The sequence below is a fragment of the Paracoccus aerius genome (genome assembly GCF_014656455.1).
GTDB lineage: Bacteria > Pseudomonadota > Alphaproteobacteria > Rhodobacterales > Rhodobacteraceae > Paracoccus > Paracoccus aerius.
On the sequence record NZ_BNCL01000006.1, the window covers coordinates 115,769 to 172,537 of the forward strand.

The following is a 56,769-nucleotide window of genomic DNA, read 5'->3' on the forward strand; positions in this document are numbered from 1 at the left end:
ATCCCCGACATCCGCGCACAGACCACCATCCTCGCGCGGCGGATTGCCGAAACCGTCACGGCCTGATCCCGCCGCGCCGGGACAGCGCCCTGTCAGAAAGCTGGCGGCGCTGCATCGAAAGCTGCTGCCTTCACCCCGTCCGCCTCTCGCCCGCTCATATTGTCATAGACCGGTGCCAATCCATGACGATATCCGCAAGCACGACGCAGACTTCTGTTGCGGGCCGAGAAAGGCGGGCTTCAAGCTGGACTTCGGCGGCGACACCGCGGGCCTGTTCATGAAACATCTGCGCCGGCCGGGCTCTTGCTTCGACGCGGGCGCAAGCCAGTCGACAATCGACGGCGAGGTGAAGCCGGCACGCAGCCAGGTGCGGGAGATCACCGGGCTGCGGACCTGATCGGGCAGGACGTCGCGGACCGGGTCGGCAAGTGCTGCGGCCTGGGGTCGGACACGACCAAGGATCCCGGCCCGTGGGAAGGCGAGCAGCGCAACATGTGGAAGCCGACGCACCCGCCCGGCCGGCGAACCGGGCGGGCAGTCCCGTCACGCCAGATGCGTCCTGAACCAGTCCAACGTCCGGTCCCAGGCTAGATTTGCAGCGGCCTCGTCATAGCGGGGCGTGGAGTCGTTGTGGAAGCCGTGGTTCGTGCCGGGATAGACATGGGCCTCGTAGCGCTTGCCGTGTTCCTTCAGCGCGGCCTCGTAGGCGGGCCAGGTGGCGTTCACGTTCTCGTCCGTCTCGGCGAAATGGAACAGCAGGGGCGCCTGGATCCTGGGCACATCCTCGACCGGGGCCTGGCGGCCATAGAAGGGCACGGCTGCGGCCAGTTCGGGATAGGCGATGGCCGCCGCGTTCGACACGCCCCCGCCATAGCAGAAGCCGGTGATGCCCACCTTGTCGGTTGTCATGTCGCTGGCCATCAGGAACTCGATGGCGGCGAAGAAGTCGTTCATCAGCCTTTCCGGATCGACCTGACGCTGCAATTCGCGACCCTGTTCGTCATTGCCCGGATAGCCCCCCTGCGAGGTCAGCCCGTCCGGCGCAAGAGCCACGAAGCCGGCCTTGGCGACCCGGCGGGCCACGTCCTCGATATAGGGGTTCAGGCCGCGGTTCTCGTGGACGACCACCACGGCCGGCACGGGCGTGTCATTGGCCACGCCGTCGGTGGCGGGACGGACCAGATAGGCGCGCACCTCTCCGTGGCCCTGGGGCGACGGATAGGTGATGTATTCGGCCAGGATGCCCGGATCGGTGAAAGCCACCTGCTGGGCAAGGGCGTAGTTCGGGCTGAGGGTGTTCAGCAGGGCAAGCGCGGTCATGCCGCCCACGGTGTATTTCGCGGCGCGGTCCAGGAATTCGCGCTTGGTGATGCGTCCATGGGCATAGCCGTCATACAGTTCCAGCAGTTCGGGCGGAAAATCCTTGGCGGTCAGTCGTGTCATGGAAAGATCCCCTGTTTGCGTGTGGCGGGATCCTAGCGGCGGATCGCGGCGGGTGGGGATCACAGTTTGGACAGCGGCGGCAGGTCAGTCGTCCAGCAGCGCCACGTCATAGGCGCGGAACTGCCGGTTCACGGACACCAGCGTCAACCGCTCGGCCCCTGCCTGGGCGATCAGCAGGCGGTCGAAGGGATCGGCGTGATGCTGGGGCAAGGCTGCCACCGCACGGGCATGGACCCATGTGACCGGCAGGGGCTGTGCGCCTGCGGCAAGCCCCCGATCGAACAGGTCATGCGGCACGTCCAGCTTGCCAAGGCCCGCCTTGATTGACACCTCCCAGACGGAGGCGACGCTGATGTGGACGGATTCGGCGGCGCCAATGGCTTCCCGCAGTCGAGGCGGAAGGCGCGGGTCGTCCAGCATCGCCCACAGGACGATGTGGGTGTCCAGAAGCAGCCTCATCCTGGCAGGATGCGGCTGGCCCGGAACAGGTCGGCAACTTGGTCGTCGCCTTCGTCCATGTCGTCGGGAAGCCGGAATTGTCCCTTGGCGCAGCCGATCAAGCTGTTGCCACGGGCGGGCGAGGCGGTCAGGCGCGCCACGGGGCGGCCATAGCGGGTGAGTTCGATCTCCTCGCCCGCCTCGGCGCGGCGGATCAGGTCCGCGAACTGGGCCTTGGCTTCGGCAATGGCAATCCGCATGGCATGTCCCCTTTTCTGACCAAGATGTAGGTCACGATGGGTCGGTGCGCAAGATCGCGGCCTGCGGCTTGCCAGCTTGAAACGGGCCTTGCGTCACCCGATCCAGGATCAGCGGCATCAGCCCGCCCATCGCCAGCGTCTCGACTTCCAGTTGGGTTTCGATGGCAGCTTGGGCCTCGAAAACCTCCACCGCTCCGAAAGCCCGGCGCAGCGTCACCCGGACCTGCGTGCGGGGTGACAGCAAGGCGGGGTCAAGGTCGATGTCGATCCTGTCGTTGGCCGTCAGGGCCAGCGACTGCGGGGTGACGCCCGCAGGCAGGCGCAGCGGAACGATCCCCATGCCGATCAGGTTGGCGCGGTGGATGCGCTCGAAACCCGCGGCCAGCACTGCACGCGTGCCCAGCAGCGCCGCGCCCTTGGCCGCCCAATCGCGCGACGATCCCATGCCATAGCGTTCGCCCGCGACGATCACCACGGGCATCCCTTCCGCGCGATAAAGGTCGGCCGCCTGCCACAGCGGCATGATCTGGCCGTCGGGCAGGATCGTGCTGCCGGGCGGAATGCCGGGGGCCAGCAGGTTCCGCACCGCGCGGTTGGTGAACAGCCCCCGCAGCATCGCCTGCCAGTTTCCCCGGCGCGAGGAATAGACGTTGAGGTCATGGACCGGATCGCCCTGTTCCACCAGATGACGGCCCGCGTCGCTGTCCCGCGGGATCGCGCCTGCGGGCGAGATATGGTCGGTCGTGATGTCGTCCCCCAGCACCAGGATCGGCGCGGCGCTGATCCGGGGGTCGCGCGGACCCGCAAAGCCCGCGAAGGGCGGACGGCGGATATAGGTCGAGGCCGGATCCCACGGGAACAGCGGTGTCGAGGGTGCATCCAGGTCACGCCACATTGCGCTTGCCTCGGCCCCGTCATAGGCGGCCTGATAATCGGCACTGTCGATGGCTTGGGCAAGGGCCGCGTCGATCTCGGCCCCCGTGGGCCAGATGTCCGACAGGTGGACGCCCGGTGCGATGGGATCGCGCAGGATATCGCGTTCCACATCGCCTGCAAGCGCGAAGGCCACTACCAGTGGCGGCGAGGCAAGGAAGCCTGCGTCCAGTTGCGGATGGACGCGGCCGGGAAAGTTGCGGTTGCCGGACAGGACGGCCACCTGCAGTCGCCCCTCGGCCTGGGCTTGGATCGCCGTGTCCGGCAGCCGGCCGGAATTGCCGATGCAGGTGGTGCAGCCATAGCCCACGATGCCAAAGCCTATGGCCTCGAGATCCTCCAGCAGGCCGGCCCGGCGCAGATAGCGTTCGGCGGTGGGCGATCCGGGCGCAAGTGAGGTCTTCACATGGCCGGGCGGGCGCAGGCCAAGCGCACGGGCCTTGCGCGCGACCAGGCCGGCGGCGACCAGCAGGCGCGGATCGCTGGTATTGGTGCAACTGGTGATGGCCGCGATGGCGACGGCCCCATCCGGGGACTGTCCCTCGGGGGCGGGCTGGGCTGCGCCGCGCAGGGCGGCGGTCGCCTGGGCCGTGGCGGATGCCGGGATCCGGTCCTGCGGGCGGCGGGGACCAGCCAGGCTGACTTCGACTGTCGAGAGGTCCAGCGTCAGGCTGTCGGTGAAGACCGGGGTTTCCGTCGGATCGAACCAGAGGCCCTGGCGGCGGCAATACCCCTCGACGATGGCGCAATGATCCGCAGGGCGCCCGGTCTGGCGCAGATAGGCGATGGTGGCGGCATCGACAGGAAAGAAGCCCGTATTCGCCCCGAACTCGGGTGTCATGTTGGCGACGACCGCCCGGTCGCCCGCCGACAGGGTGGAAACACCCGGTCCGAAAAACTCGACGAAGCGGTCGGAAAGGTCGATCCGGCGCAGCCGTTCCGTCACCGTCAGCGCAAGGTCCGTCGCCGTCACGCCCTCGGGCAGCCGTCCCGTCAGCCTGACGCCGACCACCTCGGGCACGCGCAGCATGACGGGCATCCCGAAGAACACGCTTTCGGCCTCGATTCCGCCGACGCCCCAGCCCAGGACGCCGATGCCGTTGATCATGGGCGTATGGCTGTCGGTGCCGATCAGCGTGTCGGGCATCATCCAGCCGTCGCGCGTGGTGACGACGCTCGCCAGCCGTTCCAGGTTCAGCGTATGCATGATGCCTGTGCCGGGCGGATGGACACGGAAGTTCGACAGGGCATTCGTCGCCCATTTCATGAAGCGATAGCGTTCGCCGTTGCGGCGGTATTCGTTGGCGATGTTGCGTTCCATCGCGCCGGGGCTGGCATAGGCATCAACGGCCAGCGAATGATCGGTGGAGACATCGACGGGCAGCACCGGGTTCAGCAATGCCGGGTCATGGCCTGCCTCGGCCAGGGCGGACCGCATGGCGGCGATGTCGACGAGGGCGGGGCCGCAAGTGGTGTCGTGCATCAGCACGCGGCCCGGTTGGAACGGGATCTCGGCCGTGCTGCTGCCGGTCTTCAGCCAGTTCAGGATCGCTTGCCGTCCCTGTTCCGGATCTGACGAGGCGCGCAGCAGGTTTTCCAGCAGCAGGCGGTGGATATGCGGCAGGCGCCGAAGGTCCGCGCCGGCGGCGGCGGGCAGGTCGATGATCCGGCATCCGCCATATGTCGTTACATGCTGCATCGCCCATCCCCCGCTGTCGCGGCAGGATAGCATTAAGTGATCATTAAATGCAATCGGTCAGCCCAGCAGGCTTGTCTTGATATTCCCGGCTTCGCGGATGTGGCGGTAAAGAAAGGTCGCGGCGGCCTGCATGTCGCGTTCCTCGATCAGGTCCAGGATCTGCAGGTGTTCGCGGCATTGCTGGGGCATCCGCGTCCGGTCATGGGTGATGCTGTATTCCATCAGCCGCCGGACACGGTTCACGCGCCGGACCGCATCCAGGAAGAAGTCGTTGTTGGCGCAGGTCATCAGCATCTCGTGAAACTCGATATTGGTGCCGAAGACCTTTTCGCGGCTTTCGCTGCCATAGCTTTGCAGCAGGGCCTGCTGGTGGCGGCGGGCGGCGGCGAAGGCTGCGTCATCGATGCGGAAGCTGGGCAGAAGAAGGGCCTGCATCTCGGTTGCGGCGCGGAACTGATAGGCATCGGCATAGGCCTTGGGCGAGGTCAGGATCTCGCGAAACTCCCAGCCATTGCCGGGCAGCCGCTCGATCCAGCCCTCGTCGGCGATCTGGCGCAGGACCCGCAGCAGCCGCCCGCGCGTGACGCCGTAAAGGCGGATCAACTCGTTCTCGCTGAGGCGGTCGGGCAGGTTGCCCGCCAGCTTGTCGGCGGCAATGCGGTCGTAAAGCCCGTCGTCGCCCGCTGCTTCCGCATCGATTGCGGGAATATCAGCCGCGTGGCAGGCCAAGAAATAACCGCGATTGGGCGAGGCCTGGACGATGCCCATCTGCTGCAGCTTCTTCAGCGCGCCGACGATGGGCTGGCGCGACACCTTGAAGCTGTCGGCCAGGACCTGCGCAGGCAGGTGCTGGCCCGCCTTCATGTCGTGCTGCCGCGCGTGATCGACGATCCGCGCCATGATCTGAGGCGAAAGGCTCGCTCGGGCCATGCATCCTCCTGTCGGGATCAGAGGCGCGGCCCCGCAGGGGGACCGCGCCGCAAAGGGTGCAGGGGATCAGTCCTCGTCCTGGCGGAAGCGGGCCAGGCCCTTGAAGGCGAAGGGCGCCACCAGTGCAATAGCCGCAATGGCGATCATGATGGCCGATCCGGGGTGCTGCAGCAGGATCATCGGGTCGCCCAGGCTCATCTGCAGTGACCGGCGCAGCGCGCTGTCGGCCATCGGCCCCAGGATCAGCCCCACCACCACCGGCGCAATGGGATAGTCATAGCGCCGCATCAGGAAGCCCAGCACACCAAAGGCCACCAGCATCATCAGTTCCACCACCGAAGGATTGGCGGCGATGGTGCCCATGCAGGCGAAGACCAGGATGCCCGCGTAAAGCCAGGGCAACGGGATCTTCAGCAGCCGCACCCAAAGGCCCACCAGCGGCAGGTTCAGGATCAGCAGCATCACGTTGGCGATGAACAGCGAGGCGACCAGACCCCAGACCAGATCCGGGTGCTGCACGAACAGCAGCGGGCCGGGCTGGAGGTTGTATTGCTGGAAGCCCGCCAGCATCACCGCCGCCGTGGCCGAGGTGGGCAGCCCCAGCGTCAGAAGCGGCACAAGCGTTCCCGCGGCCGAGGCATTGTTGGCGGATTCGGGACCGGCCACGCCCTCGATGGCGCCCTGGCCGAATTCCTCGGGCTTGGCGGCCAGCTTGCGTTCGGTCGTATAGGACAGGAAGGTCGGGATCTCGGCCCCGCCGGCGGGCAGGGCGCCGATGGGAAAGCCGATGGCAGTGCCGCGCAGCCAGGGCTTCCAGGACCGCTTCCAGTCCTCGCGCGACATCCAGACAGACCCCTTGATCGCGATGGGCTTTTCGTCGCTGAACAGGTGGCGGGACGCGACATGCAGCGCCTCGCCCAGGGCAAACAGGCCGACGGCCAGCGTCGTCACCTCGATCCCGTCCAGCAGGTTCGGCACGCCGAAGGCCAGGCGCGTCTGGCCGGTCAGCTGGTCAATGCCCACAAGGCCCAGCCACAGGCCCAGCCCCAGGCTGGTCAGTCCCCGCAGCGGCGAGGATCCGAAGGTGGCCGAGACGGTGACGAAGGCGATCAGCATCAGCCCGAAATAATCCCAGGGCCCGAACTGGATCGCCACCTTGACCAGCATCGGCGCGAAGAAGGCCAGCCCCGCCGTGGCGATCAGCGTGGCCACGAAGGATCCGATGGCCGCCGTGGCAAGGGCCGGGCCGCCGCGACCGCGCCGGGCCATCTGGTTGCCTTCAAGCGCGGTGACGACCGAGGCGCTTTCGCCCGGCGTGTTCAGCAGGATTGCTGTGGTCGATCCGCCGTACATCCCGCCGTAATAGATGCCCGCGAACATGATCAGCGATCCGCCCGGATCAAGCTTGAAGGTGATGGGCAAAAGCAGCGCCACGGTCAGCGCGGGGCCGATGCCGGGCAGAACGCCCACCGCCGTGCCCAGCAGCACGCCAATGGCGGCAAAGGCCAGGTTCATCGGGTCAAGCGCGGTGCCGAAGCCCTGCATCAGAAAGGCAAGCGATTCCATGGTGACGCCTTTTCTAGAACAGCCGCTCGAGCGGGCCCATCGGCAGGGACAGCGTCAGAAGCTTGTTGAACAGCAGGAAGATGCCCAGGGACAGCACGAAGCCCAGGGCCAGGTCGGCCAGCCAGGCGCGGCGGCCGAAGGCACGGGCGGTGAAGACGAACAGCAGCGTCGAGCCGGCGATAAAGCCCGCTCCGAACCACAGGGCGGCGATCAGGCTGGCAAGGCCCAGGGCCACCCAGCCCACGGCCTTCCAGTCGGTGGGGCCGGGGTCGTCCTGCCAGCGGAACGCGGCCACAAGATGGCCCGCCCCCATCACCGCGAGGAACAGCGCGACGAAATAGGACGCGGCGTCCGCGCCCATCCCGTAGGTGGCGCGGATCTGCATCGCACTGGCGTCGCGCCAGGTGATGAAGGCAAGGGCGAACAGGGCGATGCCGATGACAAGCGTGGGCTTGTGCAGCCCCTTGGCGGTGGGTGTGGACAAGACGTTTCCCCCGGTTTGAAAGAAAGACGGGGACCGCCCGGCCCCCGTCCCGGTCACGTCACTCGGCCAGGCCGATCGAGGTCAGGATCGACTTCACCCGTTCGGATTCCGAGGCGATGAAGGCCGTGAATTCGTCCGACGGCGCGTAGTAGTCGGACCAGCCCCGCGCGGCCAGCAGTTCCTTCCATTCGGGCGATTGCACCGTCTGGGCAATCGCCTGCTCAAGGGCGGCCTTGTCGGCTTCGGCCAGGTCGGGACCGGCAAAGATGCCGCGCCAGTTGACCAGTTCGATGTCGATGCCCTGGGCCTTCAGGGGCTGGGCCTCGATCCCCTCGATCGGTTCGGGATACGAGATCGCGAGCGCCCGCAGGTCGCCCGATTCGATCTGCCCCTGCCATTCGCCATAGCCGGAAATCCCCGCCGTCACCTGCCCGCCCAGCATCGCCGCCAGGGCCTCGCCGCCGCCGGAATAGGCGACGTAGTTCACCTTGGCCGGATCCTGGCCGGCAGCCTGGGTGACCAGGGCCGACAGCATGTGGTCCGCGCCCCCGGCCGAGCCGCCGGCCCAGATCGTGCGTTCCACGTCGCTCTTGATGCCTTCCATCAGGTCGGCCATCGTCTGATAGGGCGACGAGGCGGGGACCACGATCACCAGCGGGTCGCCGGTCAGCCGCGCGATGGGGGTGACGGCGGTCAGGTCGTAGGGCGCCTTGTTGGTGATGATCGCGCCGACCATCGTGATGCCGCCCACCAGCATCTGGTTCGGGCTGCTAGCCGCGCCTTGGACGAACTGCGCCAGGCCGACGGTGCCGCCCGCGCCGGGGACGTTGATCACCTGCACGCTGCGTGCGTTGCCGGTGGACATCATCACCTCTTGCAGCGCGCGCGCCGCCGAATCCCAGCCCCCGCCGGCGCCCGCGGGCGCGATGATCGACAGTTCCAGATCCTGGGCCATCGTCGCAGGGGCCGCCAGGGTTGCGCCAGCGGCGACCAGCCAGGCTGCCGCCAGCCGGGAACGAAAGAACGTCATGGTATCCTCCCTCATGTCGCATGTTCGCGATCCAAGGCATGGTGCACTTCGTCAAGATAAAATGCAATTTCTTTTTCGGGAGGGACGGCGGGTCCATCTAGCGCCGTGATGCCCAGCATATCAGGCGGAAACCGCGTGACCAGCACGATGATGATCAGGCGCTTCCGGATCGGCGGGAAATGTCGCATCATGGAAGAAGACCCGGCCACGAAAGGAATCCCGATGTCCCGCTCTACCCGCCGTTCCATCCTCAAGGCCGGCCTTGCCGCAGGGCTTCTGCCGATGATGCCGCTTGCGCTGCGCCCGGCCTTCGCGGGCCAGACCTATGCGCCGCAGGTGGGCGAATGGACTGCCTACGACCTGCAGACGACGATCACGCTTGCAAAGAACGGCCCTTCGCAGGTCTGGCTGCCGGTGCCCTCGGTCCAGACCGAATGGCAGCGGTCGGTCGGCGACAGCTTCACGGGCAACGCGGCCCAGGCCGAGATCGTCACCGACCCCGCCAGCGGCGCAAAGATGCTGCACGCCCGTTTCGACGCGGGCACGGACAGCCCAACCCTGACCCTGACCAGCCGGGTCGAGACGCGCGGCCGCGTGACGGACTGGTCCAAGACCGCCCGAGTTTCCGAGGATCCGGCCGTCCTGCAGGCCGCGCTGACCGGCAGCAGCCACAAGCCCTTGGACGGGATCGTCGCCGAGAAGGCCGCGCAGATCACCAAGGGCGCCGTCACCGATCGCGAAAAGGTCGCGGCGGTCTATGCCTGGATCGTCGCCAACTGCCACCGCGACATGGACGTGGCGGGCTGCGGATCGGGCGACATCCAGGCCACGCTGACGACTGCGGGCCTTGGCGGGAAATGCGCCGATCTGAACGGCCTGTTCGTGGGCCTTGTCCGGGCGTCGGGCGTTCCGGCGCGCGATGTCTATGGCGTGCGGGTCGCGCCTTCGGCCTTTGGCTACAAGCAGCTTGGCGCGAACAGCCCCACCGTTACCGGCGCGCAGCATTGCCGGGCCGAGGTCTGGCTGTCGGGCCTTGGCTGGGTCGCGATGGATCCGGCGGACGTGCTGAAGGTCATGCGCGCGGAAACCGAGACCTGGATCAAGAATCCCGCCGATCCGCTGGTCGCGCCGGTCAACGCCGCGCTGCAAGGCAATTGGGAAGGCAACTGGGTCGCCTTCAACACTGCCAGCGACCTGGCGCTGCCCGGCCGCGACGGAGAAACCCTGCCCTTCCTGATGTATCCGCAAGGTTTGACCCCGCAGGGCAAGCTTGACGAACTGGATGCCAAGTCCTTCGCCTATGAGATGACCGCAACGGCCGTCTGACCAGACGGGGCGGGGGCAATGTCCCCCGCCCCTGCCTGAAGCCTGCCTTGGCGTGATGACGGTGCGCGGGTTCAAGCGCAGCAGCGACCAAGCGCAGCGTTGCCGCCCCTTTGCCGCATCCTGTCAGAACAGGCTCCTCTGGCTGCAATATTGCAGGAAGGCGAGGATCCGGTCCGGCTGCACCATGTGAAGCGAGATGCCTGCTTTGGCAGCCCAGTCGAACAGAGACGTGGCCGACCCGTCGGAATAGGCCATCGACCAGCGGGGAAAGCTGCGTTCATCGATGGCGAACTCGCTCAGCTTGCGGACATCGCGGTGCCGGCGGTCGGCCGCGATCGAGGCGAAGACGGTGCGCACTGCCGCCGCGGGACCTTCCAGCCACTGGTAGAAGACATCGTTTTCCCGGTGAAGAAAGCCTGTCACCAGAAGGGATCCGTTGCGGCCCTGGGCAGCGGTCAGAATGCGGGTGTCTTCTCCGCTTCCGGCTTTGGTCAAGGCTTCGCTGCGGTATAGGATCGCAATCAGGTCCGTCATGCCCGCAGATTGTCCCCTTGTGGCGCTGCGCATAACGCGGCGGCTTCCGGATCGGTTCCAGGGCCGGATCCCGCCGGCCGGTCCGCCTTCGCCCTTGCAGCCGGGCAGTTACCCCAGCTTTGCGCCGACCACGCGGGCGCAAAGCGCCAGCGACACTGCGCCCGCATCCGGATGACCAAGGCTGCGCTCGGCCAGGGGCCGCGCACGGCCCAGCCGTGGCGTCAGTTGCGCGGTGGCATCGGCGGCATCGGTGGCGCGGGCGGCAGCGGCGGCCCAGGCCACGCCGAGGCTTTCGCCCGCTGCGACCTGTTCGTTCAGCACCTGGACAAAGGGCATCAGCGCATCCACCAGCGTCTTGTCGCCGACCTTTGCGCCGCCCAGCCTGATGATCGCCTCAAGGGCCGCCTGCGCCCCCCGCGCAACGGCCAAGGCCGATGGCGTGTCCGCATCGCCAAGCACCTGTCCCCAGGCACGCAGCGCCTCGCCCCACAGCGCGCCCGAGGTTCCGCCCGCGCGATCGGCCCAGGCGTCGCCCGCAAGCGACAGGACGGTTCCCGCGCCCGCCCCGGCGATCACCGCCTTTTCGGCGGCATCGGCGGCAGCGGCGGAACCCCGCGCCATGCCCTGTCCGTGATCGCCGTCGCCCGCCTGGGCATCCAGGCGGCCCAGTTCCTCCTCGGCATCCGCAAGGGCATTTGCGACATGGCCGATCAGCGCGGCCACGCGGTGCCCCGCCTGCTGCGATTGCGGACTGCCGGGAACGACCTCGGCCACGCTTGCGGTGTGGTTGTCGCGTGCCTCGGCCGCCTGCGGTGCGGCCACGGTCCCCTTGCGAAATGCGGGGGCGTCGGCGGGGGCGCGCCAGAAGGCCTCAAGCTCGTCGTCGAGCCAGGTTATCGTCAGAGAGCAGCCGGCCATGTCGAGGCTGGTGACGAATTCACCGACCTCGGGCTGGACCACGGTCAGGCCTGCCTCGGTCAGAAGACCGGACAGGTGATGCCAGAGGACGAACAGTTCCTCGTATTTCGTGCGCCCGAGGCCGTTCAGGATCACCGCCACGCGGCCGTCATGGCTGGCAGGACGCTCGGCCAGCAGCGGATCCAGCAGGATGCGCGCCAGATCGGCCGCGGGCACCATCGCCTGGGTGCTGATGCCGGGTTCGCCATGGATGCCCAGGCCGATGCCGACCTGGCCCGCATCCACCGCGAACAGCGGCTTGCCCTGCCCCGGCAGCGTGCAGCCGTCAAAGGCGATCCCGAACGAGACGGTGGCGCCGTTGGCCTTTTCTGCGACGGCCATCACCGCGTCGATGTCCAGTCCCGCCTCGGCTGCCGCGCCGGCGATCTTGAAGACGGGCAGGTCGCCCGCCACGCCGCGCCGCCTGGCCCGTTCACCGGCAGGCGCGCTTGCCACGTCATCCGTAACCACCAGAAGGCGGGCGTCGATCCCCTCGGCCCGCAGCCGTTCGGCAGCAGTCCCGAAGTTCATCACGTCCCCCGCATAGTTGCCAAAGCCCATGATGACCCCGCCGCCGCGGTTCGCAGCCTTGGCAACGCCGTGGATCCAGGCGGCCGAAGGCGAGGCGAAGACATCGCCCGCCACGGCCGCGTCGGCAAATCCCGTTCCGACATAGCCCAGGAAGGCGGGATAATGGCCCGATCCGCCGCCGACCAGCAGCGCCACCTTGCCCGGCGCGCCAGGTGCTGCGCGCACGGCGCCATGCGGGACCATTGCCACGCGGTCGGCATTGGCCGCGCAGAAGCCCTTCAGCGCGGTTTCGGCAAAGAGCTGGGGCTGGTCGAAAACCTTGGTCATCTGCAGAATGTCCTTTCCTGGGGATGGGCCGATCCGGCAACCAGCATGGCACAGCCCGCAGTCAAGTCACAGGCCGTCGCGGGGCCGGCTGACTGCCGCAAGTTTCATATGGTTCTGTCGCGAAAATCCACCGCCGGGGCGGAATAGTCTGTCACCCTTCCGTCACGGAATGCCTGCAGCTTCGCCAATGAGAGGGTCCATGACGCATCCCCCGACCACCCGGCGCTTCATCTTCCTTCTTCTTGACCGCTTCACCATGCTGCCCTTTGCCGCGGCCCTGGATTCGCTGCGGCTGGCCAACAAGATGGGCGGGACGACCGTTTATGAATGGCTGTTGGTCGGCGCCGCAGGGGACTTCGCCACCTGCTCGAACGGGTCGCAGATCCGTCTGGACAGCGGGCTGGACGGCGATATTGCAGCCATGCGTGACGACGTGGTGATCGTCTGCGGAGGCGATGCCATTGCCACGCAGGCCTCGCGCGCCGTGCTGGCCTGGTTGCGGCGGCAGGCGCGGACGGGGGCCAGGCTGGGGGCTGTCTGCACCGGCGCGCATGTCCTGGCAAAGGCCGGCCTGCTGGAGGGGCGCCGGGCCACGATCCACTGGGAGAACCACGATTCCTTCGCGGAATCCTTTCCCGGCGTCGATCTGCACCGGCAGGTCTTCGTGGACGACGGCACGCGGCTGACGGCGGGCGGCGGCACATCATCGATCGACATGATGCTGCACCTGATCGGACAGGCGCATGGTGCGGACCTTGCGGCGCAGATCGCGGACCAGATGCTGCACACCGCGATCCGCACCGGGCGCGATCGCCAGCGGCTGTCCATCGCCACCCGCATCGGCATCCGCCACCCCCGCCTTGCCGCCGTGGTCGAACGGATCGAGGCGAACCTGGAAAACCCCGTCAGTCCCCCGCAACTGGCCGCAGATGCCGGCATGTCCACGCGCCAGCTTGAACGGCTGTTCATGCGATACCTGAACCGCAGCCCCAAGCGGTATTACCTGGAAGCGCGGCTTGCGCGTGCGCGGCAACTGCTGCTGAACACGGACCTGCCCCTGATCGAGATCGCGGTGGCCTGCGGCTTTGCCAGTTCGTCGCATTTCTCGAAATGCTACCGGGAGCGCTACGCCACCTCGCCTTATCGCGAGCGGGGCGTTCAGCGCGCGGCATCCGTTCTGACCATCCCTGAGCGCAAGGATACGGTGCTGGCCCTGGCAAGCTGAGGGCGCGTCAGGCGGCCGCATCCTGCCGCGCGGTCTTGCGCCATTGTTCGGGGGTCATGCCGGACGCATCGCGAAACACGCGGATCAGGTGGGATGCGTCGCAAAAGCCCGTCTCGGCCGCAATCTGGCTGATGGTGCGGTCGGGGCGCGCCAGCAGCATCCGGACCTGCGACAGGCGGATCCGCATAAAGGCATCGGCGGGCGACATCGCCAGCGAGGCCGCGAAATGCCGTTCCAGCTTGCGGCGGCTGACCTGCAGATGGGCCGCGACCTCGGCCACCGCCGGGGGTGTATCCATGTTCTGTTGCAGCATCAGCAGCGCCCGGCGGACCAGCGGATCGTCGGTCGCCAGATCCAGCGGCAGGCCGGGCTGGGGATCGTCGGGGGCCATCGCCTCGTCGATGATCATGATATGCAGGCTTTTCTGCGCCGCCGCCCGGCCGATATGCCGGTCGATCAGGAAAGCCGCGAGATGGGCCGAACTTGCCCCGCCCGAACAGGTCAGCCGGTCGCGGTCCACGACGTAGATCTGGTCGGACACAGGGCGCAGCCCATCGAACTGTTCCAGGAAATCCTCGTGGTGAAACCAGCTGACGCAGCAGCGGTATCCGTCCATCAGGCCCGCCCGGTGCAGGATGAAGGCGCCCGTGCAGACCCCCACCAGCGGCACGCCCGCCTGGGCCGCACGGTGCAGGAAGGCGATGTAGTCAGGCTCGAGCCGCTCGATCTCGTCGATCAAGCCGCCAACGACCACGATATAGTCGAAGCGCGACGGGTCGCCCAGCTTCTCGTCCGGCGTGACGGCGATGCCGCAACTGGACTGCACCGGCTGGGACGATGGTGCCAGCACCCGCCACTGGCAGCGGATCGGGCGCGAGCGGTCGCCCTCGTCCGCGGCCAGGCGCAGGACATCGACGAAATTGGCAAAGGCCGACAGCGTGAAGCGCCGGGCGAGGACGAAGCCGACGCGCAGGCGCAGGGAATTGGCAGGGGAAACAGTCATGTCGCGCATGACGCAAATGTAACACGGTGCTGGCGCAGGGATCCAGTCGGTCCGCGTCGCTTTCTGGCACTTTGGTTCGATACCGGAATCGCCAGAAGGTCCGCCCCGCCATGACCCGCTTTTCAGCCTTTTCGCTTCTCAAGCAGGCACTCAACGGCCACAAGGGCTGGCGCGAGCAATGGCCCGACAGTCAGCCGAAGGCCGAATACGACGTGGTGATCGTCGGCGCGGGCGGGCATGGCTTGGGCGCGGCATACTACCTGGCCAAGGAACACGGCATCACCAATGTCGCCGTGATCGACAAGGGCTGGCTGGGCGGCGGCAACACGGGCCGCAACACCACGATCATCCGCTCGAACTACCTGTATGACGAAAGCGCCAAGCTTTACGACCACGCGCTTGATCTGTGGGACAACCTTTCGCAGGAACTGAACTACAACGTCATGTATTCCAAGCGCGGCGTGATGATGCTGGCGCACAACACCCATGACGTTCAGTCGTTCCAGCGTCACGTGCATTCCAACCGTCTGAACGGCGTGGACAACCGCTGGCTGACCAAGGAAGAGGCCAAGGCCTTCTGCCCGCCGCTGAACATCAGCCCCGATGCGCGCTATCCGGTGGTGGGGGCGGCCTTGCAGATGCGGGCGGGAACCGCGCGCCATGACGCCGTGGCCTGGGGCTATGCCCGCGCGGCGGCGGCGCGGGGGGTGGACATCATCCAGAACTGCGCGGTCAACGCGATCCGGCGCGGCCCGGACGGCGCGGTGATCGGCGTCGATACCGCCAAGGGCTTCATCCGCGCGCGTAAGGTCGCGGTGTCGGCCGCCGGCAACACCAGCGTCGTCATGGACAGCGCCGGGTTGCGGATGCCGCTGGAAAGCTTCCCCCTGCAGGCGCTTGTCAGCGAACCGGTGAAGCCGATCTTCCCCTGCGTGGTCATGTCGAACACCGTCCACGCCTATATCAGCCAGTCCGACAAGGGCGAACTGGTCATCGGGTCGGGCACCGACCAGTACACCAGCTATTCGCAGCGCGGCGGGCTGCCGCTGATCGAACACACCGTGGCCGCGATCTGCGAGGTCTTCCCGATCTTCACCCGGATGCGGATGCTGCGCAAATGGGGCGGCATCGTGGACGTGACCCCCGACCGATCCGCCATCCTGGGCAAGGCGCCGGTCGAGGGCCTTTATGTCAACTGCGGTTGGGGCACGGGCGGCTTCAAGGCCACGCCGGGGGCCGCGCATCTGCTGGCATACACCGTCGCGAAGGACGAACCGCACCCGCTGAACGCCCCCTTCACGCTGGAACGATTTTCCACCGGCCGGCTGATCGACGAAGCCGCCGCCGCCGCCGTCGCGCATTGAGGAACCCGCCATGCTGCTGATCCACTGCCCTTATTGCGAAGACACCCTGCCCGAACTGGAATTCACCTATGCGGGCGAGGCGCATATCGCCCGCCCCGCCGACCCATCTGCCCTGTCGGACGAGGAATGGCGCGACTATCTGTTCATCCGCACCAACGCGCGCGGCCCGCATTACGAACGCTGGCGGCATGTCGGTTGCGGGCGCTTCTTCAACGCCCTGCGCGACACGGTCAGCGATCGCTTCCTGATGACCTACAAGGCGGGCCTGCCCCGTCCCCCCCTGCCCCAGGAGACCGTCGAATGAGCCGCTATCGCATCATGGGCAAGGGCCGGGTCGATCATTCCGCGCCCGTATCCTTCACCTTCGACGGCAAGACCTACAAGGGGTTGCGTGGCGATACGGTTGCCTCGGCCCTGCTGGCCAATGGCGTTCACCTGATGGGCCGGTCCTTCAAGTATCACCGCCCGCGCGGCGCCGTCACCGCTGGGTCCGAAGAGCCGAATGCGCTGATCGGCACCTCGCGCGGGGCGGGTCGGTTCGAACCGAACACCCGCGCCACCGTCCAGGAACTGCGCGCGGGCCTGGTCACGGAAAGCCAGAACAAGTGGCCGAACCTGTCCTTCGACCTGGGCGCGATCAACGACCGGGCCTATATGCTGTTCTCGGCCGGGTTCTACTACAAGACCTTCATGTGGCCGAAATCCTTCTGGGACAAGGTCTATGAACCCGTGATCCGGGGCGCGGCGGGCCTGGGCAAGTCGCCCACGGAACCAGATCCGGACCGCTATGCCAGCCGCTATCTGCATACAGACGTGCTGGTCGTCGGCGCAGGTCCGGCGGGCATTGCCGCCGCCCTGGCCGCCGCGCAGTCGGGCGCGGATGTGACGCTGGTCGATGAGAACCCCGAAATGGGTGGATCGCTGCTGTCCGACCCCGCCGTGCAGATCGACGGCAAGCCCGCCTGGGACTGGGTGGAGGCGCAGCTTGGCCGCCTGCGGGCGGCAGGGGTGCGGCTGATGACGCGGACGACGGCCATCGGCTATTATCACCAGAACATGGTGGGTCTGTGCCAGCGGCTGACGGATCACCTGGACAACCCGCCCAAGGGCGCGCCCCGCGAACGCATGTGGCGGGTGCGCGCGGGCCAGGTCGTGCTGGCGCAGGGCGCGCTCGAAAAGCCGCTGGTCTTCGACGGCAACGACCGTCCCGGCGTGATGCTGGCCGGCGCTGCGCAGACCTATCTGCACAAGTTTGGCGTGCGCGTGGGCGACAACCCGGCGGTCGTGACCAGCCATGACAGCGCCTGGTATGCCGCCTTTGATCTGGCCGACCACGGTGCCAGGATCGCGGCCATCATCGACACGCGGGACGCGGTGCGCCCGGATCTGCTGGAGGCCGCCCGCAAGCGCGGGATCAAGGTGCTTGCCAGCCACACCGTCACAACGACTACCGGCCGCTCGCGCGTCAAATCCGTCCGTGCCGCCCTTGTTCGGGGCGACACCGTCGGAGCGGGCCATGACATCGCCTGCGATTGCCTGCTGATGTCGGGCGGCTGGACGCCCTCGCTGCACCTGTTTTCCCATACCAAGGGATCGCTGGCCTGGGACGGTCAGACCTTCCTGCCCGACCGCAAGACCGAGGATTGCGAGATTGCCGGCGCGGGGCGCGGCCTCTGGGGCTATCAGCCCGTGCTGGCCGACGGCGCGGCGGCGGGGCTGCGCGCGCTTGCAGGGTTGGGCCGCGCGGGGCATGACGCCTGCTTCACCGTCGGAAACGACCGCCCCGGCACCGGGGTCACCCATACCGAACTGCCGACCGACGGCAATGCGGGCAAGGCGCGCGCCTTCATCGACTTCCAGAACGACGTGACCGCCAAGGACATCCGCCTCGCAGTGCGCGAGGGGATGCGGTCCATCGAACACGTCAAGCGCTATACGACGAACGGCATGGCGACCGACCAGGGCAAGATGTCCAACATCAACGGCTTGATGATCGCCGCCGATGCCCTGGGCAAGGCACCGCCGCAGGTGGGGCTGACGACCTTCCGCCCGCCCTATACGCCGACCAGCTTCGGGGCCTTCTGCGGATACCTGCGGGGCGAGACCTTCCAGCTGACCCGCAAGACGCCCATCGACCCCTGGGCCGAGGCGAATGGCGCGGTCTTCGAACCCGTCGCCCAATGGCGCCGCGCCTGGTATTTCCCGAAACCGGGCGAGGATATGCACGCCGCCGTGCTGCGCGAATGCAAGGCCACGCGGGCATCCCTGGGGATCTTCGACGCGTCCACCCTTGGCAAGATCGAGGTCGCAGGCCCCGATGCGGTCGAGTTCATGAACCGCATCTACACGAACCCCTGGACCAAGCTGGCCCCCGGCCGCTGCCGCTATGGCCTGCTGCTGGGCGAGGACGGCTTCATCCGCGACGACGGCGTGATCGGGCGGCTGTCCCCCGACCTGTTCCACGTCACCACCACCACCGGCGGCGCGGCCCGCGTGCTGACGATGATGGAGGACTACCTCCAGACCGAATGGCCGGATCTGGATGTCTGGCTGACCTCGACCACGGAACAATGGGCGACGGTCGCGCTGAACGGGCCGAATGCGCTGACCATGCTGAAGCCGCTGGTCCAGGGCGTGGACTGGGACGACTTCCCGCACATGTCCTGCGGGGAATGCACGGTCGCCGGTCTGCCCGCACGCCTGTTCCGCCTGTCCTTCACCGGCGAGATCGGCTTCGAGGTCAATGTCCCCGCCCGCCACGGGTTGGCCCTGTGGACCGCGCTGATGGAGGCAGGCAAGCCCTATGACATCTGCCCCTACGGCACCGAGACGATGCACGTCCTGCGCGCCGAAAAGGGCTATATCATCGTGGGGCAAGACACCGACGGCACGGTGACGCCGGCCGATGCGGGCCTGGACTGGGCGGTCTGCAAGGCCAAGAAGGACTTCGTGGGCAAGCGGTCCTTGTCGCGTCCCGACATCGTGGCCAAGGGCCGCAAGCAGCTTGTCGGCCTGCTGACCGAGGACGGCAGCCTGCTGCAAGAGGGCGCGCAGATCGTGCTGGACCCGGACCAGCCCAAGCCCATGCGGATGGTCGGCCACGTGACGTCATCCTATCAGTCCACCATGGGCCACCCCATCGCCATGGCGGTGATCGAGGGCGGGTTCGACAAGATGGGCGAGACGGTCTTTGTGCCAATGCCGGACGGCGTGCGGAAGGCGCGCATCACCTCGACGGTGTTCTATGATCCCGAAGGCCTGCGGCTGAAGGCATAAGGAGAAGCGATGATGACCAGTCAGAAACACGATTTCGCCGCCGCCGCGATCCGTATCGAGGATGTGGCCCCAACCCTGCGCCTGTCGCTGCGGGTCAAGCCTGCCCATCGCGAAACGCTGGGCCGGGCGCTTGGGCTGGATCTGCCTACCCGCGTGGGCACCCGTGCCGCCGCGAACGGAACCGAGGCGTTGTGCCTTGGGCCCGACGAATGGCTGATCGTGGCGCCCGAGGGCACGGATCCGGCAGCGCCTGCGCGCGCCGCCTACGCGCAAGCGCCCCACAGCCTTGTGGACATCAGCGACCGGGAAATCACCCTGCGCCTGTCCGGCCCGGCCGTGCTGGACGTGCTGGCCTCCTGCTGCCCGCGCAACATCGCGGCCATGCCCGTGGGATCGGCCGTGCGCACGGTCTTCGACAGCGCCACCGTGATCCTGTGGCGCGATGGCCCGACCGATTTCCGCATGGACATCTGGCGCAGCTTTGTTCCGCATGTCTGCGCCCTGCTGGCCCAGGTGCAGGACGAGGTGATGGCAGACCTGTAGTCTGCCCCTTCTTCACGCCGGCGGGATCTCGATCATCTTGCCGCTTTGCGTGGGCGTGATCAGCGCGGACAGGTCGAAACCCTCGGCCCGCGCGGTCGCCAGGTAGTCGTCGCGCATTGCTTGCGGCAGGTCGTGGCGGCGGGCAAGCAGCCACAGGTTCCTGCGGTCGGGGGTGCCGACCAGTGAAACGCCATAGTCCTCGGCCAGGCGGATGATCCAGTAATCGCCCTTGGTGAAGGGGATCCACCGCAGGTATTCCGGCAGGAAGCTGACCGTCAGCCGTGCGTTGCTGTCATCCACCGGCTTGGCTTGGCCCAAGGCCTGCGTCGGCTTTCCTTCCTCGTCGAGGCAGCGGTTGTCCACGCGGATCGTGCCGTCCTCGTTCAGCTTGTAGGTCGCGGTGATGTCGCGCGCGCCCTCGGGTTCCCATTTCAGAGGCAGGCGGCAGATCTCGTACCAGGTGCCCACATAGCGGTCCAGATCGACACGGGCGACGGTGTGCAGGGTTTCGGACATCGGATGTTCCTTTCCTTCCGGTGCGACCCAACCATGCACGCATCGCCAGGGTTTCCTTCACGACGGTTCGGGGCTGCCCTGCAAAGGCTTGACGGTCGAGGGCCGTTCGGTCCTGATCTGCCTGTGCCGCAACGGAGAGCCCATGCCGAACCCGCGACCCGCCCTGCCCGCCAGCCTCTTCCGCTTCGTGGTAGAGAATGTCTCGGGCGTCGGGCTGGTGCTGGGGGCATTGCTGATGGCGGCCTCGCTGACGCCCAGCCTGATCCCGCGCGGCGAAGGGGTGCAAGGCGTGCTGGCCGGCGTCTGCTTCGCCGCAGGATACGGCTTGGCCGTGCTGCTGCGGTGGATCTGGGTCACGCTGGACCTTCCCCTGCTCCACGGCCGGACGGGGCGGCAGGTGCTGCTGGCCCTGGCGACGCTGGCGACGCTGATCGTGGCGTCCTTTCTGGCGCAGGCGACGGATTGGCAGAACGACGTTCGCGCGGCCATGGGGATGGCCCCCGCCCCGCCCGAACTTCCCCTCATGATCGGCACGCTGGCGTTTCTGGTGGCGGCGGCGCTGCTGATCCTGGGCAAGCTGGCGGCGCTGTTCGTGCGCCGCCTGATCGCCCGGATCGCACAGGTGATGCCGCGCCGCGCCGCGCATCTGCTGGGGCTGATCATCGGCGGCATCCTTCTGTGGTCGCTGGCCAACGGCGTTCTGTTCAGCGGCTTCATCCGCACGGCCGACAGTTCGGCCCGCGCCCTCGACGCGGTGATCCCGCCCGACATCCAGCCCCCGTCCGACCCGCTGCGCCCGGGCAGCCCCACATCCCTGGTGGCCTGGCAGGACCTGGGGCGCGAGGGGCGCAACTACGTCCACACCACGCCCACGGCCGCCGACATTGCCGCCGTCACCGGGGGCAGGACCATGCAGCCCCTGCGCGCCTATGTCGGCCTCAACGCCGCCGAGACTGCCGAGGAGCGGGCCGCCCTGGCGGTGGCTGAACTGGACCGGATCGGCGGCTTCGACCGGTCGATCCTTGTGGTGGCGATGCCGACCGGCACCGGCTGGCTTGACCCGGCGGCGGTCACGACGCTGGAATACCTGCACCGCGGCGACGTGGCGACGGTCGCCATCCAGTATTCCTACCTGCAAAGCTGGATTTCGCTGCTGGTCGAACCTGAATATTCGGCCGAGGCGGGGCGCGAGTTGTTCAGCGCCGTGTATCGCCATTGGCGGACGCTTCCCGAGGGCGAGCGGCCAGAACTGTATCTCTACGGCCTCAGCCTGGGCGCCTACAGTTCGCAACAGTCGCTGCGGCTCTACGAGATGATCGACCAGCCTTTCGCGGGCGCATTGTGGGTCGGGCCGCCCTTCGTCAGCCCCCTGTGGCAGACGCTGACGCGGGAACGCGACCCGGCCTCGCCCGAATGGCTGCCGCGCATGGACCAGGGCCAGACGGTGCGCTTCACGAACGGCCGGCAGGGCCTGTCGCCCCAGGATGTCTGGGGCGGCATCCGCATCGTCTATCTGCAATATGCCAGTGACCCGGTCGTCTTCTTCGACCCCGGTTCGGCCTGGCGCCGCCCCGACTGGATGGAGACGCCGCGCGGGCCCGATGTCTCGACCGAGCTTCGCTGGTATCCCATCGTCAGCTTCCTGCAACTTGCCTTCGACATGGCGGTGTCCCTGCATGTGCCGATGGGTCACGGGCATCTTTACGCTTATGACGACCACATCGCGCCATGGATGGCGGTGACCCAGCCTCCTGGCTGGGACGAGGCCGGTCTCGACCGGCTGCGGCGCCATTTCCAGGGCTTGCAGGCCCAACAAGGGGGCAGCGCCGACTGACCGCGGCCATTTCTGCATCATCTGCAAATCCCCTTGCGGCGGGCCGTGTCGCCGCCTAACCATGCCGGGCCAGACGGATGGTCCCAGAATGACACCTCAGAACCCGATGCAGGGCATCCTGCTGAAATGCGCCAGCGTGGCGGTGTTCACGGTCATGGCCGCGATGCTGAAGGCCACGGCGGAAACCGCCAGCGTCCCGCCGGGCCAGCAGGTGTTCTTCCGGTCGCTGTTCGCGATCCCGGTGATCGTGGCCTGGCTGGCCCTGCGCGGCGAACTGGCGGTGGGGTTCCGCACGGTGCGCCCCATGGGCCATTTCTATCGCGGCATCGTCGGCACCGTCGCCATGGGGCTGAACTTCTGGGCGCTTGCCCTGCTGCCCTTCCCCGAGGTAACGGCGATCGGCTATGCCTCGCCCCTGCTGGTCGTGATCTTCGCGGCGATGTTTCTGGGCGAGGACGTGCGCCTGTTCCGCCTGTCGATGGTGGGGCTGGGGCTGACCGGCGTCCTGATCGTGCTGTCACCGCAACTGCGGCTGAACGGCCCGGCCGATCCCTATCGGATGCTGGGCGCGGTGGCGGCCTTTGGGGGCGCGGTCATGGCGGCCCTGGCGCAACTGTTCATCCGCAAGCTGGTTCAGAACGAACGCACCTCGGCCATCGTGTTCTGGTTCTCCTTCACCTCGACCGTGCTGGGGCTGCTGACGCTGCCCTTTGGCTGGGTGATGCCCGATGCCACCACGGCCGCGCTGCTGGTGGGCAGCGGCATCCTGGGGGGCGTGGCGCAGATCCTGCTGACCTCGTCCTATCGCTATGCCGACGCGTCGCTGGTGGCGCCTTTCGATTACGTCTCGATGCTGCTTGCCATCGCCATCGGCTGGTATGTCTTCGCCGAGGCGCCGACGCCCGTCGTCCTGGCCGGGGCGGCCCTTGTGATCGGCGCGGGCATCGCGATCATCTGGCGCGAACGGCAACTGGGGCTGGAACGAAGCCGGCAGCGCAAGGCAATGACGCCGCAGGGCTGATCTGCGGTTGACGTCGCGGTCCTGCGGTTCTTAATCGGCCGGTAGCGCGAGAAGGAGGGGATCGCATGGACAGGCCGCATATCCTGCGACTGAACGAGGCCGACAACATCGTCGTGGCGATCGGCGACCTGCCCTCGGGTTCGGCGGTCGAAGGCAGCATCGCCACGACCCGCCGCATCCCGCGCGGCCACAAGATTGCCGCCCGCGCGATCCCGGCAGGCCAGCCAATCCGCAAGTTCGGCCAGATCATCGGCTTTGCCAGCACCGACATCGCGCCGGGTGACTGGGTCCACGAACAGAACGTCACTATGGGCGGCGACTTCGAACGCGACTATGCCTTCGCCTCTGAAGCCCGCCCCCATGAAAGCCTGCGCCAAGGCGAGGTTCCGGCCCATTTCCAGGGCTTCCGCCGGGGCGACGGGCGCGTGGGCACGCGCAATTACATCGGCATCCTGTCCAGCGTGAACTGCTCGGCCACGGTGGTGGATTACATCGCCGACCAGGCGATGCGGTCGGGGATGCTGGACGATTATCCCGACATCGACGGCATCGTGGCGCTGCCGCATGGGCAGGGCTGCGGCATGGCCAGCAAGGGCGAAAGCTATGACCTGCTGGCGCGCACGCAATGGGGCTATGCCAGCCACCCCAACTTCGCCGCCGTGTTGCTGGTGGGCCTGGGATGCGAGGTGTTCCAGATCGCCCGGCTGAAGGAAACCTATGGCATCGCCGAAGGGGACCACTTCCAGTCGCTGACCATCCAGGACACGGGCGGCACCCGGCGCACCATCGACGCGGGTGTGGAACGCCTGCGCGACATGCTGCCCGTGGCGGCGCGGGCGCGGCGCGAAGCGGTTCCGGCGTCCGAGCTGACGCTGGCCCTGCAATGCGGCGGTTCGGACGGCTATTCCAGCCTGACGGCCAATCCCGCGCTTGGCGTCGCGGCCGACATGCTGGTGCGCCAGGGCGGCACCGCGATCCTGTCCGAAACGCCCGAGATCTTCGGCGCCGAGCACCTGCTGACCCGCCGCGCGGAAACGCCCGAGATCGGCCGGAAGATCGTCGATCTGATCGACTGGTGGACCGACTATACCACCCGCAACGGGGGCGAGATGAACAACAACCCCTCGCCCGGCAACAAGGCCGGCGGGCTGACCACCATCCTGGAAAAGTCGCTTGGTGCGGTGGCAAAGGGCGGCACCTCGACCCTGCGCGGCGTTTACCGTTACGCCGAACGGATCGACCGCAAGGGCTTCGTCTACATGGACACGCCGGGCTATGACCCGGTGGCCGCGACGGGCCAGGTCGCGGGCGGCGCGAACATCCTATGCTTCACCACGGGGCGCGGCTCGGCCTATGGCTGCAAGCCGGTGCCGTCCATCAAGCTGGCAACGAACACGCCCTTGTTCCAGCGGATGCCGGACGACATGGACATCAACTGCGGCGACATCGTCGAGGGCGTGTCGCTGGAGGAAAAGGGCGCCGAGATCTTCGAGAACATCTTGGCCGTCGCATCTGGGCAGAAGACCAAGTCCGAGGATCTGGGCTATGGCCGCAACGAATTCGTGCCTTGGCAGATCGGGGCGGTGATGTAGCCCCGCCCCCGGTTTCGGTGTTATCATCACGGGCAAATATCGCGACAACAGGAGGGTTCGGCATGTCAGGGACGATCAGGACGACCAGGGGGCGTGGCAGGCTTTACGACAGCATCCTGGACACCGTGGGCGACACGCCGGTGATCCGCATCAACAACCTCGCCCCCGAAGGGGTGACGATCTATGTCAAGGCCGAGTTCTTCAACCCCGCCGCATCTGTCAAGGACCGCCTGGCGCTCAACATCATCGAGGCTGCGGAACGGTCCGGCGCCCTGAAGCCGGGCCAGACCGTGGTCGAGGCGACCAGCGGCAATACCGGCATCGGCCTTGCCATGGTTTGCGCGCAGAAGGGCTATCCCCTGGTGGTGACCATGGCCGAAAGCTTCTCGGTCGAACGGCGGCGGCTGATGCGGATGCTGGGCGCCAAGGTCGTGCTGACGCCCAAGGCGCAAAAGGGCACGGGCATGTACAACAAGGCGGTGGAGCTTGCGGAAAAGCACGGCTGGTTCCTGGCCCGCCAGTTCGAGACCGACGCCAATGCCGACATCCACGAGGCCACCACCGCGCAGGAGATCCTGGGCGATTTCGCGGGGCAGCGGCTGGATTACATCGTCACCGGATACGGCACCGGCGGCACCGTCAGCGGCCTGTCGCGCGTCTTGCGCCGCGAACGCCCCGAAGTGAAGATCATCCTGACCGAACCCGCCAACGCCGCTTTGGTCAGCAGCGGCACCCCGCAGGACCGCGGCCCCGACCACGCCCCTGCCGCCAGCCACCCCGCCTTCGAGCCGCATCCGATCCAGGGCTGGACCCCCGACTTCATCCCCTGGGTCCTTCAGGAAGCCCTGGACAAGAACGGCTATGACGATCTGATCCCTATTCCGGGGGCGGAAGGGATGGACTGGGCGCGCAAGCTGGCCGCGCGCGAAGGTATCCTGACCGGCGTGTCGGGCGGGTCCACCTTCGCCGTGGCGATGCGCATCGCCGAAAAGGCCGAGCCCGGCACCGTCATCCTGTCGATGATGCCCGATACCGGCGAACGCTATCTGTCCACGCCCCTGTTCGAGCCCTTCGCCGAGGACATGGACGACGAGGAACGGGCGCTGTCGGAATCCACTCCCGGATACCGGATGGGCTGACAGGCCTGCAATTTCTGCATGGCGGCTGTGCACAGATGCCGCATTGCGGCGGGGCGGTCACGGGCCCATCTTTATCCTGTCAACCAAGGACAGAAAGAGAGTTTGACCATGACCGCCCTCCGCAACGCCATGACCCGCATTCGCGCGTTCCTGGATGTGCTGGATGCCGCCGTTTCCGCCTCGGCTGCCGTGCGTTCGCACCACGCCCCTGCCCTGGCCGACCTGCGCCGCCTGGGGATCAAGCCGACCCCGGCCACCATGGACGCCCTGTCGCGCGCCTGATCGCTGCGGCTTTCCGATGATCCGGCCCGCCATTGGCGGGCCTTTTGTTTTTCTGGTCTTTCACCCGGCTGGCGATCCGGCCTATGGTCCGGCGGTTTGAAGGCCGGGGGACCAGGATGAACAGCAGCACGACGACCTTGGCAGGACGGTCCGACTTCGGCCAGGGGCTGATCTGGATGGCGCTGTCCATGACGGCCTTTATCGGCATGTCGGTCGGATCGCGGGAAATGGCCGAAACCCTGTCGATCCGGCAGGTGCTGTTCTTTCGCGCCCTTGTGGGCCTGTTCGTGATCCTGGCCCTGGGCCGCGCCCTGTTCCCCGAGGTGCGCCGCGCGGCCAAGCTGCGCCTGCATCTGGCGCGCAACGTGATCCACTTTACCGCGCAGTATTTCTGGACCATCGGCGTGGTGCTGCTGCCGCTGGCCTCGGTCTTCGCGCTGGAATTCACCATGCCGATCTGGGTGACGCTGTTCGCATGGCTGCTTCTGCGCGAAAAGCTGACCGGCCCGCGCCTGCTGGCGACGGTCGGCGGCTTTGTCGGGGTCATGGTGATCGTGCGGCCCGGCATCGGCATGGTCGATCCGGCAGCGGTCCTGGTGCTGATCGCGGCGGCGGGTTACGGGCTGTCGCTGATCCTGGTGAAACGCCTGACGCAGCACTGCTCGCCCGGCGCCATCGTGGTCTGGATGATCCTGATCCAGTTGCCCCTGGGCCTGATCGCAGCATTGACCGACTGGCGGCCCGTGGCGGTCACGGATGTTCCCTGGATGCTGGTCGCGGGCGTTGGCGCGCTTGCGGCGCATTTCTGCCAGGCTCAGGCGCTCAAGCGGCTGGACGCTTCGATCCTGATCCCCATCGACTTCCTGCGCGTGCCAATGGCGGCCGTCGTCGGGTATTACTTCTACGGCGAGGCGATCGACCTGTGGGTCTTCCTGGGCGGGGGCATCATCTTGCTGTCGAACTTCCAGGCTGTGATGGCCGAGCGTCGCAGGGCCGCCGCCGCAGTCGCGGCCCCCTGAGGGGCCGCAACCTTGTCCGATCAGAACGGGCTGTCAGGATAGTAGTAGTTCTCGGCGTTCTCGGGGGTGACCAGCACCGACCCGATGATGAAATCGCCTGAAACCGGGGCCTGCGACACCAGGCCGACGGCCGTGATCTCGATCGCGGTCGAGATCATCGAGGGCGGATAGGTCACGTTGGCGGGGATCATCGCATCGCCGTCCATGGTGCGCTTGATCATCTCCTTCATGCCCGCGCCACCCAGGACAAACTTGATGTCGTCCCGGCCCGCAGCCTCGATGGCGCCCAGGGCACCCACGGCCATGTCATCGTCGGATGCCCAGACCGCATCGATCTGCGGGTGCTTGGACAGGAAGTCCTGCATCACCGTGAAGGACTTGTCGCGGTTCCAGTCGCCATGCTCCATGCCCAGGACTTCGATGTTCTTGCCCTCGATCGCGGCCTGGAAACCTTCGACCCGTTCATTGTCGATGGTGGTCGGGATGCCGCGCAGCACGACGATCTTGCCGCCTTCGGGCAGAGCGCTTGCCATGAACTCGCCCGAGACACGACCGAAGCCGGGGTTGTCGCCCGCGACATACAGATCCTCGATCCCCTCCTGGGACAGGCCGCGGTCCACGACCGTGATCCAGGCGCCGGATGCCTTGACGTTCTGGACCGGGCCGGTCAGCGGCTCGGATTCGAAGGGCAGGACGACAAGCGCGTCGATGTTGCGGGTGGCAACCATGTCCTCGATGTCATTGACCTGCTTGGCGGGGTCGGATGCCGTCGCCAGCACGAAGTCGAGCTGCGGATAGGTTTCCTCCAGCCGGTCCACCGTGGCCTGCGCGAAATAGTTCATGCCGCCCGCCCAGCCATGGGTCGCCGCGGGGATCGACACGCCGATCACCTTGGTTTCCCCGTCCTGCGCCCAGGCCGGCGCGGCCAATGCGGCGGCGATGGCCAGTCCCGATACGAAATGCTTCATGTCTTTCCTCCCATGTGAACCCGGCTCAGGTGCGGGCTTTGCCTTCGCGCTGCAAGACAACAGCGAGAACGATGATGGCCCCCTGAATGGCACCGTTCAGGTAGGGCGATACGAAATCCGTCAGGTTCAGCAGGTTGCCGATCAGCGTCAGGATCAGCACGCCGATGACCGTGCCCCAGACGCGCCCGAAGCCGCCCTTGAGCACGGTGCCGCCGATGATCACGGCTGCGATGGCTTCCAGTTCCCACAGCATCCCGGTGGCCGATGATGCGGAACCAAGGCGCGGCACATACATGATGGTGGCAATGCCCACCAAAAGGCCAAGCGCGGCATATGTCATCAGCCGCACCCGGTCCACGCGAACGGATGAATATTTGGCGACCTGCTCGTTCGATCCGATGGCCGCGCAATAGCGGCCAAAGGCGGTCGAGCGCATGACGATCTCTCCGATCACCACAACCACCGCAAAGACGATGATCGGCCAGGTGATGCCGAAGATGCCGCCGTAATAGACCGGCTGGTAAAGGCTGCGCAGCCCGAAATCCAGCGACAGGGTGCCGCCGTCGGCCAGCCAGGTGACAAGGCTGCGATAGATGCCCATGGACCCCAGCGTGACGATGAAGGCCTCGATCCCTAGCCGGGTGATCAGGATGCCGTTCAGCAGCCCCGCCGCCAAGCCCGCCAGCAGCGCCACGGCCATGCCGACCAGGATCACCGGGATCCCCGCGCCCATCGATGGGATCAGGCTGTTCATCACCAAGATCATCAGCCCGGCGATGAAGGCTGCCATTGACCCGACCGACAGGTCCAGCCCGCCAGCCGTGATCACGAAGGTCATGCCCACGGCGATGATGCCGATAAAGGCCGAGCGGGCGAGGACGTTCGTCACGTTGTCCCAGCCCAGGAAGTTGGGGTTCATCAGCGCACCGGCGATGACCAGCAGGACCAGGGCCAGGATCGGCCCGATCACGGTCATGCGGAGGCGGCGGGGTGAGGCGGCAACGGCTGCGTCGCTCATGCGGGTTCCTTCAAGGGGGTGGGGGTCACGCCCATGGCAAGGCGGACAATGGCATCTTCGGTCGCGTCGCCGTCCAGTTCGCCGGTGATGCGGCCGTGGCGCATGACCAGGATACGGTCGGAAAGCCCGATCACCTCCTGCATTTCCGAGGATATGACGACAATCGCGCGGCCTTCGGCGGCAAGGCGGCGGATCAGGACATACATCTGCTGCTTGGTGCCGATGTCGATGCCGCGCGTCGGTTCGTCGATGATGATGATCTGCGGATCGGCCAGCATGGTCTTGGCGAACAGCAGCTTCTGCTGGTTGCCGCCCGACAGGTTGCCGACCATCGCGCCACGATGGCCGCGGATGTCGAAATCCGTGATGGCTTGGTCAAGGGCACGTTCCTCGGCCCCCGTGTCCAGCAGGCCCCGGTCGAACTTCGACAGCGCCTGCAGCGTCAGGTTTTCCCGCAACCCCTTGCCCAGCAGCAGTCCGCGGGTCTTGCGATCCTCGGTCAGGTAGCACAGGCCAAGCGTTTGCGCCTGCCAGGGATGATCGATGCGGGCCGGTTGGCCAAAGACCCGCACCTCGCCCGTGGCAGGGCGCAGGCCGCACAACCCCTCGAAGGTTTCGGTCCGGCCCGAGCCGATCAGGCCCGCAACGCCCAGGACTTCGCCGCGCCGCAAGGTGAAGCCGATGTCGCGGGAAAAACCCGGCACCGACAGGCCACGAACCTCCAACGCGACTTCGCCGGGTGTTGCGGCCTTGACGGGAAACAGATCCGACATCTCGCGCCCGACCATGGCGTTCGCCATGCTGTGCTGGTCCATCTGCGCGGCCTCGCCGGTCCAGACCACGCGCCCGTCGCGCATGATGGTCAGGTCGTCGGCGATCTCCTCGACCTCGTCCAGCTTGTGCGAGGTGAACAGCACCGCCGTTCCCGCCTCGCGCAGCGCGCGGACCTGGCGCAGCAGGATCGCGGTTTCCGCCCGCGTCAGCACGGCGGTCGGTTCGTCCATGACAAGCACGCGGGTCTCGCGCAGCAGGGCCTTGGCGATCTCGACCATCTGCTTGTCGCTGTTGGACAGCGTGGACACGACCTGGTCGGGCGAGACGCGGCATTCCAGCCGGTCCAGCAGTTCCCGCGTCCGCGCCCGCATCGCGGGCTTGTCCAGGAAAGGCCCGCGCTTCAACTCGCGGCCCAGGAAGATGTTCTGTTCCACCGTCAACTGTTCGGCCAGATTGAATTCCTGGTGGATCATCGAGATCCCCAGGTCCTCGGCCGCGCCCATGTTGGCAAAGGTGACAGGCTGGCCATCCAGCAGCACCTGCCCCGATGACGGCGGCTGATAGCCGGTCATGATCTTCATGGTGGTGGACTTGCCCGCGCCGTTTTCGCCGATCAGCGCATGGACCTGGCCGGGGCGCAGGGCGATATCGACGCCGTGCAGCACCTCGATCGGGCCGAAGCTGCGGGAAACATTGCGCAGGGCAAGAACGGTCACGGCGTCACCCATGCCGCATCCTCGCGGGCGGACCGGACGCAGGCGTCGATGAAGCGCATTCCCGCCAGCCCCTCCTCCAGCCCAGGCAGGATATCCAGCACCGGGTCGCGTTGCCCGGCTTGCGCCGCCCGGATCGCCTGCGCCGCCCCGGCATAGATGTTGGCGAAGCCTTCAAGATAGCCCTCGGGGTGGCCGCCCGGCGTGCGGCTGACGGCATTGGCTGCATCCGTCGCCCCTGCCCCGCGCCGCGTCAGCAGGCGCTTGGGCTCGCCAAAGGGCGTGAACCACAGATAGTTCGGATCCTCCTGCGCCCATTCAAGGCCGCCCTTCTCGCCATAGACGCGCAGGCGCAGGCCGTTTTCATTGCCCGGCGCGACCTGCGAACACCACAGCATCCCCCGCGCCCCGCCGCCGAAGCGCAGCATGACATGGGCATTGTCGTCCACCCGCCGCCCAGGCACAAAGCTTTGCAGATCGGCGGAAAGTTTTTCCACCGTCAGCCCGGTGACGAAGCAGGCCAAGTTATAGGCATGGGTGCCGATATCGCCGATGGATCCCCCTGCCCCGCTGCGTTCGGGATCAGTGCGCCATTCGGCCTGCTTGTTGGTGCCGGTGGTTTCAGATGCCTCGGTCAGCCAGTCCTGCGCGTATTCGACCTGGACCACGCGGACCTGTCCCAGATCGCCCGCCTCGATCATCGCGCGGGCCTGCCGGATCATCGGATAGCCGGTATAGTTGTGGGTCAGGATGAACAGGGCGTCCGACTGCCGGATCGCGGCTTCAAGTTCCTGCGCCTGCGCCATCGTGGCGGTCAGGGGCTTGTCACAGATCACATGGATGCCGCGCCTCAGGAAGGCCGCGGCGGCAGGCCCATGGACATGGTTCGGGGTGACGATGGCTACGGCCTCGATTCCGCCTTCCCGGTTGGCCTCGGCCTCGGCCATCTCCTCGAAGCTGCCATAGCAGCGGTCGGGGTCCAGCCCCAGGGCCGCGCCGCTGTCGCGCGACTTTTCCGGCGTCGAGGACAGCGCCCCCGCCACAAGGTCGAACTCTCCGTCGATGCGGGCGGCGATGCGGTGGACCGCGCCGATAAAGGCGTCCTTGCCGCCGCCGACCATGCCAAGCCTGATGCGCGTCATTCCGAAATCCCCAGCATGCGGCGGTTCGCGGCATCGTCCGTGCCGCCATCCGCGAAATCGTCAAAGGCCTTTTCCGTCACGCGGATGATGTGGCTGCGGACGAACTCGGCCCCTTCCCGCGCCCCGTCCTCGGGATGCTTGAGGCAGCATTCCCATTCGACCACGGCCCAACCGTCAAAGTCATTGGCCGTCATCTTGGAAAAGACCGCGCCGAAGTCGACCTGCCCGTCGCCCAGGCTGCGGAAGCGTCCGGCCCGGTTGACCCATGGCTGGAAGCCGCCATAGACGCCCTTGCGCCCTGTCGGGTTGAACTCGGCATCCTTGACGTGGAACATCCGGATGCGGTCCTTGTAGATGTCGATATTGTCCAGGTAATCAAGGCATTGCAGGACATAGTGCGACGGGTCGTACAGCATGTTCGCCCGCGCGTGGCCGTTCACGCGGTCCAGGAACATCTCGAAGCTGTCGCCGTCGTGCAGATCCTCGCCCGGATGGATCTCATAGCAGATGTCCACGCCGCAATCCTCGGCATGGTCCAAGATCGGGCGCCAGCGGCGGGCCAGTTCGTCGAAGGCCGCTTCCACCAGGCCTGCCGGGCGCTGCGGCCAGGGATAGACGAAGGGCCAGGCAAGCGCGCCGGAAAAGCTGGCCATTGCGGTCAGGCCCAGGTTGCGGCTGGCGGTCAGGGCCATCCTGACCTGATCGACCGCCCATTCCTGCCGCGCCTTGGGATTGCCGCGCATGGCGGACACGGTGAAGCCGTCGAAGGCCTCGTCATATGCCGGGTGGACGGCGACGAGCTGGCCCTGCAGGTGGGTCGAAAGCTCGGTGATCTGGACGCCGTTGGCCTGGGCCACTCCGGCGATATCCTCGCAATAGGACTTGCTGTCCGCGGCCTTTGCCAGATCGAACAGCCGCCCGTCCCAGCTTGGGACCTGCACGCCTGCATAGCCGCAATCGGCCGCCCATCTGGTGATGCTGTCCCAGGAATCGAAGGGCGCCTGATCGCCCGCGAACTGCGCCAGGAACAGCGCCGGGCCCTTGATGGTCTTCATGGTCTTTTCCCCTCAGACATACCGGTTGACCAGGTTTTCAAGCATCTCTTGCCGCCCAGAAACGGGCTGCGGATCAAGCCCGGCCGCCACCGCCTTGTCGGCGATCCCCTCCAGCGTCGCGCCGGGTTCCAGCATCGCCTGCGCGTCCGGGCGCTGCCATCCGGCGTAGCGGTCGCGGCGCGCGGATTCGAGCCGGTCCTCTTGAAGCATCCGGGCCGCCGCCTTCAGGCCCCGCGCGCAGACATCCATCGCGCCGGCATGGGCCATCACCAGATCGATGGGGTCCAATGACTGGCGGCGGATCTTGGCGTCGAAATTGGTGCCGCCGGTTGTGAAGCCGCCACCGCGCAGAACCTCGTAATAGGCCAGGGCCACTTCGGGCACGCTGTTGGGGAACTGGTCGGTGTCCCAGCCAGACTGCTGGTCGTTGCGGTTCATGTCGATCGACCCGAAGATGCCAAGCGCATTGGCAAGCGCGATCTCGTGTTCGAAGCTGTGGCCCGCCAGGATCGCGTGGCCCTGCTCGATATTGACCTTCACTTCCTTTTCCAGCCCATAGCGCGACAGGAAGCCGTAAACCGTCGCCACGTCGAAATCATACTGGTGCTTGGTCGGTTCCTGCGGCTTGGGTTCGATCAGGATGGTGCCCTTGAAGCCGATCTTGTGCTTGTAATCGACCACCATCGACAGGAAGCGGCCCATCTGATCCAGCTCGCGCCCGAGGTCGGTGTTCAGCAGGGTTTCATAGCCCTCGCGCCCGCCCCACAACACGTAGTTTTCGCCGCCAAGCCGGTGCGTCACGTCCAGGCAGTCGCGCACGGTCGCGGCGGCATAGGCGAAGACATCCGGGTCGGGGTTGGTCGCGGCGCCTGCCATGTAGCGGCGGTTGGTGAACAGGTTCGCGGTGCCCCACAACAGGCGCGGCCCGCCATCCGCCATCTTCGCGGCCATCAGGTCGGCGATGCGGTTCAGCCGGTCGCGGCTTTCGCCCAGGCTGGCGCCTTCGGGCCGCACGTCGTGATCGTGGAAGCAGAAGAAGGGCGCGCCCAGGATGCGGAAGAAGTCGAAGGCGGCATCGACGCGCGCCTCGGCCTGTTCCATCGTGTCGGCGGGAAACCAGGGCCGGTCGAAGGTCCGCCCGCCGAAGGGATCGCCGCCTTCCCAGCCGAAGCTGTGCCAATAGGCCACGGCGAAGCGCAGGTGATCCTCCATCCGCTTGCCCATGACCCTTTCGTCCGGGTCATAGTGGCAGAAGGCGGGGCCTTCGGCCTCGGCGTCGAAGGCAAGGCGGGGGATGGAATCGAAATAGCCGGTCATGCGGGATCCTCGGGGAGGTTTTCCTTGAAGAAGATGGCGGGCGTGATCGTCACCCCCGCCGGCGTCTCGCCATCGGCAATGGCCTTCATCGCGTCCAGGGCCGAGGCAACCTCCTCGGCCGGCTTCTGGTCGATCACCACGTCGATCAGATCGTCCTGAAGGGCTGCGCGGGAATGAGGGGTCAGTTCGTGAAGCACGACGAAGGGGCGGCTGCTGCCCAGGCTTCGCATCAGGGGGATCAGCCCGCGATTGCCTGCGCCGATGGAATAGATGCCGGTGATCCTGGGGTCTTCCCGCAGCGCCCGGCCCAGCAGGTCGCGCATCTGGTCGGCGTTGTCCGCGACTTCGATCGGGGGCAAAAGGCTTGCCTGTCCCAAGGACTCGGCCACGCCGGCAAGACGGTCGCGGTGATCGCGCAACGAGGCCGATCCCAGCACGGGAAGCACGCGGACAGGCCGGCCCCGGTGGGCGATCCGGTGAAGGCGCCCGGCCGTGCGCCCTGCCACGACGTTGTCGATGCCGATATAGGCGCGGCGCGAACCGGGAATGTCGGACACAAGCGTCACGACCGGCACATTGCCCGCCGCAAGCCCGGCAATCGCCGGGGTCAGCCTGTCCGTTCCCGCGCCCACGATGACGGCGCAGTCGCAATCCTGGGGCAGCGGCGCAGCAGAACCGTCGCAGATCTCGATGGTGACGCGCTGTCCTGCCCGCGCCTCGGCCTCGGCCAGGAAAGCGCGGCGGATCGAGGAAAAGAAGCCGTGATCCCCCTGCGGCACGCAAACCGCAAAGCGATAGCTGCGCCGGCGCGACAGGTTGGCCGCCATCATGTCGCGACGATAACCCAGATCCTCGATGGCCTGGCGGACCCGCTCGATCGACTTCGACGCCACGCCGCCGCGTCCGTTCAGAACGCGGTCGGCAGTCGAATAGCTGACCCCGGCGACCCGCGCCACGTCATGCAGCGTCGGATTTCCCATAAGACATTGTTCTCCCCCAGGGGAAAGATCGGGCAGAAAATGACAGACGTCAATCATTTTCTTCGGCGGCTTACCTTTTCATCGCCGCAACTTCGGGCGCAGGGGACGCAATTGTTCTGCGCAAGGATCATGAACTTCCCGTGCTCACGTTGCGTTCTATAGGATGACAAATGCACCGCTTGCGAATAGCTTACCCCGACGACGAGAACCCGCTTAAATCCAGGGCCGAATGAGCAGACCTTCCGAAGACCGCCGTATCGACAACGAGATCCATCGATCCAAGGCGGGCTCCGATCCGTTCGCGGCGGCCATGCGGGCCACACGGATGCCGATGCTCATCACAGACCCCCGCCAGCCGGACAATCCGATCGTCTTCGTCAACGACGCCTTCGGACGATTGACCGGCTACACGCGCGAGGAAACGCTGGGCCGCAACTGCCGCTTCCTGCAAGGCCCTGGCACCAATGCCGAGGATATCGACCGGATCCGGCAGGCGATCGCGGATCTTGTGCCGATCGAGGTCGAGTTGCTGAACTACAAGAAGGACGGCAGCATCTTCTGGAACAGGGTGCTGGTGTCCCCGGTCTTCGACGGCGGCGATGTGACCTATTTCTTCGCCTCGCAACTGGACGTGACCAAGGACAAGCTGGGCGATCCGGCCCGCGACGGAAACAGCGACAGCGAGATGAAGCGCCGCATCGCGGATCTTTCCGCGGCCGAGGAGCGCCTGCAGTTCACCCTCAAGGCAGGCGGCCTTGGCACCTGGACGCTGGACGTTCCTACCCAGCGGCTTGTGGTATCACCCCTGTGCAAGGCCAATTTCGGCCGCGGACCTTCCGACGACTTCAGCTATCGCGACCTGCTGGATGCCATCCATCCGGACGATTTCGACCGGTGGCAAAGGACGCTGGCGGCGGCTTACGAGGGGGATGGAGAGTTCAACATCGAATACCGCATCAACCTGCCCGACGGGTCGATTCGGTGGGTCGAGATCCGTGCGCAGACCCGGTTCGACGAACACCACCGCCCCCTGACGATGAGCGGGATTTCATCGGACGTCACCGACCGCAAAGAAGCCGAAGCCTACCGGATGCTGGTGACCCAGGAGATGAGCCACCGGATCAAGAACACGCTTGCCACCGTCCAGGCCATCGTCAGCCAGTCGCTGCGCGCGGACCTGCCCGCCAGCCAGATGCGGCAGGTCGTCGCCAAGCGGATCGAGGCGCTTGGCGGTGCCCACGACATCCTGACCGGCAAGGACTGGGACGTGGCCGGTCTGCGCCAGACGGTGGACCGTGCGGTCAGGCCCTTCAACGCTGACGGCCGGATCCATCATTTCGGCCCCGATCTCGAGATCAGCCACGGCGTCAGCAGTGCCCTGACCCTGGCCCTGCACGAGCTTGCCACCAATGCGGTCAAATATGGGGCGCTGTCCGGCGACAGCGGGCGGGTCAGGATCGAATGGAACATCGAGAAAAGCCAGTTCGTCCTGACTTGGGACGAGATCGGCGGCCCTCCTGTCACCGCTCCAACCCGCACCGGCTTTGGCAGCCGGATGATCGAGAAGGCCCTGTCCGCCACCGTCAACGGCACTGCCGAGGTCGAGTATCGTCCGGGGGGCATCCATTTCGAGCTGCGGGCAGACTGGGACGACCTGACCGGCTTCGTGGCGAAGTAACCCGCCGCGGACAGGCCCGCGGCGCCAAGGTCATTCTGCAGCAGGCGGGCGACCCGCCCCTGCAATGTCGCAGGCGGTCAGGAACATCACGTCGATGCCACGGCCAAGCTGATCGTAATCCGTCCATTCCTGTGGCGCGTGCGAGATGCCGTCACGGCTGGGCACGAAGACCAGGCCCGTCGGCGCAAAATCGGCAAAGATCATGGCGTCATGGCCGGCCCCGCTGACCATCGTGCGGCTTTGCAGGCCCAGGCTGTCGGCGTTGCGCGACAGCGCGGCGTGCAGGTCGGCCGACAATGGCGTCGGGCTGACCAGCAACTGCTGTTCGACCGTCACCGCCAGACCGTTGCCGCCTGCCTGTTCGATCACCGCGCGGGTCTGGGCGATCAGGTCGGTGACAACCTGTTCGGCGGGCGCGCGGATGTCCACGGTGAAGGTCACCAGGTCGGGGATCACGTTGGCGCCGCCCGGCAGCACCTCGAGCTTGCCGACGGTCAGGACGGCGTCGCCCCCGATCCGCCGGGCCAGGTCGGGCAGGTGCGACAGAGCCGTGACCGCACCCACCAGGGCGTCGCGACGGTTTGCCATGGGCGTTGTCCCGGCATGGCCCGCCTGGCCGCGGAAGGTGGCCTTCAGCTGCGACAGGCCGACGATACGGTCCACGATCGCCACATCCTGCCCGTTCGCCTCCAGCACCGGACCCTGTTCGATATGCAGTTCCAAAAACGCGTGGATCGCGCCCGGCGCCAGCCGCGCGCGATGCGCCTGCGCCGGGTCCAAGCCATAGGCGGCCAAGGCCTCGGCCGCCGTGACCCCTGCGCCATCTGCGATCTCGCGCAGTTGCGCCGTATCCATCTTGCCCGTCAGGATGCGAGAGGCCATCAGCCCGCCGCCGAAACGCGCGCCTTCCTCCTCGATCATGGCGATGACCTCGACCGGGCGGTCGGGGGTCAGGCCGTGCTGGCGGAACAGGTGTGCCACCTCGATCCCCGCGACCACACCCGCCGGGCCGTCGAAGCGCCCGCCGTTCGGGACGGAATCGAAATGCGATCCGATCAGGACCGGGGCCAGCGTCGGGTCGCGGCCTTCCAGCCGCCCCCACAGGTTGCCCACCGCGTCCTCGCGCACGGTCATGCCCGCATCCTCCATCCGGGCGCGCAGCCAGTCGCTGGCCGCCCGGAACTCGGGGCTGTAGGTCAGGCGCGTGGTGCCGTTGCCCGGCGTCGCGTTGAAGCGGTCCAGCCCTTCGATTAGCGCCTCGATGCGCTTGGGATCGGCATAGTTCATCACAGCAGCCCCACGAAGATGCCGGCCAGGACGACCGAGACCATGGTCACGGTCACGAAGCCCGCGACCAGCATCGGCGGCAGCATGTGGGCGGTCAGCACCTCGCGTTCGGCCGGATCGTCGGACAGGCTGTTCACCACCTCGTTCGTGATGATGTAGTCGGCCGGAAAGCCGTAAAGCGCGGTCAGCGCGCAGGCGAATGCCATCGCGGGGGTGAAGCCAAGCAGCCGCCCGGCGATCCAGGATGCCAGATACATGCCCGCGACGCCGATGCCGATAATGACGACCAGCGGCCAGGCCAGTTCGCCCAGCATGTCGGGAGTGGCGCGCTTCAGCCCGTCGAAGATGAACACCATCAGGATCAGGATGGTGAAGCCGAAGGCATTGGCCGACCGCAGCGGCTGGCGTTCCAGGAACCCCGCCGAGGTCGCGATGACGCCGAAGACAAGGCACAGCACGAAGGGGCTGACCTCGAACACCGGCTTCAGCAGTTCCGCAATGCCCCAGGCCAGAAGGGCGACCAGACCAAGGCGCAGGAACTTGAAGTAGTAGCTGTTATAGGCCGGGGGCATGGCCGCGAACATGCGCGGGGGTGCGGCGTCCTCGGCATGGCTGCCGGTGTCCATGGGCGCGCGCGACTGCCAATTGCCCGCCCGGTGCAGCGCCAGGACCCTGCGCCCTTCGCGCTTCAGCATCACGGCGGTCAGCGGATAGCCGACAAAGCCCTGCATCACATAGATCAGGATCGCCAGCACCGACAGGCTGGCCAGCCCCGCATCCGCCGCAGCCTGCGACATGATCAGCGAGGCGACGACGCCCCCCACCAGCGGCGGGGTCGCCACGATCACGGTCTGGTAGTCTAGAACCAGGACACCCAGCGTCAGCAACGCCGCAATGATGCCGCCGATCCCAGCCAGCGATACCACCACCGTGCGCCATTGGCGCGACAGTTCCGCAAAGGACAGCAGCGTGCCCATGTTGGTGATCAGCAGATACATCGCGAGAAAGACGATTGGCGTCTGGAAGCCCGCAAGGGCCACGATGTCCTGCGGGAAGAAGGTCCAGTAGCCCAGCATGAACAGGATGGCGCAGACGAAGACCGAGGGCAGCCATGACTTCGTCCGGGTCGAGATCGCGTCGCCGATGAACAGGATCAGGGCGATGATCGAAAAGGCAAGCAGTTGCGGCATAGGATGGGTCCTGAATATCCGGGCGCCGTGCAGCACGCCCGGAAGGGACAATTGATCCAAATGGATGTAAACTGCAATCGCGGAACCATCCCCGTGCAAGGAGAAGGCGATGAATGACGGCGGCGGCGGGCAGGATTGCCCGGACGGGCGGCAGATGCTGGACCGGATCATGGCATCCGACCTGCGCTATCTGATGGCGGTCAGCTATGTCGTGCTGGCCAACAACCAGATCACCAACCGCTTCATCGAAAGGCGCCACGACATGCCGGTGCAGGCCTGGTCGGCCCTTTACGCGATCGCGCAGTTTCCGGGACTGCGGGCGCGTGACATCCAGGTGCTGTTCCCCCGCCCCCAGAACACCATCAGCCGCGCGGTCGCGCTGCTGGTCCGGCGGGGCCATGTGCGCGAGGATCCGCTGCCCGACGACGCTCGGGCGAAGGGGCTTCACCCGACGGCGCAGGGTCTGGCGCTGCTGGACCGGATCCTCGAACCTGTCGCGGCGCGGCAGGCGGAACTGATGTCGCCCCTGACCCGTTCCGAACAAGAGGATTTCCTGGCGCTTTGCCGCAAGCTCGCGGCAGGGCCGCTGCTGACGCGGTCACAAGTCATGGGTTGAATCGAACCGGGTTGCGCCCCCGGTCGTTTCCTCTAGGCTTTCCCTTCGCAGTACGGAGAACCGCTATGGAAGACCAAGCCCCGGACGGCAAAAGGACCCTGACGAACCGGCAGGGCCACCAGATCACCAACAACCAGTCGCAGCGCACGATCGGCCCGCGCGGCCCAGCGACGCTGGAAAACTATCACTTCCTGGAAAAGATCACCCATTTCGACCGCGAACGGATCCCCGAACGGGTGGTCCATGCGCGCGGCTTCGTCTGCTATGGCGAATTCGAGGCGACCGGCATGATCGGCGACGAGCCCGCGTCGAAATACACCCGCGCCAAGCTGTTCCAGGACAAGGGCAAGAAGACGCCGCTGGCGATCCGCTTTTCCACCGTGATCGGCGGGCGCGACAGTTCCGAGGTGGCGCGCGACCCGCGCGGCTTCGCCGTCAAGTTCTATACCGAGGATGGCAACTGGGATCTGGTCGGCAACAACCTGGCGATCTTCTTCATCCGCGACGCGATCAAGTTTCCCGACGTGATCCATTCGCTGAAGCCCGACCCGGTGACCTTCCGCCAGGAACCCAACCGCATCTTCGACTTCATGAGCCAGACGCCCGAAGCGATGCACATGCTGACGCACCTGTTCAGCCCGCGCGGCATCCCGGCCAGTTATCGCCACATGGAAGGCTTCGGCGTGAACACCTACAAGATGGTGAACGCGGCGGGCGACACGGTGCTGGTGAAATACCACTTCCACCCGCGCCAGGGCATCGCATCGCTGACCGCGGCCGAGGCCGAGAAGGTGCAGGGCAAGGATTTCGGCTCCGCCTCGAAGGACCTGTTCACCGCGATCGAGCGCGGCGACTATCCGCAATGGGACATGTATGTCCAGATCATGGAGGATCACGACCATCCCGAACTGGACTGGGATCCACTGGACGACACCAAGATCTGGCCGGAAAAGGACTTTCCGCTGCGCCATGTCGGCGTGATGACCCTGAATCGCAACGTCGAGAACTTCTTCGACGAGAACGAGCAGATCGCCATGGGCACGGGCGTGCTGGTGGACGGATTGGACTTTTCCGACGACAAGATGCTGGTCGGGCGGACCTTTTCCTATTCCGACACGCAGCGGTACCGGGTCGGCACCAACTATCTGCAACTGCCGGTGAACCAGGCAAAGGGCGCGAAGGTCGCCACCAACTATGACGGCGGGCAGATGTCCTTTGGCCGCGACATCGCGCCGGGGCAGAACCCGCATGTGAACTATGAGCCCTCGATCCACAACGGGCTGCAGGAAGCGCGGCGCGACGCGCCCAACAACCCGCCCGAGATCCGGGGCCGCCTGACCCGCAGCGTGCTGGAACGGCGCAACGACTATGTCCAGGCGCGCGGGCGTTACTGCACGATGATGGACTGGGAACGCGACGACCTGGTGCTGAACATGGGCACGCTGCTGGGCCAGTGCGAACGCGACGTGCAGGAACGCATGGTCTGGCATTTCCTGATGGTCCATGACGACTATGGCACCCGCGTGGGCGAGATGCTGGGCATCACCGCCGCCGACCTGAAGCACCTGGCCCCCCTGCCCGGCCAGGTCCTGACCGACGAGGATCAGCGCCGCCTGGAAAACCTGGGCGCGAATGGCGACAAGATCGACCCGACCGTCTGGGGCCAGTGGACCAGTTCCGTTAAGAACCGCCAGACCACCGCCGAGGAGGTCCTGGGCGGGCTTCCTGGGGCACCCGAGAAGGCGCCCCACCGCTCGCAGGCGGCCGGTTCCTGACCGGGGGCGACAGTCAAAGTAAAAGGGGCCGGACTTCCGGCCCCTTTCCGTTACCATTAGCGGTGGACGGAACGCTCGGACGCCTTCCAGTCCTCCCATCCCGGCTGGCCCCGCATAAAGGCCTCGATCTCGGCGCGGGACGCTTCCAGCTTGGGGTCGTGGCGCAGGTAATGGCGCGTCTCGCGCGCGATCAGGCCGGACAGGATCAAAAGCCCGATAAGGTTCGGGATCGCCATCAACCCGTTCATCACGTCCGAGAAGTTCCACACCACGCCCAGTTGCATCGTGCAGCCGAAGAAGACCACGGCGGAGAACAGCACCCGGAAGGGCATCACGCCACCGCGCCCGACCAGCCGTTCCACGTTGCGTTCCCCGTAATAGGCCCAGCCCAGGATGGTGGAATAGGCGAACAGCACCAACCCGACCGTCACGATCCAGTGGCCCCACTGGCCGGGCAAGCCGTGGGTGAAGGCCTCGCCTGTCATGATCGCGGCCGAGATCTGCTGGCCGGTGGCAGGGTCGGTCTGGTTCCAGACGCCGGTCGTGATGATGACAAGCCCGGTGCAGGACACCACGATGATCGTGTCGATGAAGGTCTGCGTCATCGACACAAGCCCCTGCCGCACCGGATGCGTCGTCTGGGCCGAGGCTGCGGCGATAGCCGCCGAACCCATGCCGGATTCGTTGGAAAAGATCCCCCGCGCCACGCCGTATTGCACCGCGATCATGATGGTCGAACCCAGGAAGCCGCCCACGGCCGAACTGCCGGTAAAGGCTTCGCTGAAGACGGTGGCAAAGGCTGCCGGAACGTCGCCGATGTTCACGGCCAGGATATACAGCGCCCCCAGGACATAGAAAAGGATCATCGCCGGCACGAAGCCTGCCGTGACGCGGCCGATCGACTTGATGCCGCCCACCAGCACCACCAGCGTCATCGCCGCCAGCACCGCCCCCGTGACCCAGGTCGGCACGGCAAAGCTGCGTTCCAAGTTCGAGGCGATGGAATTGCCCTGCGTCATGTTGCCGATACCGAAGGACGCGCAGACGGCGAAGATCGCGAAGGCCAGCGCCAGGAACCGCCCGAAGCCACCCGGAATGCCGCGTTCCAGATAATACTGCGGCCCGCCGGATTTCTCGCCGGCCGTGTCGGTGGTGCGGAAGCGCACGCCCAGGAAGGCTTCGGAATATTTCGAGGCCATGCCCAGAAGCGCTGTCACCCACATCCAGAACAGCGCGCCGGGACCCCCAATGCCGATCGCGGTCGCGACGCCCACGATGTTGCCGGTGCCGACCGTGGCCGCCATCGCCGTGGTCAGCGCCTGAAACTGCGAGATGTCGCCCTCGGCATCGTCGTCCTTGCGCTTGATCAGGCCCAACCGCAGCGCGGCCCCAAGGCGCAGGAACTGGATCCCGCCCAGCCGGAAGGTCAGGTAGATGCCCGTTCCCAGCAGCAGCGGGATCAGCATGAACGGCCCCCAGACGATGCCGCCTACCGTCCCCAGAAAGGATTCAAGTTGGTCCATATTGGTGTATCTCCCCCAATTTGCGCGCAAAACACTGGCGCGGCCGGGCTTTGTCAAGGCAGCATCCTCGCCCGTCGCGCGAAAGGGCGGGAACAGACTTTCGCTTTTGCCGTTATGGGGTGTTGTCCTGCCGATGTTTCGGGCGGGGCCAAGCGATGCCAGACGCGGCAGGTCATGCACCCGCCGCACCAGCAAGGGGGGACATCATGGATCTGACCGTGAACGGGCAGCCGCGCAGCTTCGAGGGAGAGGCAGAGATGCCGCTTCTGTGGTATCTGCGCGACGAATTGGGACTGACAGGAAGCAAGTTCGGCTGCGGCGCAGGCTATTGCGGGGCCTGCCTGGTCCATATCGACGGCGTCGCCAGCTTTTCCTGCGTGACCCCCATGTCGGTGGCCGAGGGCGCCGAGGTCGTCACGATCGAGGGCCTGTCCCCCGACGCCAGCCACCCTGTGCAGGTCGCCTGGCGCGAATTGAACGTGGCCCAGTGCGGCTATTGCCAGACAGGCCAGATGATGCAGGCCGCGGCGCTTCTGGCGGAAAACCCCGATCCCACGGACGAGGACATCGAGGCGGTGATGAGCCAGAACATCTGCCGCTGCGGCACCTATCCCCGCATCCGTGCCGCAATCAAGCGTGCCGCCGGGCAGGAGGCAGGCTGATGGCTGTTCTTGAAAACCTCAGCCGCCGCGCGGTCCTGCTGGGCATGGGCGCGGGTGCCCTGGTCCTGGCGGTCAACCTGCCCGCCCGCGCGCAGGACGCGCCGGAAGAGCCCCTGAAGTTCGGCGCCGATGCCATGCCGCATGGGTGGAAGGATGACCCGAACATCTTCGTGGCCATCGACCCCGACGGGACGGTGACAGTCACCGTGCATCGGTCCGAGATGGGCCAGGGGGTCCGCACCTCGATCGCCATGGCCGTCGCGGACGAGCTTGAGGCAGATTGGGCCCGCGTGAAGGTCGCGCAGGCGCCGGGGGACGAACCCACCTACGGCAACCAGGACACTGACGGATCGCGCAGCCTGCGCCATTTCTTCGACCCGATGCGCCGGGCGGGTGCCGCCGCGCGGCAGATGCTGCGCGAAGCCGCCGCCGCCGAATGGGGCGTCCCGGTCGAGGAGGTCACGGCCGAAAACCACATCCTGCGCCACGAGGCCTCGGGCCGCGAGGCGGGCTATGGCGACATGGCAACCCGCGCCGCCGAAGGCCCCGTCCCCGCGCGCGAAGGTCTGGTCCTGAAATCGCCCGACCAGTTCCGCTATATCGGCCGCGACGACATCGGCCTGATCGACAACCCCGACATCGTCACCGGCGCCACGACCTATGGCATGGACGCCAAGGCCGAGGGGATGCTGTTCGCCGTCATCGCCCGCCCCCCCGTCGTGGGCGGCCGCGTCGCCAGCCACGACGACACCGAGGCGCTGAAGGTGCCGGGCGTGCAGCGGGTCGTGGTGATCGACGCCCCGCCCCAGCCGTCCGAGTTCCAGCCCCTGGGCGGCGTCGCGGTGATCGCCACCAATACCTGGGCCGCCATGCGCGGACGCGAGGCCTTGAGCATCGAATGGGAGGACGGCCCCCACGCCGCCTATGACAGCGAGGCCTTCCGGGCCGAACTGGAACAGGCCGCGCGCAGCACGGATGGCGTCGCGGTGCGCAACCAGGGCGACGCCCTGGCGGCGCTGCAGGAAGCCCCGCGCACCTTCGAGGCCGAATACTACATTCCCCACTTGGCACAGGCGCCGATGGAGCCCCCGGCGGCGCTTGCAATGATCCGCGACGGCCGTTGCGAGGTCTGGGCCTGCGTCCAGGCACCCCAGGTCACGCGCGTGCGGGTGGCCGAGAAGCTGGGTCTTGACCCCCAGAACGTCACGGTCAACGTTACATTGCTGGGCGGCGGCTTCGGGCGCAAGTCCAAGCCTGATTTCGTGGTCGAGGCCGCAGTTCTCAGCCGCGAGATGGACGGCGCGCCCGTCAAGGTGGTCTGGACGCGCGAGGATGACCTGCACCACAGCTATTTCCACACCGTCTCGGTCGAGCATCTGAAGGCGGGCCTGGACGAAAGCGGCCGTCCCACGGCTTGGCTGCACCGCACGGCCGCGCCCACGATCGGGTCGATCTTCGCGCCGGACCCGAAGCAAAAGCTGCCCTTCGAGCTGGGCATGGGCCTGACCAACATGCCCTTGGACATCCCCAACGTCCGGGCCGAGAACCCGCAGGCGCAGGCCCATACCCGGATCGGCTGGTATCGGTCCGTGTCGAACATCCCCCATGCCTTCGCGATCCAGTCCTTTATCGCCGAACTGGCGCACGAGGCAGGTCGCGACCACCGCGACTATCTGCTGGAGGTGATCGGCCCTGCCCGCAGGATCGATCCGACTGAACAGGGCGACGTCTGGAACTATGGCGAGGATCCGGCCCGCTATCCCATCGACACGGGGCGGTTGCGCCGGGTGATCGAAACCGCGACGGATGCGGCAGGCTGGGGCCGCGAGATGCCCGAGGGCAGCGGGCTGGGCCTTGCCGCCCATTACAGCTTCGTCACCTATGTCGCGGTCGTGGCCGAGACCGAGGTCAGCGACGGCAATGTCCTTATCCCCCGCGTCCATATCGCGGTCGATTGCGGCCCGCACGTGAACCCGGACCGGATCCGGTCACAGATGGAGGGGGCGGTGATCATGGGCGTGGGCCAGGCCCTGATGTCGCAGATCACCTTTGCCAACGGGCGTGCGCAGCAGGACAATTTCGACAGCTATCTGGTGCCGCGCATGGACAGTTCCCCGCGCGAAATCCACGTCCACCTGGTAGGCGGGGGGGACTATGGGCAACCGCTGGGCGGTGTCGGGGAACCCGGCCTGCCACCCGTGACGCCCGCCATCACCAACGCCATCTTCGCCGCCACCGGCAAGCGCATCCGCGCCCTGCCCGTGGCCGACCAGTTGCGCAGCTAGGAGCATGACGATGAAATCCTTTTCCCCAGCCCTGGCTGCAGCCTTTCTTGCCCTTGCCGGTCCGGCGGCCGCAGATTGCGGCCCTCACCTGGACCTGATGGACGAAGTGCTTGACCGGGCCTCGCGCGAATCCATCGCCGCGTCATCGGGCGGCCAAGGGGTCGCGGGCGCCCGTGAGGCCCGCGCCATGACCGAGACCGAGGCGCCGGGCGAGGACGAGACCGGGATGGAAGCCGCCGAGGATCCCGAACCCCAACAAGCCCCCGGCCATGCCGCGCCCGCCGAGGCCGGGGCCCGCGTCCAGCAGCTTCGCGCCTCGGTTGACGAAGCCCGTGCCCAGGACGCCACCGCCTGCCGCGAAACGCTTGTGACCGCCTTGGCCGACCTGCTGGCCGATCAGGAGGAACAGGAATAGAAGCTGACCGGCACAGCACCTGCAGCGAACTGCGGGCGCGCCTTGCACTGCCTCAAAGGCGCACCTGCTGACAACTGAGGGGCGGGGGTAAACCGTTTTCCTGCCGCCTCCGGTCCCGCAAAGTCAGGCAGGGCAGGATCGGCCCGGCCCTTCGGTTTGGCGTCCTTGTGAAGCGTGCCGCTCCATTGACGCCTCCACCATGCATCATGCATTGGCCGCGGCAGTGTCATGGTGGTGCCGGATCTTCAGCATCACGACGGGAAATGCCATCAGCAGCGCGCCTCCGGCCAGGGCCGCCAGGCAAGTTCCCAGCCCGGCGGAACCTGTTGCCGTCGCGTTGCGGAAAACCTGAACGCCCAGCGGCAGGAACAGCAGCACGGCCGTCGCCGTGCCGGGAGAGTAAACCCGCGTGACGATGGTGGGAAGGACGTGGAAGAAGACCGCGTTGATCAGCATCAATGATGCGAAGACCAGCGGAACGGCGGGCAGGGCCAGTGCCACCTGCGCCTGCACGGCTCCAAGCACCAGCACGGCGGCATTGGTGACATAGAAGTCTGGCCAGCCGACGGGCAGCTTCAGGATGTCCTGCGCCCAATCGCGCCAGTCCATCTGGAACTCCTCGAGAGCGTGGAGCGCATAGGCGGCCAGGCAAAGCCAGGCAAGGACGGACAGGGACATGATCGTCTCCATGAAGGAATGAACCATCGGATGCAGCCCACCGGTCCCGAAGAAGCGGCGGGCCGGGCGGTGCTAGCCTTGATGCACAAGTGTCATCCGGGTCACGCCGCCAGCGATGTTGATGCCGGTCTGGCCCTCGACCGAGATCGGCTGGAGCGAGAAGGAACGGTGGTTCCCGCCGACCAGAACATTGGCCCCCATGCCCACGCCAAGCGAGGCATCCGCGCTGACGCCCAGGTATTCGCCGGCCAGGGCACCCGACGGCACGCCCGAAGTGGTCGCCGACACTACGCCCCAGACAAGCTGTCCAGCCTCGGTGGCGCCCAGTTCGATCCCCCATTCCTGCATCGTGCCCTCGTAGATGTCGCCGCGGCTGGAGCCATTGGCGCGGTATACGCAGCGCATGCTCTGCTTCTCGCGCAGGATATGGCCGATGCCGGAGGAAACGTCGCAAGACAGGACGCCCAGATGCGCCGACACGCGGGCATCCGCCACCGCGACCGTGCTGGCCGCGATCACCATTGCTGCAAGGATTGATTTCAGGATCTTCATTTTCGGTCATCCGTGATGATGTTGAAGGAAAGCCGGTCCAAGTCCGCTGGAGGGGCACCAAGATCGGCAAGGGGATTGTGGTGGCGCCGCTAGGCCACGCCTTGGTTCTAGCAGAGAGCGTGCCTAGAGGCTTTGCCCCGGCGTCTCAAGGTTTTCGCATGACGTTTCAGCCGGACGGCGTGCTGGCCCGAGGCAAGGGCCGGGAACCGGCCCCGCCTCGGCGGGACCGGCTTGGACGGCGGGCTTTAGAACCGGTAATCGACCCGGATCTCGGCTGTGTGGTTGTCATAGCCCGAGCCGAAGTCGCCCCGATACGCCGCCGAGAAGCTGGTATTGCCGGTCGTGACAAGTTCAGCTTCCAGACCGACCTTCAACAGCCGGTCGGGCAGCGCCGTGCGGGCCTCGAACGCGTCGACCCCCGAGGCAAGGGTTGCCGAAGGCGACCAGGCGTCGTCCGACATCAGCGCATATCCCAGGCTGCCCGTCAGCTTCAGGGTCGAGCCGCCGGACAGGGCCACGTCATGGCCCAATGCAATGCCGGGCGTCACGATCAGGGTGGTGTCGGAGGTCTTGCCGACGGACAGGTTGAAGGGGCTGGCCCCGCTTTCGGAAAAGCCGTCGGTGCGGACATGCAGCAGGCTTACGTCCAGGCGCGGCTCGACAAAGCCCCAGGAAAAGGCGCGGTGCCAGGCGGCCCGGCCGTGCAGGCCCGCGTGCCAGCTGTCCGTCGATCCGGTGGCCCGGCCGCCCAGGCCACCCAGGGCGATCTGGCGGTCGGTGTCGAACCAGCCGTGGCCGATCTCGGCCGCGCCCGACAAGCGCCAGTCGCCCTGGCTCCAGGTCAGGAAGCCGCCCAGCTGGACGCTGTCGCCGTCGACCTTGCCGACGCCCGTGCGATCCTCGGCCGACAGGTTCTCATAACCGATCGCCCCGCCCACGGTCATGTTGTCCGCGACGGCCTGCGCCCCGCCGATGTGGAAGCCCCACGAGCGGGCCTCATAGCCTCCGGCGTCGGAATCGTCGTCCATCGTGGCCCGGCTGCCGGTCCATTTGCCCCATCCGCAGCGGCCCTGGGCGCCGACATCGCAGCCCGACCAGATGCCGTCGACGAACTGCTGGCTTGCGTGATAGCGGGTCGCCCCGATCAGCCCAAGCGCCTGGCCCGACAGCATGTCCAGCGTCGCCGCCGCATCTGCGGCATCGACCCCCGCCAGGGCGGCATAGCCATGATCCATCCGCACCCCGGCATCCCAAAGGTCTTCAAGATGGCTGGCGATGGCTTCGCGATTGTCGCCCATCCCTGCAGCCGCATCCCGCATGGCCGCCTGCGGCGTCACCGTCACCGAACCGCCGCCAAGGGCGACGCCATAGGTGAAGAAGGTGCCCTCGACCGTTTGGGCGCTTTCGCCAAGCTTCAGGTCGCCCCCGACGCGGGCGATCTCGACGCTGCCCTTGCGCAGGGTGGTGGGGCGGATCGTGAACTCGCCGCCAAAGCTTGCATCGCCCGAGATGTCCAGCCGGTCGGCAGTGCCCTTGGCGAAGTCGGCCCCATGCACGAGCCGGCTGCCGCCCTTGCCGTCATAATTGCCCTCAAGCGCTGTCACCCGTGCCTTGTGGGTCAGATCCAGGGTGCCCCGGTTGGTCAGCGTGCCGCCGCCCAGCCTGATGGATTGGTAGGGCGTGATGGTGCCCGAGCCGTTGTTGGTGATGTTGCCGTTCCGCAGGTTGATGTTGCCGGCGATCTGGCCAAAGTTCTGGCCATTGAAGGTCGCGCCGCTGGAATAGACGGCGGTGCCCTGGTTCGTGTCATGGCTCAGGATATAGCCATAGTTCGTCAGGGTGTCCGGGCTGGCTGCGTTCTGGCTGCCGTCGACGATGTAGATGGCTGCCGCGTCGTCCTGGAACCCGTTGCCGCCTTTCACCGCGCCGCAGTTGTTGCCGTTGGAAAAGTCGCATCCGTCGCCGGCGCTGCCGACATTGATCTGGACCTGGTTGCCCGTGCCCGAGCCGCCGTTGTCCGCGCCGCCGGTCGACTGGGCCAGCACGCCGACCGAAGCCGCGCCCTGCGCATCGACGACACCCGCGACATTGACCGTCACAAGTCCTCCCGAACCGGACCCGCCGCCCGAGCCGATATAGGCCGCGGCGTTGTTGGTGAACCAGCCGCCACCGCCTCCGACGGTCTGGGCCACGATGGCTGGGGCGTTGGGGCCGGTGGTCGTCACCCAGGCCCCGCGCGACACATCCACCGCGACGTCGCCGCCGTTGCCGGTCTGCTTGCTGCCGCTGCGGTTGATGCGAACCTTTTGCATGGTATGCCCCAGGTCGCCGGCGATCCCTCCGCCGCCGCCAACGGACTGGGCAAAGACGCCGAAGCTGCCCGCCCCGTCCGTCGTGATGTTGGCGCCCACGGTCACCCTTGTGGCATTAGACGGATCGCCCGCCTGAACGCTGCCGGTCCGGCTTCCCGTGCCCATGAAATCGGCCGCGGTCGAGCCGTTGGGCTTGCCGCCCTGCACCAGGCCGCCGCCTGCGGAAACGCTTTGCGCAAGAATGCCGACCGAGTTGTCCCCGCTGGTCGTGATCGTCCCCCCGGCCGAGGTGATGACAATGGCCGGACCCGAGGGCCGGGACATGTTCGTCGAAGTGCCGCCCAGCTTGATGTTCGCTGCGAAATCCTTGGATGACTTGGTCGAGGCGGACCCGCCCGCGTTGTCCAGATCCGTGGCCAGCGCCTTGACCATGCCGCCACCGCCTGCGACCGATTGTGCGATGATGCCATAGCTGTCATGGCCGCGCGTCTCGATTGCGCCGGAACTTGTCACCTGCGCCGATTCCGACACGCCGTAATAGCCTTGGGCATTGCCGCCAAGCGCGATGTTGAGGGCGTAGGACTTCTTGCCGTCGCTGCCGGTCGAAGTCGCGGTGGACGCCCCGCCGATGCCGCCGCCGCCGCCGATGGACTGGGCGATGATGCCGTTCGCCAGGGCGCCGATGGTCACGACCTGGCCCGAATTGGTCACGAAGACCTGGCCGCCGTTGTCGCTGTTCACCCCCTTCTTCTTCCCATCGCCGCTGTTCGTGCTGCCGCCCACCGAGATCTGGCCGGAATAGTCGCCGCTGCTTGCCGTCGAGGCCGCGCCGCCCTTGCCGCCGCCGCCGCCGATGGACTGGACGACGATGGCATCCGAATGCTTGCCAAGGGTGGCGACATCCCCCTGGTTGTTCACCGTCATGACGCCACCCGCGCCGCCAAGGCCGCCGCTGCCGCCGACCCCCACGTTCACGGCAATCGACTTCGCATCGTTGTCGTCATCCGTCTTGCCGCCGCTTTCGGCGGTCTCGTCGGCCGCATCGGCCAAGCCGTCGTCACCGACGCCGGTATCGGCATTGCCCAAGCCCTGGTTCACGGTGCCCAGAAGCTTCGTGATGTTGTCGTAACCATCCATGGCCTTGTCGGCACCGTTGATGAAATCCTGAACAATGGTGCCGAACAGGTTGTCCAGTTGGGGGGCCTGGCCATTAGACCCGTCATTGTTGGACTTGGCATCGGCCGAGGATGTTCCTGCCTTGCCGCCGGCCCCGCCGCCGCCGCCGATCGATTGCGCGAAGATCGCATGGGCATCCGCGCCAAAGGTCACGATCGAACCCTGGTTGGTCACCGTGGAATCCGACCCGCGGTAGAAGGTGTCGCCACCGTTTCCGCCCTTGCCGCCCACCATCACCGAGGCCTGGACGGTGCCCGAGTTCGAGGCGGCAGCGCCGCCGCCCTTGCCGCCGCCGCCGCCTATGGTCTGCGCGGCGATCCCGTGCGACCCGTCGCCAAGCGTCGCGATGGCGCCGGTGTTGGTTGCAAAGACATTGCCGCCTTGACCGCCCGAACCGCCCGAGCCGCCAAGGGCGATGCTTGTCGATGCACTTTTGTCCGCGCCGGTGCTCGACTTGGAATCGCCCGCGCCGCCGCTGCCCCCGCCGCCGCCGATGGACTGCACGAGGATGCCGTCGGCCGCTTCGCCCGCCGTGAAGACGAGGCCGTCGTTCCGGGCCGTGACATCACCCCCCGTTCCGCCGCCGCCACCCGTCCCGCCATGCGTAATGCTGGCCGAAAAGTTGAAGCCGCCGCCCGACACGGTCGAGGCCCCTGCCGCGTCCCCGCCCGTGCCGCCGCCGCCGCCGATCGACTGGCCCAAGATCCCGATGCCGCCGCCGCCCCGCGTCGCGACCAGGCCCTGGCTGGAAAGCTTGACCGTCGAGCCGTTCCCGGCGTTCTGCCCCTTTCCGCCTGTCGACAGGGCCAGCGAGAAGCCCGGATATTCCCCGCCGGCCTTGGCTACGCTCTTGGCGCTCGACGCGCCTCCGGTTCCGCCGCCGCCGCCGATCGACTGGCCGAGGATCCCGAAGCTTTCCGAGCCCGAGGTGACGACGGCGCCACCGTTTACCAGGCCGCCGGCCGTGTTGACGGTGCCCGCGCTTCCCCCGTTGCCGCCGTCCCCGCCGACCGAGATCGACGCGCCATAGAAGCCGGAATAGGAACTGCCATAGCCTGCGCCGCCCGCGCCGCCGCCGCCGCCGATGGACTGCATCACGATGCCCGCCGCATGATCGCCCCGGGTGGTGACCGAGCCGCCGCTGCCCATTCCGGCAGATGCATCGCCGGCGCCGCCGCCATTTCCGCCGGTTCCGCCGATCACCATGTTGACGATCACGCCCGATGATTTGGTGGCATCGCCGCCTTTCCCGCCGCCGCCGCCGATGGATTGCGCCAGAAGCCCGGTCGATCCGAAGCCGTAGGTGTCGATCTTGGCCTGCTGCAAGGCAATACTGGCGGTGCCGCCGTTCGACCCGTCGCCGCCATTGCCCCCGATCGCGAACCAGCCGTCCTTGGAATCCGGGCCGACGCCGCCGCCGCCGCCGATGGACTGGGCCACGACGGCTGCGTTGTTGTCGCCGGCCGCGCCGCTCTGCCCGGTCTGGACCACGGCGCCCGTGCCGTCGATCGCGGCATTGCCGGCCGCGCCGCCGGTGTTCCCGTCGCCGCTGATGGGGTTGAACCAGCTGCCGGAATGACCGCCCAGACCGCCCGCGCCGCCCAGCGACTGGACCAGCACGCCATAGCTTTGTGCCAGCCCCGACGTATAGGCGGTCCCGTCCAGATGGGCGGTGGCGTTTCCTGCCGCGCCCCCGGCGCCGGCCTTGCCCGCGGCCGATCCGCCGCCGCCGGTGCCGCCGGTCCCGCCGATCGACACGACGCCAAGCGCCGCGCCCCCCGGCCCGGTTGCAAGAACCTCGGCCCCCGATGCCAAGGTGGCCGTGGCATTCGACGCGTGCCCGGCATCGCCGCCATCGCCCCCCTGCCCGCCGACCGTGGTGTATCCCTTGCCGCCACTGCCGCCATTGCCGCCCTGGCTGACGACATAGGCGCCATAGTCATTCCCCGTGAAGGTGCCCCTCAGCGTGACGTCGATATCGCCACCGTTGCCGCCTTGCCCCCCCGGGGTGCCATCCGGCTGCAGGCCGATGCCCGTGTCCTTCCCAAGGCCGCCGGTTCCGCCCACATTGGTGGCGTAAAGCGCAGCGGCCGAAGTGCTTGTCCAGGTTCCGCCGATGTCCAGCGTGACGGTGCCGCCATTGCCGCCACCGGCCGAGAACCCGTCGCTCGACCCGTCCGAGGCATAGGTCGCGATCCCGCCGCCGCCGCCATTGCCCCCCACCGACCAGATCGAGATGGCGTTCATCGGCGTGGTGCTGCCCAAGGACTTGCCCGAGGTATTCGGACCTACCGTCAGGCCGATCGACCCGCCGTTCTGGCCGGGCTTGCCGTTGCCGCCACGGTTGCGCCAGGAATCCACCGGGCCGGGATTGCCGTTGCCGCCATGCCCGCCGCTGCCGCCGGCCGAGGTGACCTGCAGCGGCGCCGTGACCCCGTCGGTGGCAAGGTCCATGATGTTGTCCAGCTGCAGCCCGAGGATGTCCCCGCCAGGTGTGCCATCGGTCCCGTCGTTGCCGGGATTGTCGCCGCTGCCGTCGGTTCCGTCCTTCCCGCTGGTCCCGCTTTCGTCGTAAAGGCAGGTGTTGCCCGGATCGCAGTTCTGGGCGCGGGCCGGGGCCAATCCGCCCGCCGCAATCAATGCGGTCGTGGCCAGAAGGATCGCCAGCAGGCTTTGCCGATGGCGCCGAAGCGCGGGCATGTCTGGATCGGCGGGGCGTTTGGTTGCGGTGTGATGCTTGGACATGATGTCTCCGTTCCCCCAGGGGGGTTGATGAAGGAATGATGGACTGTCGGTTCGTCAGGCGCCGAAGGCGCTGCGTGTTGTTCGATGGGCCAGGGCGTAGCGGGCGAACTTGCCGATGAAGATGCCGGTAAAGGCACCGCACAACAGCAGATCGGCAGCGCGGAAGCCCGCTTGGTGCAGAAGTTGGGGCGAGGTCGCTGCGATGACGCCAAAGCTGTACTTGACCCCGAAGGCCACCAGCAGAAGCGGCAGCAAGGTCATGTCGGCAGGCCGGCTGATCATGCCGCTGGATGCGTCCGCCCGGATGTCGGCACGGGCCAGAAGCCGCCAGCCGATGACGCTTCCCAAGGCGATGCCTGCCAGCCACAAGGCGGCGGTGCCGGCTTCAAGGCCGTAAAGCCTTGCAAGATCCGCAAGGCCCCAGGCCGTGAAGATCGCCGGGACCACGGCGAGCTTTGGCAGGCTGGTCCTGGCAGGCCGGCGGGCCTTGATCCCGCGATGGATCAGATAGGCCAGCAGCACCCATACCCAAAGGGGCGTCTGAACCATGAACTGTCGGAATATCTCGGACATGATGATCTCCAGGAAGGTCTTCCATGTTCTAGCCGATTGCCGGCTTTCCGGCTTTGGCAGGACGTCTCAAGTTTTTGCGCTGCGTCTCAATCTCGCGGAACTGGCCCCGGCGGCGGGATCGGCGCGCGTCCCGCCGCCACGGCGTCGGGGATCACCATCTCACCATGCATCACCATCGTCGCGTGAAACCGGCCAGGGGTCCCGGCAATCGGCCCCGCCTTCCATGTTCCGTGCCACCAGGCATCTTCGGGCGGCAGGAAGACCTGGATCGCGGGATCCGCAAGATCGCGGCCCAGCATCCTGCCAAGGCCCGGCGCCAGGCCGTAAAGCCGGGCGGCAATGGCGGCGGCCACCCCTGCCTGAAGGCCGGATACCGGCTGCACAAGCTGGTCGGCCCCAAGACTGGCCCAGCAGAAATCCACCTGTTCCCCGCCCGGCATGACCGAAACCACCAAGGCGCCGTCCAGGGGCGAGCCTGACAGGTCATGACAGCCAAAGGGCGCTTCCACCGCCGCCAGATCCTGACCGCGCAGCAGGCACAGGAAGGACATCCCGTCCACCTGGACTACTGCGCAACTGCATTCGGCCATGATTCCCACGGGTGGCTCCTTCTCCAAGCCTGTCCTTCGACATTAGCGTGAAGGCCTGCCCATGGCTTTGGCAGGGCGTCTCAACATTTTGCGCTGCGTCTCAATCTGGCGGCCCCTCGGGGCAGGCCGTCGTTGACAGGTGACGGCCGAGACCCTTCAACTGCTTGGGGTGTATTCGGTCCAAAGGTGCCGCCGTGGCAGAGGACAAGACCTTGTCGGAAGGGGTGGCAGATCCGGTCCGCAATCCAGCGTCGCGGGTCTTCGTCGCCTCGATGGTGGGAACGACGATCGAATACTACGACTTCTATATCTATGCGACTGCCGCGGTTCTGGTCTTTCCGCACCTGTTCTTTCCCGCGGGGGACGAGACCGCCTCGCTTCTGGCGTCGCTGGCGGTCTTCGGCGCCGGCATGGTCGCCCGCCCCGCCGGCGCGATCTGGTTCGGCCACCTAGGGGACCGCAAGGGCCGCAGGCTTGCGCTGACGGGATCACTGGTGCTGATGGGCGCGGCCACCTGCCTGATCGGGCTGCTGCCGGTCCACGATGTGATGGGTTGGTGGGCACCGTTGCTGCTGGTGATCCTGCGCATGGCGCAGGGCTTCGCGATCGGCGGTGAGTGGAGCGGCGCGGTCGTCGTTGCCACCGAAAACGCCCCGGCTGGTCAAAGGGGGACCTTCGGCACCTTCCCGCAACTGGGCGCCCCCTTCGGCTTCATCCTGGCCAACGGCGTTTTCCTTGCCCTGGGGACATGGCTTCCATCCGACGATCCAAGCCGGCCCTCGGATGCGTTCCTGCAATGGGGCTGGCGCCTGCCCTTCCTGCTGGCTGGGCTGTTGGCGATGATCGGGATCTGGGTGCGTTTGACCCTGGTCGAAAGCGAAGCCTTTCGCCGCAGCGAGGCAAGCGGCCGGATCCGCCCCCTGCCCCTGGGCAGCCTGTTCCGCGAATGCGGACCTGCGGTTGTCCTGGGAACCCTTTATACCCTGGCGACGACCGTCCTGTTCTTTTCCATGAGCACCTTTTCCCTGTCCTATGGCCGCGCCGCGCCCGATGCGCCGCTTCCCGGCCTGGGCTATGACTATACCAGCTTCCTGGCCCTTCTGATCCTTGGCGTCATGTTCTTTGCGGCGACAACGGCGGTTTCGGGTCCGCTCAGCGACCGTTTCGGCCGCCGGCCGCTGATGCTGTGCGTGACAATCGCGATTGCGGTCTTTGGCCTGATCTGGGTGCCGCTGCTGTCGTCGGGCTTCTGGGGGCTGCTGATCTGGCTGATCACGGGCTTTGTGCTGATGGGCCTGACCTTCGGCCCGATCGGCGTCCTGTTGTCCGAACTGTTCCCCAGCCACCTGCGCTATACCGGGACCGGCATGGCCTATAACCTGGCCTCGATGCTGGGCGCTTCCACGGCGCCCTTTGTCATGATCGCGCTGTGGCGTGCCGGGGCCGGAAGCCCGGTCTGGGCAGGGCTTTACC

48 protein-coding genes and 1 pseudogene (2 of these 49 only partly in view) are annotated in these 56,769 nt (G+C 66.9%); 21 read left to right on the forward strand and 28 right to left on the reverse strand.

The window, feature by feature from the left end; all coding sequences use genetic code 11:
* Both IE224_RS09350 and IE224_RS20995 read left to right on the forward strand, forming a co-directional pair.
* Positions 1 to 66: the 3' end of an FAD/NAD(P)-binding protein gene (locus IE224_RS09350; RefSeq protein WP_229849308.1), read on the forward strand. 1,299 nt of this gene lie to the left of the window's left edge; the window shows 66 of its 1,365 coding nt (coding positions 1,300–1,365); the start codon falls outside the window, past its left edge; the stop codon is at positions 64 to 66.
* Positions 67 to 172: 106 nt separating this feature from the next.
* A pseudogene (locus tag IE224_RS20995) lies at positions 173 to 507 on the forward strand (NAD(P)/FAD-dependent oxidoreductase); the annotation flags it as partial.
* Between the two features lie 36 nt (positions 508 to 543).
* Here IE224_RS20995 and yghX read toward each other — a convergent pair.
* The 9 genes from yghX to IE224_RS09395 form a co-directional block, all read right to left on the reverse strand.
* Entirely contained in the window at positions 544 to 1,443 is a 900-nt protein-coding gene (gene yghX / locus IE224_RS09355) for a YghX family hydrolase (protein ID WP_191309738.1), read from the reverse strand.
* A gap of 84 nt (positions 1,444 to 1,527) precedes the next feature.
* Positions 1,528 to 1,902, reverse strand: a complete 375-nt coding sequence (locus tag IE224_RS09360; RefSeq protein WP_191309740.1) for a type II toxin-antitoxin system VapC family toxin — start codon at positions 1,900 to 1,902, stop codon at positions 1,528 to 1,530.
* Positions 1,899 to 2,141 carry a type II toxin-antitoxin system Phd/YefM family antitoxin gene (locus IE224_RS09365; protein WP_191309743.1) on the reverse strand — a complete coding sequence of 81 codons (243 nt, stop codon included), beginning with the start codon at positions 2,139 to 2,141 and terminating at the stop codon, positions 1,899 to 1,901. The genes IE224_RS09360 and IE224_RS09365 overlap by 4 nt, the downstream gene beginning before the upstream one ends.
* A 31-nt stretch (positions 2,142 to 2,172) precedes the next feature.
* Entirely contained in the window at positions 2,173 to 4,773 is a 2,601-nt protein-coding gene (locus tag IE224_RS09370; protein WP_191309745.1) for an aconitate hydratase AcnA, read from the reverse strand.
* Between the two features lie 57 nt (positions 4,774 to 4,830).
* Positions 4,831 to 5,703 (reverse strand): GntR family transcriptional regulator, encoded by an 873-nt coding sequence (locus IE224_RS09375; protein ID WP_191309748.1) that lies wholly within the window; start codon positions 5,701 to 5,703, stop codon positions 4,831 to 4,833.
* A 66-nt stretch (positions 5,704 to 5,769) separates the two neighbouring features.
* Positions 5,770 to 7,269 (reverse strand): tripartite tricarboxylate transporter permease, encoded by a 1,500-nt coding sequence (locus tag IE224_RS09380; protein WP_167624062.1) that lies wholly within the window; start codon positions 7,267 to 7,269, stop codon positions 5,770 to 5,772.
* Positions 7,270 to 7,282: 13 nt separating this feature from the next.
* Positions 7,283 to 7,753 carry a tripartite tricarboxylate transporter TctB family protein gene (locus IE224_RS09385; protein WP_191309751.1) on the reverse strand — a complete coding sequence of 157 codons (471 nt, stop codon included), beginning with the start codon at positions 7,751 to 7,753 and terminating at the stop codon, positions 7,283 to 7,285.
* Between the two features lie 58 nt (positions 7,754 to 7,811).
* Entirely contained in the window at positions 7,812 to 8,783 is a 972-nt protein-coding gene (locus tag IE224_RS09390) for a Bug family tripartite tricarboxylate transporter substrate binding protein (protein WP_191309753.1), read from the reverse strand.
* Positions 8,784 to 8,794: 11 nt separating this feature from the next.
* Complete coding sequence (locus IE224_RS09395) at positions 8,795 to 8,974, reverse strand: hypothetical protein (RefSeq protein WP_191309756.1); 180 nt, start codon at positions 8,972 to 8,974, stop codon at positions 8,795 to 8,797.
* A 31-nt stretch (positions 8,975 to 9,005) separates the two neighbouring features.
* Between IE224_RS09395 and IE224_RS09400 the strand changes: the two genes are divergently transcribed.
* Positions 9,006 to 10,109: a transglutaminase-like domain-containing protein gene (locus IE224_RS09400; protein WP_191309758.1), complete on the forward strand. Its 1,104-nt coding sequence runs from the start codon at positions 9,006 to 9,008 to the stop codon at positions 10,107 to 10,109.
* A gap of 123 nt (positions 10,110 to 10,232) precedes the next feature.
* Here the strand turns inward: IE224_RS09400 and IE224_RS09405 are convergent, their stop codons facing one another.
* Positions 10,233 to 10,643: a BLUF domain-containing protein gene (locus IE224_RS09405; protein WP_167624067.1), complete on the reverse strand. Its 411-nt coding sequence runs from the start codon at positions 10,641 to 10,643 to the stop codon at positions 10,233 to 10,235.
* Between the two features lie 108 nt (positions 10,644 to 10,751).
* On the reverse strand, positions 10,752 to 12,458 hold the full coding sequence (locus tag IE224_RS09410) for a dihydroxyacetone kinase family protein (RefSeq protein ID WP_191309760.1): 1,707 nt from the start codon (positions 12,456 to 12,458) through the stop codon (positions 10,752 to 10,754).
* 199 nt (positions 12,459 to 12,657) lie between these two features.
* On the opposite strand from IE224_RS09410, the gene IE224_RS09415 reads away from it, so the two are divergent.
* Positions 12,658 to 13,683, forward strand: coding sequence for a GlxA family transcriptional regulator (locus IE224_RS09415; protein ID WP_308434860.1), 1,026 nt, complete (start codon positions 12,658 to 12,660; stop codon positions 13,681 to 13,683).
* A 7-nt stretch (positions 13,684 to 13,690) separates the two neighbouring features.
* Here the strand turns inward: IE224_RS09415 and IE224_RS09420 are convergent, their stop codons facing one another.
* On the reverse strand, positions 13,691 to 14,686 hold the full coding sequence (locus tag IE224_RS09420) for a GlxA family transcriptional regulator (protein ID WP_191309766.1): 996 nt from the start codon (positions 14,684 to 14,686) through the stop codon (positions 13,691 to 13,693).
* Between the two features lie 110 nt (positions 14,687 to 14,796).
* Here IE224_RS09420 and IE224_RS09425 point away from each other — a divergent pair, with 110 nt between their 5' ends.
* The 4 genes from IE224_RS09425 to IE224_RS09440 are packed head-to-tail and all read left to right on the forward strand — an operon-like array spanning position 14,797 to position 19,869.
* Positions 14,797 to 16,050, forward strand: a complete 1,254-nt coding sequence (locus IE224_RS09425; protein WP_191309768.1) for a sarcosine oxidase subunit beta family protein — start codon at positions 14,797 to 14,799, stop codon at positions 16,048 to 16,050.
* A gap of 10 nt (positions 16,051 to 16,060) precedes the next feature.
* On the forward strand, positions 16,061 to 16,354 hold the full coding sequence (locus IE224_RS09430; protein ID WP_191309771.1) for a sarcosine oxidase subunit delta: 294 nt from the start codon (positions 16,061 to 16,063) through the stop codon (positions 16,352 to 16,354).
* Positions 16,351 to 19,326 carry a sarcosine oxidase subunit alpha gene (locus tag IE224_RS09435; protein ID WP_191309773.1) on the forward strand — a complete coding sequence of 992 codons (2,976 nt, stop codon included), beginning with the start codon at positions 16,351 to 16,353 and terminating at the stop codon, positions 19,324 to 19,326. Before IE224_RS09430 ends, IE224_RS09435 begins: the two co-directional genes overlap by 4 nt.
* Before the next feature lie 9 nt (positions 19,327 to 19,335).
* Positions 19,336 to 19,869: a sarcosine oxidase subunit gamma gene (locus IE224_RS09440; protein WP_229849309.1), complete on the forward strand. Its 534-nt coding sequence runs from the start codon at positions 19,336 to 19,338 to the stop codon at positions 19,867 to 19,869.
* A 12-nt stretch (positions 19,870 to 19,881) separates the two neighbouring features.
* Here IE224_RS09440 and IE224_RS09445 read toward each other — a convergent pair whose 3' ends face one another.
* Positions 19,882 to 20,385 carry a lipocalin family protein gene (locus tag IE224_RS09445; RefSeq protein ID WP_191309775.1) on the reverse strand — a complete coding sequence of 168 codons (504 nt, stop codon included), beginning with the start codon at positions 20,383 to 20,385 and terminating at the stop codon, positions 19,882 to 19,884.
* Between the two features lie 142 nt (positions 20,386 to 20,527).
* Here IE224_RS09445 and IE224_RS09450 point away from each other — a divergent pair, with 142 nt between their 5' ends.
* From IE224_RS09450 to IE224_RS09475, 6 genes are all read left to right on the forward strand, one after another.
* A complete protein-coding gene (locus tag IE224_RS09450; RefSeq protein ID WP_191309778.1) occupies positions 20,528 to 22,219 on the forward strand; it encodes an alpha/beta hydrolase in 1,692 nt (563 codons plus the stop codon).
* Positions 22,220 to 22,307: 88 nt separating this feature from the next.
* Complete coding sequence (locus IE224_RS09455; protein WP_167624075.1) at positions 22,308 to 23,240, forward strand: DMT family transporter; 933 nt, start codon at positions 22,308 to 22,310, stop codon at positions 23,238 to 23,240.
* Between the two features lie 65 nt (positions 23,241 to 23,305).
* The gene (locus tag IE224_RS09460; RefSeq protein WP_191309780.1) at positions 23,306 to 24,832 is read left to right on the forward strand and encodes a UxaA family hydrolase; all 1,527 of its coding nucleotides are present in this window, start codon (positions 23,306 to 23,308) and stop codon (positions 24,830 to 24,832) included.
* A 62-nt stretch (positions 24,833 to 24,894) separates the two neighbouring features.
* The gene (locus IE224_RS09465) at positions 24,895 to 25,971 is read left to right on the forward strand and encodes a PLP-dependent cysteine synthase family protein (protein WP_191309783.1); all 1,077 of its coding nucleotides are present in this window, start codon (positions 24,895 to 24,897) and stop codon (positions 25,969 to 25,971) included.
* Between the two features lie 108 nt (positions 25,972 to 26,079).
* Positions 26,080 to 26,253 (forward strand): hypothetical protein, encoded by a 174-nt coding sequence (locus IE224_RS09470; protein WP_191309786.1) that lies wholly within the window; start codon positions 26,080 to 26,082, stop codon positions 26,251 to 26,253.
* Positions 26,254 to 26,369: 116 nt separating this feature from the next.
* Positions 26,370 to 27,272, forward strand: coding sequence for a DMT family transporter (locus IE224_RS09475; protein ID WP_202380167.1), 903 nt, complete (start codon positions 26,370 to 26,372; stop codon positions 27,270 to 27,272).
* A gap of 20 nt (positions 27,273 to 27,292) precedes the next feature.
* On the opposite strand, the gene IE224_RS09480 is transcribed toward IE224_RS09475, so the two are convergent.
* The 7 genes from IE224_RS09480 to IE224_RS09510 are packed head-to-tail and all read right to left on the reverse strand — an operon-like array spanning position 27,293 to position 35,239.
* On the reverse strand, positions 27,293 to 28,240 hold the full coding sequence (locus tag IE224_RS09480) for an ABC transporter substrate-binding protein (RefSeq protein WP_191309789.1): 948 nt from the start codon (positions 28,238 to 28,240) through the stop codon (positions 27,293 to 27,295).
* Between the two features lie 25 nt (positions 28,241 to 28,265).
* Positions 28,266 to 29,258, reverse strand: coding sequence for an ABC transporter permease (locus IE224_RS09485; RefSeq protein ID WP_167624079.1), 993 nt, complete (start codon positions 29,256 to 29,258; stop codon positions 28,266 to 28,268).
* Positions 29,255 to 30,760, reverse strand: coding sequence for a sugar ABC transporter ATP-binding protein (locus IE224_RS09490; protein WP_191309791.1), 1,506 nt, complete (start codon positions 30,758 to 30,760; stop codon positions 29,255 to 29,257). Before IE224_RS09490 ends, IE224_RS09485 begins: the two co-directional genes overlap by 4 nt.
* Positions 30,745 to 31,887, reverse strand: a complete 1,143-nt coding sequence (locus tag IE224_RS09495) for a Gfo/Idh/MocA family protein (RefSeq protein WP_202380168.1) — start codon at positions 31,885 to 31,887, stop codon at positions 30,745 to 30,747. The genes IE224_RS09490 and IE224_RS09495 overlap by 16 nt, the downstream gene beginning before the upstream one ends.
* The gene (locus tag IE224_RS09500) at positions 31,884 to 32,942 is read right to left on the reverse strand and encodes a sugar phosphate isomerase/epimerase family protein (RefSeq protein WP_191309794.1); all 1,059 of its coding nucleotides are present in this window, start codon (positions 32,940 to 32,942) and stop codon (positions 31,884 to 31,886) included. The genes IE224_RS09495 and IE224_RS09500 overlap by 4 nt, the downstream gene beginning before the upstream one ends.
* A gap of 12 nt (positions 32,943 to 32,954) precedes the next feature.
* Positions 32,955 to 34,259 (reverse strand): xylose isomerase, encoded by a 1,305-nt coding sequence (gene xylA / locus IE224_RS09505; RefSeq protein WP_191309796.1) that lies wholly within the window; start codon positions 34,257 to 34,259, stop codon positions 32,955 to 32,957.
* Positions 34,256 to 35,239 carry a LacI family DNA-binding transcriptional regulator gene (locus IE224_RS09510; protein WP_191309798.1) on the reverse strand — a complete coding sequence of 328 codons (984 nt, stop codon included), beginning with the start codon at positions 35,237 to 35,239 and terminating at the stop codon, positions 34,256 to 34,258. Before IE224_RS09510 ends, xylA begins: the two co-directional genes overlap by 4 nt.
* Before the next feature lie 229 nt (positions 35,240 to 35,468).
* Here IE224_RS09510 and IE224_RS09515 point away from each other — a divergent pair, with 229 nt between their 5' ends.
* The gene (locus IE224_RS09515) at positions 35,469 to 36,917 is read left to right on the forward strand and encodes a PAS domain-containing protein (protein ID WP_167624084.1); all 1,449 of its coding nucleotides are present in this window, start codon (positions 35,469 to 35,471) and stop codon (positions 36,915 to 36,917) included.
* Between the two features lie 30 nt (positions 36,918 to 36,947).
* On the opposite strand, the gene IE224_RS09520 is transcribed toward IE224_RS09515, so the two are convergent.
* Positions 36,948 to 38,204 (reverse strand): Zn-dependent hydrolase, encoded by a 1,257-nt coding sequence (locus IE224_RS09520; RefSeq protein WP_191309800.1) that lies wholly within the window; start codon positions 38,202 to 38,204, stop codon positions 36,948 to 36,950.
* Positions 38,204 to 39,394, reverse strand: a complete 1,191-nt coding sequence (locus IE224_RS09525; RefSeq protein ID WP_191309803.1) for a hypothetical protein — start codon at positions 39,392 to 39,394, stop codon at positions 38,204 to 38,206. Before IE224_RS09525 ends, IE224_RS09520 begins: the two co-directional genes overlap by 1 nt.
* Before the next feature lie 109 nt (positions 39,395 to 39,503).
* Here IE224_RS09525 and IE224_RS09530 point away from each other — a divergent pair, with 109 nt between their 5' ends.
* A complete protein-coding gene (locus IE224_RS09530; RefSeq protein WP_229849310.1) occupies positions 39,504 to 40,010 on the forward strand; it encodes a MarR family winged helix-turn-helix transcriptional regulator in 507 nt (168 codons plus the stop codon).
* 65 nt (positions 40,011 to 40,075) lie between these two features.
* Positions 40,076 to 41,785 (forward strand): catalase, encoded by a 1,710-nt coding sequence (locus tag IE224_RS09535; RefSeq protein WP_191309806.1) that lies wholly within the window; start codon positions 40,076 to 40,078, stop codon positions 41,783 to 41,785.
* 56 nt (positions 41,786 to 41,841) lie between these two features.
* Here IE224_RS09535 and IE224_RS09540 read toward each other — a convergent pair whose 3' ends face one another.
* The gene (locus IE224_RS09540) at positions 41,842 to 43,308 is read right to left on the reverse strand and encodes an alanine/glycine:cation symporter family protein (RefSeq protein WP_191309809.1); all 1,467 of its coding nucleotides are present in this window, start codon (positions 43,306 to 43,308) and stop codon (positions 41,842 to 41,844) included.
* A 206-nt stretch (positions 43,309 to 43,514) separates the two neighbouring features.
* On the opposite strand from IE224_RS09540, the gene IE224_RS09545 reads away from it, so the two are divergent.
* The 3 genes from IE224_RS09545 to IE224_RS09555 are packed head-to-tail and all read left to right on the forward strand — an operon-like array spanning position 43,515 to position 46,670.
* Positions 43,515 to 43,970, forward strand: a complete 456-nt coding sequence (locus tag IE224_RS09545; protein ID WP_202380169.1) for a (2Fe-2S)-binding protein — start codon at positions 43,515 to 43,517, stop codon at positions 43,968 to 43,970.
* Positions 43,970 to 46,255: a xanthine dehydrogenase family protein molybdopterin-binding subunit gene (locus IE224_RS09550; RefSeq protein WP_191309812.1), complete on the forward strand. Its 2,286-nt coding sequence runs from the start codon at positions 43,970 to 43,972 to the stop codon at positions 46,253 to 46,255. Before IE224_RS09545 ends, IE224_RS09550 begins: the two co-directional genes overlap by 1 nt.
* A 10-nt stretch (positions 46,256 to 46,265) precedes the next feature.
* On the forward strand, positions 46,266 to 46,670 hold the full coding sequence (locus tag IE224_RS09555) for a hypothetical protein (RefSeq protein ID WP_191309815.1): 405 nt from the start codon (positions 46,266 to 46,268) through the stop codon (positions 46,668 to 46,670).
* Positions 46,671 to 46,874: 204 nt separating this feature from the next.
* On the opposite strand, the gene IE224_RS09560 is transcribed toward IE224_RS09555, so the two are convergent.
* The 5 genes from IE224_RS09560 to IE224_RS09580 all read right to left on the reverse strand — a co-directional run bounded on the left by IE224_RS09560 (position 46,875) and on the right by IE224_RS09580 (position 55,305).
* Positions 46,875 to 47,348, reverse strand: a complete 474-nt coding sequence (locus IE224_RS09560) for an HXXEE domain-containing protein (RefSeq protein ID WP_191309818.1) — start codon at positions 47,346 to 47,348, stop codon at positions 46,875 to 46,877.
* 72 nt (positions 47,349 to 47,420) lie between these two features.
* Entirely contained in the window at positions 47,421 to 47,900 is a 480-nt protein-coding gene (locus tag IE224_RS09565) for a DUF992 domain-containing protein (protein ID WP_191309820.1), read from the reverse strand.
* Positions 47,901 to 48,145: 245 nt separating this feature from the next.
* Positions 48,146 to 54,133, reverse strand: a complete 5,988-nt coding sequence (locus tag IE224_RS09570; protein WP_191309822.1) for an autotransporter outer membrane beta-barrel domain-containing protein — start codon at positions 54,131 to 54,133, stop codon at positions 48,146 to 48,148.
* Between the two features lie 54 nt (positions 54,134 to 54,187).
* On the reverse strand, positions 54,188 to 54,706 hold the full coding sequence (locus IE224_RS09575; RefSeq protein WP_191309823.1) for a DUF6622 family protein: 519 nt from the start codon (positions 54,704 to 54,706) through the stop codon (positions 54,188 to 54,190).
* An 86-nt stretch (positions 54,707 to 54,792) separates the two neighbouring features.
* Positions 54,793 to 55,305, reverse strand: coding sequence for a hypothetical protein (locus IE224_RS09580; RefSeq protein ID WP_191309825.1), 513 nt, complete (start codon positions 55,303 to 55,305; stop codon positions 54,793 to 54,795).
* A gap of 185 nt (positions 55,306 to 55,490) precedes the next feature.
* On the opposite strand from IE224_RS09580, the gene IE224_RS09585 reads away from it, so the two are divergent.
* Positions 55,491 to 56,769 carry the 5' portion of an MFS transporter gene (locus tag IE224_RS09585; protein ID WP_202380171.1) on the forward strand. The gene runs 77 nt beyond the window's last position, so the window shows 1,279 of its 1,356 coding nt (coding positions 1–1,279); it begins with the start codon at positions 55,491 to 55,493; its stop codon lies beyond the right edge, outside the window.

Excerpts from the sequence above, each read along its gene's own strand:
- yghX (WP_191309738.1), bottom strand. The coding sequence starts at position 1,443 with ATGACACGACTGACCGCCAAGGATTTTCCGCCCGAACTGCTGGAACTG.
- IE224_RS09360 (WP_191309740.1), bottom strand. The coding sequence starts at position 1,902 with ATGAGGCTGCTTCTGGACACCCACATCGTCCTGTGGGCGATGCTGGAC.
- IE224_RS09365 (WP_191309743.1), bottom strand. The coding sequence starts at position 2,141 with ATGCGGATTGCCATTGCCGAAGCCAAGGCCCAGTTCGCGGACCTGATC.
- IE224_RS09370 (WP_191309745.1), bottom strand. The coding sequence starts at position 4,773 with ATGCAGCATGTAACGACATATGGCGGATGCCGGATCATCGACCTGCCC.
- IE224_RS09375 (WP_191309748.1), bottom strand. The coding sequence starts at position 5,703 with ATGGCCCGAGCGAGCCTTTCGCCTCAGATCATGGCGCGGATCGTCGAT.
- IE224_RS09380 (WP_167624062.1), bottom strand. The coding sequence starts at position 7,269 with ATGGAATCGCTTGCCTTTCTGATGCAGGGCTTCGGCACCGCGCTTGAC.
- IE224_RS09390 (WP_191309753.1), bottom strand. The coding sequence starts at position 8,783 with ATGACGTTCTTTCGTTCCCGGCTGGCGGCAGCCTGGCTGGTCGCCGCT.
- IE224_RS09395 (WP_191309756.1), bottom strand. The coding sequence starts at position 8,974 with ATGATGCGACATTTCCCGCCGATCCGGAAGCGCCTGATCATCATCGTG.
- IE224_RS09400 (WP_191309758.1), top strand. The coding sequence starts at position 9,006 with ATGTCCCGCTCTACCCGCCGTTCCATCCTCAAGGCCGGCCTTGCCGCA.
- IE224_RS09405 (WP_167624067.1), bottom strand. The coding sequence starts at position 10,643 with ATGACGGACCTGATTGCGATCCTATACCGCAGCGAAGCCTTGACCAAA.
- IE224_RS09410 (WP_191309760.1), bottom strand. The coding sequence starts at position 12,458 with ATGACCAAGGTTTTCGACCAGCCCCAGCTCTTTGCCGAAACCGCGCTG.
- IE224_RS09415 (WP_308434860.1), top strand. The coding sequence starts at position 12,658 with ATGACGCATCCCCCGACCACCCGGCGCTTCATCTTCCTTCTTCTTGAC.
- IE224_RS09420 (WP_191309766.1), bottom strand. The coding sequence starts at position 14,686 with ATGACTGTTTCCCCTGCCAATTCCCTGCGCCTGCGCGTCGGCTTCGTC.
- IE224_RS09425 (WP_191309768.1), top strand. The coding sequence starts at position 14,797 with ATGACCCGCTTTTCAGCCTTTTCGCTTCTCAAGCAGGCACTCAACGGC.
- IE224_RS09430 (WP_191309771.1), top strand. The coding sequence starts at position 16,061 with ATGCTGCTGATCCACTGCCCTTATTGCGAAGACACCCTGCCCGAACTG.
- IE224_RS09435 (WP_191309773.1), top strand. The coding sequence starts at position 16,351 with ATGAGCCGCTATCGCATCATGGGCAAGGGCCGGGTCGATCATTCCGCG.
- IE224_RS09440 (WP_229849309.1), top strand. The coding sequence starts at position 19,336 with ATGATGACCAGTCAGAAACACGATTTCGCCGCCGCCGCGATCCGTATC.
- IE224_RS09445 (WP_191309775.1), bottom strand. The coding sequence starts at position 20,385 with ATGTCCGAAACCCTGCACACCGTCGCCCGTGTCGATCTGGACCGCTAT.
- IE224_RS09450 (WP_191309778.1), top strand. The coding sequence starts at position 20,528 with ATGCCGAACCCGCGACCCGCCCTGCCCGCCAGCCTCTTCCGCTTCGTG.
- IE224_RS09455 (WP_167624075.1), top strand. The coding sequence starts at position 22,308 with ATGACACCTCAGAACCCGATGCAGGGCATCCTGCTGAAATGCGCCAGC.
- IE224_RS09460 (WP_191309780.1), top strand. The coding sequence starts at position 23,306 with ATGGACAGGCCGCATATCCTGCGACTGAACGAGGCCGACAACATCGTC.
- IE224_RS09465 (WP_191309783.1), top strand. The coding sequence starts at position 24,895 with ATGTCAGGGACGATCAGGACGACCAGGGGGCGTGGCAGGCTTTACGAC.
- IE224_RS09470 (WP_191309786.1), top strand. The coding sequence starts at position 26,080 with ATGACCGCCCTCCGCAACGCCATGACCCGCATTCGCGCGTTCCTGGAT.
- IE224_RS09475 (WP_202380167.1), top strand. The coding sequence starts at position 26,370 with ATGAACAGCAGCACGACGACCTTGGCAGGACGGTCCGACTTCGGCCAG.
- IE224_RS09480 (WP_191309789.1), bottom strand. The coding sequence starts at position 28,240 with ATGAAGCATTTCGTATCGGGACTGGCCATCGCCGCCGCATTGGCCGCG.
- IE224_RS09485 (WP_167624079.1), bottom strand. The coding sequence starts at position 29,258 with ATGAGCGACGCAGCCGTTGCCGCCTCACCCCGCCGCCTCCGCATGACC.
- IE224_RS09490 (WP_191309791.1), bottom strand. The coding sequence starts at position 30,760 with ATGGGTGACGCCGTGACCGTTCTTGCCCTGCGCAATGTTTCCCGCAGC.
- IE224_RS09495 (WP_202380168.1), bottom strand. The coding sequence starts at position 31,887 with ATGACGCGCATCAGGCTTGGCATGGTCGGCGGCGGCAAGGACGCCTTT.
- IE224_RS09500 (WP_191309794.1), bottom strand. The coding sequence starts at position 32,942 with ATGAAGACCATCAAGGGCCCGGCGCTGTTCCTGGCGCAGTTCGCGGGC.
- xylA (WP_191309796.1), bottom strand. The coding sequence starts at position 34,259 with ATGACCGGCTATTTCGATTCCATCCCCCGCCTTGCCTTCGACGCCGAG.
- IE224_RS09510 (WP_191309798.1), bottom strand. The coding sequence starts at position 35,239 with ATGGGAAATCCGACGCTGCATGACGTGGCGCGGGTCGCCGGGGTCAGC.
- IE224_RS09515 (WP_167624084.1), top strand. The coding sequence starts at position 35,469 with ATGAGCAGACCTTCCGAAGACCGCCGTATCGACAACGAGATCCATCGA.
- IE224_RS09520 (WP_191309800.1), bottom strand. The coding sequence starts at position 38,204 with ATGAACTATGCCGATCCCAAGCGCATCGAGGCGCTAATCGAAGGGCTG.
- IE224_RS09525 (WP_191309803.1), bottom strand. The coding sequence starts at position 39,394 with ATGCCGCAACTGCTTGCCTTTTCGATCATCGCCCTGATCCTGTTCATC.
- IE224_RS09530 (WP_229849310.1), top strand. The coding sequence starts at position 39,504 with ATGAATGACGGCGGCGGCGGGCAGGATTGCCCGGACGGGCGGCAGATG.
- IE224_RS09535 (WP_191309806.1), top strand. The coding sequence starts at position 40,076 with ATGGAAGACCAAGCCCCGGACGGCAAAAGGACCCTGACGAACCGGCAG.
- IE224_RS09540 (WP_191309809.1), bottom strand. The coding sequence starts at position 43,308 with ATGGACCAACTTGAATCCTTTCTGGGGACGGTAGGCGGCATCGTCTGG.
- IE224_RS09545 (WP_202380169.1), top strand. The coding sequence starts at position 43,515 with ATGGATCTGACCGTGAACGGGCAGCCGCGCAGCTTCGAGGGAGAGGCA.
- IE224_RS09550 (WP_191309812.1), top strand. The coding sequence starts at position 43,970 with ATGGCTGTTCTTGAAAACCTCAGCCGCCGCGCGGTCCTGCTGGGCATG.
- IE224_RS09555 (WP_191309815.1), top strand. The coding sequence starts at position 46,266 with ATGAAATCCTTTTCCCCAGCCCTGGCTGCAGCCTTTCTTGCCCTTGCC.
- IE224_RS09560 (WP_191309818.1), bottom strand. The coding sequence starts at position 47,348 with ATGTCCCTGTCCGTCCTTGCCTGGCTTTGCCTGGCCGCCTATGCGCTC.
- IE224_RS09565 (WP_191309820.1), bottom strand. The coding sequence starts at position 47,900 with ATGAAGATCCTGAAATCAATCCTTGCAGCAATGGTGATCGCGGCCAGC.
- IE224_RS09570 (WP_191309822.1), bottom strand. The coding sequence starts at position 54,133 with ATGTCCAAGCATCACACCGCAACCAAACGCCCCGCCGATCCAGACATG.
- IE224_RS09575 (WP_191309823.1), bottom strand. The coding sequence starts at position 54,706 with ATGTCCGAGATATTCCGACAGTTCATGGTTCAGACGCCCCTTTGGGTA.